The organism is Streptomyces fulvoviolaceus (assembly GCF_000718165.1).
GTDB classification, from domain to species: Bacteria; Actinomycetota; Actinomycetes; order Streptomycetales; family Streptomycetaceae; genus Streptomyces; species Streptomyces fulvoviolaceus.
Map to the genome: position 1 here is coordinate 1 of NZ_JOEY01000005.1, position 56357 is coordinate 56357.

The 56357-nt window shown below is 70.6% G+C and carries 55 protein-coding genes (1 of these 55 running past the window's edge); 26 read left to right on the forward strand and 29 right to left on the reverse strand.

Going from position 1 to position 56357, the window contains the following annotated elements; translation table 11 throughout:
• Positions 1-174 precede the first annotated feature (174 nt).
• Positions 175-984 carry an enoyl-CoA hydratase/isomerase family protein gene (locus tag IG08_RS0106250; protein ID WP_030597236.1) on the reverse strand — a complete coding sequence of 270 codons (810 nt, stop codon included), beginning with the start codon at positions 982-984 and terminating at the stop codon, positions 175-177.
• Between the two features lie 231 nt (positions 985-1215).
• On the opposite strand from IG08_RS0106250, the gene IG08_RS53940 reads away from it, so the two are divergent.
• Positions 1216-1839, forward strand: a complete 624-nt coding sequence (locus IG08_RS53940; RefSeq protein ID WP_234342817.1) for a hypothetical protein — start codon at positions 1216-1218, stop codon at positions 1837-1839.
• 9 nt (positions 1840-1848) lie between these two features.
• On the opposite strand, the gene IG08_RS0106260 is transcribed toward IG08_RS53940, so the two are convergent.
• Both IG08_RS0106260 and IG08_RS0106265 read right to left on the reverse strand, forming a co-directional pair.
• Positions 1849-3012 (reverse strand): adenylate/guanylate cyclase domain-containing protein, encoded by a 1164-nt coding sequence (locus IG08_RS0106260; protein ID WP_030597241.1) that lies wholly within the window; start codon positions 3010-3012, stop codon positions 1849-1851.
• Between the two features lie 188 nt (positions 3013-3200).
• Positions 3201-4064 (reverse strand): biotin--[acetyl-CoA-carboxylase] ligase, encoded by an 864-nt coding sequence (locus tag IG08_RS0106265; protein ID WP_030597244.1) that lies wholly within the window; start codon positions 4062-4064, stop codon positions 3201-3203.
• A gap of 110 nt (positions 4065-4174) precedes the next feature.
• Between IG08_RS0106265 and IG08_RS0106270 the strand changes: the two genes are divergently transcribed.
• Both IG08_RS0106270 and IG08_RS0106275 read left to right on the forward strand, forming a co-directional pair.
• Positions 4175-5767, forward strand: a complete 1593-nt coding sequence (locus tag IG08_RS0106270; RefSeq protein WP_030597246.1) for an acyl-CoA carboxylase subunit beta — start codon at positions 4175-4177, stop codon at positions 5765-5767.
• A gap of 8 nt (positions 5768-5775) precedes the next feature.
• Positions 5776-5985, forward strand: a complete 210-nt coding sequence (locus tag IG08_RS0106275; RefSeq protein ID WP_030597248.1) for an acyl-CoA carboxylase epsilon subunit — start codon at positions 5776-5778, stop codon at positions 5983-5985.
• Here the strand turns inward: IG08_RS0106275 and IG08_RS0106280 are convergent.
• Positions 5982-7094 carry an SGNH/GDSL hydrolase family protein gene (locus IG08_RS0106280; protein WP_030597249.1) on the reverse strand — a complete coding sequence of 371 codons (1113 nt, stop codon included), beginning with the start codon at positions 7092-7094 and terminating at the stop codon, positions 5982-5984. The genes IG08_RS0106275 and IG08_RS0106280 overlap by 4 nt on opposite strands.
• 107 nt (positions 7095-7201) lie before the next feature.
• Here IG08_RS0106280 and mmpB point away from each other — a divergent pair, with 107 nt between their 5' ends.
• The gene (mmpB, locus tag IG08_RS62410) at positions 7202-7330 is read left to right on the forward strand and encodes a morphogenic membrane protein MmpB (RefSeq protein WP_261723344.1); all 129 of its coding nucleotides are present in this window, start codon (positions 7202-7204) and stop codon (positions 7328-7330) included.
• 31 nt (positions 7331-7361) lie between these two features.
• On the forward strand, positions 7362-7982 hold the full coding sequence (locus IG08_RS0106290; protein WP_030597252.1) for a Maf family protein: 621 nt from the start codon (positions 7362-7364) through the stop codon (positions 7980-7982).
• On the opposite strand, the gene IG08_RS0106295 is transcribed toward IG08_RS0106290, so the two are convergent.
• A complete protein-coding gene (locus tag IG08_RS0106295) occupies positions 7951-8436 on the reverse strand; it encodes a hypothetical protein (protein WP_030597253.1) in 486 nt (161 codons plus the stop codon). The two genes, IG08_RS0106290 and IG08_RS0106295, sit on opposite strands and share 32 nt — an antisense overlap.
• A gap of 383 nt (positions 8437-8819) precedes the next feature.
• Between IG08_RS0106295 and IG08_RS0106300 the strand changes: the two genes are divergently transcribed.
• Positions 8820-10592, forward strand: a complete 1773-nt coding sequence (locus tag IG08_RS0106300; protein ID WP_030597256.1) for an acetyl/propionyl/methylcrotonyl-CoA carboxylase subunit alpha — start codon at positions 8820-8822, stop codon at positions 10590-10592.
• A 101-nt stretch (positions 10593-10693) separates the two neighbouring features.
• On the opposite strand, the gene IG08_RS0106305 is transcribed toward IG08_RS0106300, so the two are convergent.
• The 4 genes from IG08_RS0106305 to IG08_RS0106320 form a co-directional block, all read right to left on the reverse strand.
• Positions 10694-11395, reverse strand: a complete 702-nt coding sequence (locus IG08_RS0106305; RefSeq protein WP_030597258.1) for a hypothetical protein — start codon at positions 11393-11395, stop codon at positions 10694-10696.
• Positions 11396-11516: 121 nt separating this feature from the next.
• On the reverse strand, positions 11517-11849 hold the full coding sequence (locus IG08_RS56385) for a LuxR C-terminal-related transcriptional regulator (protein WP_234342818.1): 333 nt from the start codon (positions 11847-11849) through the stop codon (positions 11517-11519).
• 749 nt (positions 11850-12598) lie between these two features.
• Positions 12599-13564: a DeoR/GlpR family DNA-binding transcription regulator gene (locus IG08_RS0106315; RefSeq protein WP_078655467.1), complete on the reverse strand. Its 966-nt coding sequence runs from the start codon at positions 13562-13564 to the stop codon at positions 12599-12601.
• Positions 13565-13730: 166 nt separating this feature from the next.
• A complete protein-coding gene (locus IG08_RS0106320) occupies positions 13731-15191 on the reverse strand; it encodes an NAD(P)H-quinone dehydrogenase (protein ID WP_261723388.1) in 1461 nt (486 codons plus the stop codon).
• 85 nt (positions 15192-15276) lie between these two features.
• Here IG08_RS0106320 and IG08_RS0106325 point away from each other — a divergent pair, with 85 nt between their 5' ends.
• The 4 genes from IG08_RS0106325 to IG08_RS0106340 all read left to right on the forward strand — a co-directional run bounded on the left by IG08_RS0106325 (position 15277) and on the right by IG08_RS0106340 (position 19884).
• Positions 15277-15714 carry a gamma-glutamylcyclotransferase family protein gene (locus IG08_RS0106325; RefSeq protein WP_030597265.1) on the forward strand — a complete coding sequence of 146 codons (438 nt, stop codon included), beginning with the start codon at positions 15277-15279 and terminating at the stop codon, positions 15712-15714.
• Between the two features lie 119 nt (positions 15715-15833).
• Complete coding sequence (locus tag IG08_RS0106330) at positions 15834-16670, forward strand: purine-nucleoside phosphorylase (RefSeq protein ID WP_030597267.1); 837 nt, start codon at positions 15834-15836, stop codon at positions 16668-16670.
• A gap of 263 nt (positions 16671-16933) precedes the next feature.
• Entirely contained in the window at positions 16934-18565 is a 1632-nt protein-coding gene (locus IG08_RS0106335) for a phospho-sugar mutase (protein WP_030597269.1), read from the forward strand.
• A 149-nt stretch (positions 18566-18714) separates the two neighbouring features.
• Positions 18715-19884 carry a membrane protein gene (locus tag IG08_RS0106340; RefSeq protein ID WP_030597272.1) on the forward strand — a complete coding sequence of 390 codons (1170 nt, stop codon included), beginning with the start codon at positions 18715-18717 and terminating at the stop codon, positions 19882-19884.
• 6 nt (positions 19885-19890) lie between these two features.
• On the opposite strand, the gene IG08_RS0106345 is transcribed toward IG08_RS0106340, so the two are convergent.
• The gene (locus IG08_RS0106345) at positions 19891-21576 is read right to left on the reverse strand and encodes a hypothetical protein (RefSeq protein WP_030597275.1); all 1686 of its coding nucleotides are present in this window, start codon (positions 21574-21576) and stop codon (positions 19891-19893) included.
• Positions 21577-21704: 128 nt separating this feature from the next.
• Positions 21705-22385 (reverse strand): PH domain-containing protein, encoded by a 681-nt coding sequence (locus tag IG08_RS0106350; RefSeq protein ID WP_030597277.1) that lies wholly within the window; start codon positions 22383-22385, stop codon positions 21705-21707.
• A 226-nt stretch (positions 22386-22611) separates the two neighbouring features.
• Here IG08_RS0106350 and deoC point away from each other — a divergent pair, with 226 nt between their 5' ends.
• The 3 genes from deoC to IG08_RS0106365 are packed head-to-tail and all read left to right on the forward strand — an operon-like array spanning position 22612 to position 25920.
• Positions 22612-23571, forward strand: a complete 960-nt coding sequence (deoC, locus tag IG08_RS0106355; protein WP_030597279.1) for a deoxyribose-phosphate aldolase — start codon at positions 22612-22614, stop codon at positions 23569-23571.
• 5 nt (positions 23572-23576) lie between these two features.
• The gene (locus IG08_RS0106360; protein WP_030597280.1) at positions 23577-25019 is read left to right on the forward strand and encodes an aldehyde dehydrogenase family protein; all 1443 of its coding nucleotides are present in this window, start codon (positions 23577-23579) and stop codon (positions 25017-25019) included.
• Positions 25012-25920 carry an aldehyde dehydrogenase family protein gene (locus IG08_RS0106365; protein ID WP_030597283.1) on the forward strand — a complete coding sequence of 303 codons (909 nt, stop codon included), beginning with the start codon at positions 25012-25014 and terminating at the stop codon, positions 25918-25920. The genes IG08_RS0106360 and IG08_RS0106365 overlap by 8 nt, the downstream gene beginning before the upstream one ends.
• 108 nt (positions 25921-26028) lie before the next feature.
• On the opposite strand, the gene IG08_RS0106370 is transcribed toward IG08_RS0106365, so the two are convergent.
• Positions 26029-26424: a hypothetical protein gene (locus tag IG08_RS0106370; RefSeq protein WP_030597286.1), complete on the reverse strand. Its 396-nt coding sequence runs from the start codon at positions 26422-26424 to the stop codon at positions 26029-26031.
• Between the two features lie 60 nt (positions 26425-26484).
• Here IG08_RS0106370 and IG08_RS0106375 point away from each other — a divergent pair, with 60 nt between their 5' ends.
• On the forward strand, positions 26485-27189 hold the full coding sequence (locus tag IG08_RS0106375) for a uridine kinase family protein (protein WP_078655468.1): 705 nt from the start codon (positions 26485-26487) through the stop codon (positions 27187-27189).
• An 86-nt stretch (positions 27190-27275) separates the two neighbouring features.
• Positions 27276-27584, forward strand: coding sequence for a DUF6281 family protein (locus tag IG08_RS0106380; RefSeq protein ID WP_052424504.1), 309 nt, complete (start codon positions 27276-27278; stop codon positions 27582-27584).
• 161 nt (positions 27585-27745) lie between these two features.
• On the opposite strand, the gene IG08_RS0106385 is transcribed toward IG08_RS0106380, so the two are convergent.
• Entirely contained in the window at positions 27746-28489 is a 744-nt protein-coding gene (locus tag IG08_RS0106385) for a SigE family RNA polymerase sigma factor (RefSeq protein WP_030597295.1), read from the reverse strand.
• 263 nt (positions 28490-28752) lie between these two features.
• Here IG08_RS0106385 and afsQ1 point away from each other — a divergent pair, with 263 nt between their 5' ends.
• The 5 genes from afsQ1 (at position 28753) to IG08_RS0106410 (ending at position 32522) form a co-directional block, all read left to right on the forward strand.
• On the forward strand, positions 28753-29430 hold the full coding sequence (afsQ1, locus tag IG08_RS0106390) for a two-component system response regulator AfsQ1 (protein ID WP_030597298.1): 678 nt from the start codon (positions 28753-28755) through the stop codon (positions 29428-29430).
• Positions 29427-30992: a sensor histidine kinase gene (locus IG08_RS0106395; protein WP_030597300.1), complete on the forward strand. Its 1566-nt coding sequence runs from the start codon at positions 29427-29429 to the stop codon at positions 30990-30992. Before afsQ1 ends, IG08_RS0106395 begins: the two co-directional genes overlap by 4 nt.
• Positions 30992-31591 carry a hypothetical protein gene (locus IG08_RS0106400; RefSeq protein WP_030597302.1) on the forward strand — a complete coding sequence of 200 codons (600 nt, stop codon included), beginning with the start codon at positions 30992-30994 and terminating at the stop codon, positions 31589-31591. The genes IG08_RS0106395 and IG08_RS0106400 overlap by 1 nt, the downstream gene beginning before the upstream one ends.
• Before the next feature lie 82 nt (positions 31592-31673).
• Positions 31674-32225: a VanZ family protein gene (locus IG08_RS0106405; RefSeq protein WP_030597305.1), complete on the forward strand. Its 552-nt coding sequence runs from the start codon at positions 31674-31676 to the stop codon at positions 32223-32225.
• 93 nt (positions 32226-32318) lie between these two features.
• Positions 32319-32522 (forward strand): PspC domain-containing protein, encoded by a 204-nt coding sequence (locus tag IG08_RS0106410; RefSeq protein ID WP_030597307.1) that lies wholly within the window; start codon positions 32319-32321, stop codon positions 32520-32522.
• Between the two features lie 83 nt (positions 32523-32605).
• On the opposite strand, the gene IG08_RS0106415 is transcribed toward IG08_RS0106410, so the two are convergent.
• Positions 32606-32959, reverse strand: a complete 354-nt coding sequence (locus tag IG08_RS0106415; RefSeq protein WP_030597310.1) for a hypothetical protein — start codon at positions 32957-32959, stop codon at positions 32606-32608.
• Between the two features lie 139 nt (positions 32960-33098).
• The gene (locus IG08_RS0106420; RefSeq protein WP_030597313.1) at positions 33099-34262 is read right to left on the reverse strand and encodes an adenosine deaminase; all 1164 of its coding nucleotides are present in this window, start codon (positions 34260-34262) and stop codon (positions 33099-33101) included.
• Positions 34263-34375: 113 nt separating this feature from the next.
• Here IG08_RS0106420 and IG08_RS0106425 point away from each other — a divergent pair, with 113 nt between their 5' ends.
• Positions 34376-35128, forward strand: a complete 753-nt coding sequence (locus IG08_RS0106425; RefSeq protein ID WP_030597316.1) for a prolyl oligopeptidase family serine peptidase — start codon at positions 34376-34378, stop codon at positions 35126-35128.
• 107 nt (positions 35129-35235) lie between these two features.
• Here IG08_RS0106425 and IG08_RS0106430 read toward each other — a convergent pair whose 3' ends face one another.
• On the reverse strand, positions 35236-36189 hold the full coding sequence (locus IG08_RS0106430) for a LysR family transcriptional regulator (protein ID WP_030597319.1): 954 nt from the start codon (positions 36187-36189) through the stop codon (positions 35236-35238).
• A gap of 63 nt (positions 36190-36252) precedes the next feature.
• Between IG08_RS0106430 and IG08_RS0106435 the strand changes: the two genes are divergently transcribed.
• Together IG08_RS0106435 and IG08_RS0106440 are read left to right on the forward strand one after the other, a co-directional pair.
• Positions 36253-37530: an MFS transporter gene (locus IG08_RS0106435; protein WP_030597321.1), complete on the forward strand. Its 1278-nt coding sequence runs from the start codon at positions 36253-36255 to the stop codon at positions 37528-37530.
• Positions 37531-37797: 267 nt separating this feature from the next.
• Positions 37798-38817 (forward strand): sigma-70 family RNA polymerase sigma factor, encoded by a 1020-nt coding sequence (locus tag IG08_RS0106440; RefSeq protein WP_030597324.1) that lies wholly within the window; start codon positions 37798-37800, stop codon positions 38815-38817.
• Here the strand turns inward: IG08_RS0106440 and IG08_RS56800 are convergent.
• Positions 38701-39087 (reverse strand): STAS domain-containing protein, encoded by a 387-nt coding sequence (locus tag IG08_RS56800; protein WP_158812188.1) that lies wholly within the window; start codon positions 39085-39087, stop codon positions 38701-38703. The two genes, IG08_RS0106440 and IG08_RS56800, sit on opposite strands and share 117 nt — an antisense overlap.
• 117 nt (positions 39088-39204) lie before the next feature.
• Here IG08_RS56800 and IG08_RS0106445 point away from each other — a divergent pair, with 117 nt between their 5' ends.
• Positions 39205-40125, forward strand: a complete 921-nt coding sequence (locus IG08_RS0106445) for an AEC family transporter (RefSeq protein WP_030597326.1) — start codon at positions 39205-39207, stop codon at positions 40123-40125.
• Positions 40126-40344: 219 nt separating this feature from the next.
• Here IG08_RS0106445 and IG08_RS0106450 read toward each other — a convergent pair whose 3' ends face one another.
• The 8 genes from IG08_RS0106450 to IG08_RS0106490 all read right to left on the reverse strand — a co-directional run bounded on the left by IG08_RS0106450 (position 40345) and on the right by IG08_RS0106490 (position 50440).
• On the reverse strand, positions 40345-41628 hold the full coding sequence (locus IG08_RS0106450) for a thymidine phosphorylase (protein WP_030597331.1): 1284 nt from the start codon (positions 41626-41628) through the stop codon (positions 40345-40347).
• Between the two features lie 82 nt (positions 41629-41710).
• Positions 41711-42148 (reverse strand): cytidine deaminase, encoded by a 438-nt coding sequence (locus tag IG08_RS0106455; protein WP_078655470.1) that lies wholly within the window; start codon positions 42146-42148, stop codon positions 41711-41713.
• Positions 42145-43407 (reverse strand): ABC transporter permease, encoded by a 1263-nt coding sequence (locus tag IG08_RS0106460; protein ID WP_030597336.1) that lies wholly within the window; start codon positions 43405-43407, stop codon positions 42145-42147. Before IG08_RS0106460 ends, IG08_RS0106455 begins: the two co-directional genes overlap by 4 nt.
• Complete coding sequence (locus IG08_RS0106465) at positions 43407-44528, reverse strand: ABC transporter permease (protein WP_030597339.1); 1122 nt, start codon at positions 44526-44528, stop codon at positions 43407-43409. Before IG08_RS0106465 ends, IG08_RS0106460 begins: the two co-directional genes overlap by 1 nt.
• Entirely contained in the window at positions 44525-46189 is a 1665-nt protein-coding gene (locus tag IG08_RS0106470) for an ABC transporter ATP-binding protein (RefSeq protein WP_078655471.1), read from the reverse strand. Before IG08_RS0106470 ends, IG08_RS0106465 begins: the two co-directional genes overlap by 4 nt.
• 224 nt (positions 46190-46413) lie before the next feature.
• Positions 46414-47463, reverse strand: coding sequence for a BMP family lipoprotein (locus tag IG08_RS0106480; RefSeq protein WP_030597343.1), 1050 nt, complete (start codon positions 47461-47463; stop codon positions 46414-46416).
• Between the two features lie 274 nt (positions 47464-47737).
• Complete coding sequence (locus tag IG08_RS0106485) at positions 47738-48775, reverse strand: BMP family lipoprotein (protein WP_030597345.1); 1038 nt, start codon at positions 48773-48775, stop codon at positions 47738-47740.
• 444 nt (positions 48776-49219) lie between these two features.
• The gene (locus IG08_RS0106490) at positions 49220-50440 is read right to left on the reverse strand and encodes an amidohydrolase (protein WP_030597347.1); all 1221 of its coding nucleotides are present in this window, start codon (positions 50438-50440) and stop codon (positions 49220-49222) included.
• A gap of 321 nt (positions 50441-50761) precedes the next feature.
• Between IG08_RS0106490 and IG08_RS0106500 the strand changes: the two genes are divergently transcribed.
• Both IG08_RS0106500 and IG08_RS0106505 read left to right on the forward strand, forming a co-directional pair.
• On the forward strand, positions 50762-51019 hold the full coding sequence (locus tag IG08_RS0106500) for a hypothetical protein (RefSeq protein ID WP_043453419.1): 258 nt from the start codon (positions 50762-50764) through the stop codon (positions 51017-51019).
• 10 nt (positions 51020-51029) lie between these two features.
• A complete protein-coding gene (locus IG08_RS0106505) occupies positions 51030-51704 on the forward strand; it encodes a class I SAM-dependent DNA methyltransferase (RefSeq protein WP_030597352.1) in 675 nt (224 codons plus the stop codon).
• A 135-nt stretch (positions 51705-51839) separates the two neighbouring features.
• Here the strand turns inward: IG08_RS0106505 and IG08_RS0106510 are convergent, their stop codons facing one another.
• The 4 genes from IG08_RS0106510 to IG08_RS0106525 all read right to left on the reverse strand — a co-directional run.
• On the reverse strand, positions 51840-52907 hold the full coding sequence (locus tag IG08_RS0106510) for a hypothetical protein (protein WP_030597354.1): 1068 nt from the start codon (positions 52905-52907) through the stop codon (positions 51840-51842).
• Between the two features lie 32 nt (positions 52908-52939).
• The gene (locus IG08_RS0106515) at positions 52940-53878 is read right to left on the reverse strand and encodes an N-acetylneuraminate synthase family protein (protein WP_030597356.1); all 939 of its coding nucleotides are present in this window, start codon (positions 53876-53878) and stop codon (positions 52940-52942) included.
• Between the two features lie 14 nt (positions 53879-53892).
• Positions 53893-55164 carry an N-acylneuraminate cytidylyltransferase gene (locus IG08_RS0106520; RefSeq protein WP_030597358.1) on the reverse strand — a complete coding sequence of 424 codons (1272 nt, stop codon included), beginning with the start codon at positions 55162-55164 and terminating at the stop codon, positions 53893-53895.
• Positions 55165-55475: 311 nt separating this feature from the next.
• Positions 55476-56357, reverse strand: the 3' portion of a protein-coding gene (locus IG08_RS0106525; protein ID WP_030597360.1) for a DUF6716 putative glycosyltransferase. It continues 489 nt past the right edge of the window; 882 of the gene's 1371 nt are visible here — the last part of the coding sequence; its start codon lies beyond the right edge, outside the window — the gene reads right to left on this strand; it ends in the stop codon at positions 55476-55478.

The following is a 56357-nucleotide window of genomic DNA, read 5'->3' on the forward strand; positions in this document are numbered from 1 at the left end:
GCCGGGGGGTGTCCGCCCGCAGCGGCGGGCGTCCATCACCGAGCACAAACCCAGCAAACAGCACCGCCCGACCGAGGACGGACACCCCCCGGCACGGCCCCGACCCACCACACAACCGAACGCGCTACACCCACCCCCACCACACCCGCACAGGCGCCGCAGGCATCCGCACCGTCACTCCCCCGGCCACGCCGGCGCCCGCTTCTCGTTGAACGCCGCCACGCCCTCCGCCCGATCCCCGGAGAACGCCACCGACCGCCACGCCGCGTCCTCGACCTCCAGCCCGGCCCGCAGGTCCAGCCCATGCCCCAACCGCAACGCCCGCTTCGCCGCCCGCAACCCGACAGGCGAATTCGCCGCGATCCGGGACGCCAGCGCCAGCGCCGACTCCCGGTCCCGCCCCGCCTCCACCAGCTGGTCCACCAGCCCCAGCTCCCGCGCCTCCTCAGCCTCCACCCGCCGCGCGGTGAAGATCAGTTCGGCAGCCCGGGCGGCCCCCACCCGCCGAGGCAGCAGCTGCGTACCGCCACCCCCGGGAATCACCCCCACCGACACCTCCGGCAGCCCCACCACAGCCGTACGGTCCGCCACGATCAGGTCGCAGGACAGGGCAAGCTCGAACCCACCCCCCAGCGCGAACCCGTGCACCGCCGCGATCGTCGGCACCGGCAGCTCCAGCACCCCGGTGTACGCCCCCCGCGCCACCGGCCGCTGCCGCACCAGATCGGCGTCACTGAACGAGTTCCGCTCCTTCAGATCCGCCCCGACGCAGAACGCCCGCTCATGCGTCGAGGTCACCACGACCACCCGCACACCCTTGTCGTCCCCCAGCGCGGAGCACGCCGCGGCCACCGACCGGGCCATCTCCGTCGAGACCGCGTTCATGGCCTTGGGCCGGTCGAGGGCCAGCTCCGCGACATGCCCGTCAGCCCCGTCCACGTGTCGCCGTACCAGCACGAACTCCCCGAACCGCTCCTCGCTCATGACACCCTCCCGGTTAACGCGGGTTAACAAACAGCACTGGCCCGATCATCGCAGCCGAGCCCCACAGGGGGAAGCGCGACGGCCGGTTCCCGCCCCGCCGCCCGACACCCCGTTCGGGTGAACATCCCGCCCAACTCCTGCCGCACCGCCCATGACAGCGCATAACGTGCGCTCCGCCACGGCGCGCAGGGGGCGCAGGCGCACAGGGGAGGGGTCGTGAGGACGTTGACGATGACCGAGACACCGACGGCGGCGAGGCCGGACGGGGACACCACCGCCGCCGGGCCCCGTCTCTTCGGCCCGCGAGGCCGCCACCGCAGGCCCCGCCCCCGCAAGGTGCTGCTCGCCGCAGGCGGCCTGGCCCTGGCGGCCGGGGCCCTGAGCCTCGTACGACTGACACCCGACACGGGCGTCGGCGGTCTCGGCACCGCGGAGGCGGAGGACCGCGAGAACCCGGGGACCGGCACCGACACCACGGACCGGGCGACCAACGCCGCCGCGACCGTCGGCACCATCCCCAAGGTCAGCCCTTCGGCGACCTCCGTCATGGGCGGTACGTCCGCGACACCGACCGCGGGCGTCTCCCTCGCCCCCACCCCGTCGGCGACCGCCGCGCCACCCACACCCACGGCAGTCGCCACGACGATCCCCGAAGCGCCGAACACCCCGGCCCCCACCACCACGCCCCACCCACCGACGACGAGCACCGCACCCCAGCCCGCGCCCACCGCGGGCCGGACCACGCCCCCACCCGCACCCCAGCCCAGCCACCCCGGCCGGCCCGCCCCGAACGACCCGGACCTGTGCGTGCCGATCATCGGCCTCTGCGTGAACGGACTCGCCCAGAACAGCTGACGGCGACAGCTAGGAGGCCGCCGCGTCCCGCCGCGTCAGCAGCCACGGCTCGACCACGCCGAGCCCACGCACCGGCCGCTGCCACATCGGCTGCAGCGCGAAGCGGTACGTCGGCGGCTCCTCGCCCTCCTTCTCCGCGGTGGCGGCGGCCTCGGCGGCCGCGGCCTCGGAGGCGGGCGCCTCGCCGGTACGGATCAGCTCCTCCGCGAAGGCGCTGTCGACGAGAACGGCATCGCGGGGGGCTATGGAGGTGAGCCGGGAGGCCAGGTTCACGGTCGTACCGAAGACATCGCCCATACGAGTGGTCACCGTGCCGAACGCGATACCGACCCGCAGCTCGGGCATCGTCTCGTCGTTCGCCATCGTCTCGATGAGCCGCAGCGCGATCTCCGCGGCGACGCCCGCGTCGTCGGCGCTGTACAGCACCTCGTCGCCGAGCGTCTTGACCAGCCGTCCGCCGCGCGCGGCGACGAGGTCGGCGGCCGTGGTCTCGAAGGCCTCGACGAGTTCGCCGAGTTCCTCCTCCTCCATACGACGGGTCAGCCGCGTGAATCCGACGAGGTCGGCAAAGCCCACGCAGAGCCGCCGGTCGACCATCTCCTCGTCGTCGGCGGCCTGCACGACCCGGCCGGCCGAGGCGGCGAGCTGGCGCCGCCAGACGTAGACGAGGAACTCCTCCAGCTCGGGCAGGAGCAGCTCGATGATCGGGTACGTCACCTCGGTGCGGGTCATTCCCGGCTCGGGCGGCTCGGTCAGGCCCTCCAGGAAGGAGTCGATCTGCCACTCGGCCAGCCGGGCGGTGGTCTGCCCCGTGGACCGCGCCACCTGCACGGCCATCGCCTCGCTCAGCAGCCCCGCCTCGACGAGACCGGCGAGCCGGCGCAACGCGAGGACGTCCGCCTCCGTGAACGCCTTGGCCTGGCCGACGTCGGCGAAGCCCATGGCCCGCCAGAAGCGGGTGGCGAGCTCCATGGAGACACCGGCGGTGCGGGCCGCCTGAAAGGGGGTGTAGCGCCGCTCGGCGCCGAGGATGAGCTGCTCGAGACGCACGGCGAGCGGGTGGTCGCCGGGGTCGGTGGCCTGGGGGTCCCCCCGCTCGAGCGAATTCGAGAGTGGGGGAGGGTCAACCCGGCCGTCCGCGCCCGTGCCGGAGCCCGTGTCGTCGACGGTCACGCCTGCTGCCCTTCCGATCTGCCGCGGTCAGGTATCGACCGGCCTTTACTCTACGGCAGCTGTGCCGTAGCTCACTCCCGAGAGGGGGTGGCTGATGTTGCCGGTTGGCTGCGGACCGGTGGGAGCTTGTCGCGCCCCGCGGCGGAGCCGCTGATGTCGCGGCCCCGCGCCCCTTGGGTGCGTCCACTTCACGCCGGTCGCAAGTGGACGATGTCTCCCGCGCCCACCGGGGCCTGCACGCCGTCCTCCGTGGCGATCACCAGCCTGCCGTCGCCGTCGATCGCCACCGCCTCTCCTACCAGCGACCGTTCTCCGGGCAGCTCAGCCCGCACCACCCTCCCCAGCGTCGCGCAGCCCGCCGCATACGTCTCCTGCAGACCGCTCCGCGCCGGGTCACCTTCGACGGACCGCCACTTCTCGTACCACTGCTCCAAGGACCTGAGCACCCCGCGCAGCAAGGGATCCCGGTCCGTGCTCACCGCGCCGGCCAGTGCCAGCGACCCCGCCTGCGGGACCGGCAGCTCGTCCTCCCGGAGGGTGACGTTGATGCCGACGCCGACGACCACCCCGTCGTCGCCCGCCCGCTCCGCGAGGATGCCGCCGGTCTTGCGCTCCGCGCCGCCCACGGTCACCAGCAGGTCGTTGGGCCACTTGAGTGCCGTATCGACTCCGGCCGCCCGCGACAGCCCCGTCGCCACCGCAACCCCGGTGAGCAGCGGCAGCCACCCCCACCGCGCCACCGGCACCTCGCTCGGCGTCAGCAGGACGGAGAAGAAGAGCCCCGAGCGGGCCGGAGCGGTCCACTGCCGATCGAGCCGCCCGCGTCCCGCGCTCTGCTCCTCGGCGACGAGGACCGCGCCCTCGGTCGCCTTGCCCTCGCCCGCCAGGGCCACCAGGTCGGAGTTGGTGGAGCCGGTGCTCTGCACGACCTCCACCCCGGACCACAGCCCGCCCTCCCGCACGAGCGCCCGGCGTAGGGCGGCGGCGTTGAGGGGCGGCCGGTCGAGGTCGGACCAACGACTGTTGTCTCCTGAAACATCTCGCGGCGTCATGCAAGCCACCCTAGGTGTGTGAAACGCCGCACTGCCGACAGGTAGGCACGCCACTACTCTACGGATGAGTAACCGTCCCCCCTTTTGAGCAGGCAGGGAGCCGTATCCCGATGTCCGAGCCGGAAGAGATCGACATCCACACCACCGCGGGCAAGCTCGCGGACCTTCAGCGTCGCATCGACGAAGCGACGCACGCCGGCTCCGCACGCGCCGTCGAAAAGCAGCACGCCAAGGGCAAGTTGACGGCGCGTGAGCGCATCGACCTCCTCCTCGACGAGGGCTCCTTCGTCGAGTTCGACGAGTTCGCCCGGCACCGCTCGACGGACTTCGGCCTGGAGAACAACCGCCCGTACGGAGATGGCGTGGTGACCGGCTACGGCACGGTCGACGGCCGCCCGGTCGCCGTGTTCTCCCAGGACTTCACGGTCTTCGGCGGGGCCCTGGGCGAGGTCTACGGCCAGAAGATCGTGAAGGTCATGGACTTCGCGCTGAAGACCGGCTGTCCGGTCATCGGCATCAACGACTCGGGTGGTGCGCGGATCCAGGAGGGTGTGGCCTCCCTCGGGGCGTACGGCGAGATCTTCCGCCGCAACACCCACGCGAGCGGCGTCATCCCCCAGATCTCGCTCGTCGTCGGCCCGTGCGCGGGCGGCGCGGTCTACTCCCCCGCGATCACCGACTTCACGGTGATGGTCGACCAGACCTCGCACATGTTCATCACCGGCCCGGACGTCATCAAGACGGTCACCGGCGAGGACGTCGGCTTCGAGGAGCTGGGCGGCGCCCGGACCCACAACTCGGTGTCCGGCGTGGCGCACCACATGGCCGGCGACGAGAAGGACGCCGTCGAGTACGTCAAGCAGCTGCTGTCGTACCTGCCGTCCAACAACCTCTCCGAGGCCCCGGCCTTCCCGGAGGAGGCGGACCTCGCCGTCACGGACGAGGACCGCGAGCTGGACACGATCGTGCCGGACAGCGCGAACCAGCCGTACGACATGCACACGGTGATCGAACACATCCTGGACGACGCCGAGTTCTTCGAGACCCAGCCGCTGTACGCGCCGAACATCCTCACCGGCTTCGGCCGCGTCGAGGGCGCCCCGGTCGGCATAGTCGCCAACCAGCCGATGCAGTTCGCGGGCTGCCTGGACATCACGGCGTCCGAGAAGGCCGCGCGCTTCGTCCGCACCTGCGACGCCTTCAACATCCCGGTGATCACCTTCGTGGACGTCCCGGGCTTCCTCCCGGGTGTCGACCAGGAGCACGACGGCATCATCCGCCGCGGCGCCAAGCTGATCTACGCCTACGCGGAAGCCACCGTCCCCCTCATCACGATCATCACCCGCAAGGCCTTCGGCGGCGCCTACGACGTCATGGGCTCCAAGCACCTCGGCGCCGACATCAACCTGGCCTGGCCGACCGCCCAGATCGCCGTGATGGGCGCCCAGGGCGCGGTCAACATTCTGCACCGCCGCACGATCGCCGAGGCGGAGACCAACGGAGACCTCGAAGCGACCCGCGCCCGGCTCATCCAGGAGTACGAGGACGCCCTCCTCAACCCCTACATCGCGGCCGAGCGCGGCTACATCGACTCCGTGATCATGCCGTCGGAGACCCGTCGGCACGTCGTCCGCGGCCTGCGCCAGCTCCGCACCAAGCGCGAGTCCCTGCCCCCGAAGAAGCACGGCAACATCCCCCTCTAGGAGCCGCCATGACGATCAAGGTCGTACGGGGCAACCCCACCCCGGAGGAGCTCGCCGCCGCCCTCGCGGTGGTCCGAGCCCGCGCCGCGGCGGCATCCGCCGCGCCGCCCGGCGCCCCGAAGCCGCAGGACGGGTGGTCGGACCCGTCCCGCATCGCCGCACACCGCCTGCCCCAACCGGGGCCGACGGCCTGGACGCGCAGTTACTGGCCGGGTTAGAGGGCGAGTGACAGCGCTTCGGCCATCACCTGGTATCCGAGATCGTTCGGGTGCAGGTGATCGCCGAAGTCGTACGACGGGTGCAGCCGGTCCGGGTCCTCCGGATCGGCCAGCACCCGGTGCAGGTCCACCACGGCGTCGTACTCCCCCGCGCACCGGATCCACTCGTTGACCTCGTGGCTCACCTTGGCCGCGTGCTCACCCCAGTGGTCCGAGCCCCCGAAGGGCAGCAACGTCGCCCCCACGACCCTCAGCCCCCTTGCCTGCCGTATCAACTCCCGGTACCCGGCGACGATTTCGTCCGCCTCCACCACCGGCGCCGGCTTGTACGTCGGTTGCTCGTCGGTCTCGCTGAAGCCGATGTCGTTGAGCCCGAGGAGCACGACAAGGGTGTCCACGCCCGGGTGGTCGAGGACGTCCCGCCCGAGACGGTGGACGCCCTTCTCGCCGTACCACGCGGAGTCGTTGAGCAGCAGATTCCCGCCGATGCCCGCATTGAGCACAGGCCGCCCGGTGCGGACGGCGAGCGCGTCCGACCACCGGCGATCGGCCCCCACCGTGGACCCGAACCCGTCGGTGACGGAGTCGCCGAACAACGCGATCCCGTCCGCGCGGCCGGAGTCCGTCTCGACGGCGGCGAGGAAGTACCAGGACTCGGTCGCCGCGTCGAAGCCCTCTCCCGTCACGTCCTCCGACAGGTCCCCCTCCCCGCGACAGCTGGTCGTGAAGGCCTGCGCGTGGAAGGTCGCGGGTCCGGTCACCGCCTCGAAGTACAGCGTGACCGTCACCGACTCCCCTGCCGCCACGGCGAGTTCGACCGCGTCGCTCACCAGGTGCCCACGTGCCGGGATCTCGCCCGGGAAGGTGAGCCGCCGGACGGAACCCGGCTCCACGGCGGCCCCCGCGGCCGTACGGCCCACGCTCGCGCCCGCGACCCGGACCGCCGAGCCGCCGTACGCGTTCGAGAGCCGCACCCGCACCCGCCCACCGCCCGCCGACAACCGCACGACCTGGCGGACGGACTGGCGCCAGAAGCCCTGCCGGGACCAGTTGGGGGTGAAGCCTTCGCCGGGGAGCTGAGGTGAGGCGGTCCAAGCGGTGGTGAACACGGCACGTACTCCTCATCATCGACCACTAATGGAACCACGGTACCATTTAGAGAAGTTGAGTACGCGTACTCAGGCGCCGCGCGAGGGCACGCCCGCACGCTGGAGGAATGCTGTGGTCCGACCCCGAGAACGAGCCGCCCAAGGAACTGCGCGACATGCAGAACATGTTGCGGAGACTGGGCGTTCTCATGGCGTTGGCCATGCTGCTGGCGATGATCGTGCTCGGTGTGAAATGAGAGCCGCCGGAAGCGCCGATACCCTGGCCGCATGACTGATCAGCCGCGCCGCCGACTCGTCCTCGCCTCGCAGTCCCCCGCCCGGCTCAACCTGCTGCGGCAGGCCGGACTCGCCCCCGAGGTGCTCGTGAGCGGCGTCGACGAGGACGCCGTCTCCGCCCCCACGCCCGCCGAGCTGGCGCTCGCCCTCGCCGAGGCGAAGGCCTCCGTGGTGGCCGCGAAGCCCCGGGTCAAGGGCGCACTGGTGATCGGCTGCGACTCGGTGCTCGACCTGGACGGCGAGGCGCTCGGCAAGCCCGCGGACGCCGAGGAGGCCACCGCCCGCTGGAAGGCCATGCGCGGCCGGGCCGGGACACTCCAGACCGGCCACTGCATCTACGACACCGCCACCAACCGGTATGTCTCCGGCGTCGCCTCCACCGTCGTCCGCTTCGGCGAGCCCACCGACGAGGAGATCGCCGCGTACGTCGCCTCCGGCGAACCCCTCTATGTCGCCGGGGCGTTCACCCTGGACGGCCGCTCGGCCCCGTTCATCGAGGGCATCGACGGCGACCACGGCAACGTGATCGGCATCAGCCTGCCCCTGGTGCGGCGACTGCTGGCCGAACTGGGCGTCGGCATCACGGAGTTGTGGGCGCCGGCGGAGACGTGAGCGGGGAGCCGCCGTCGCCGCCCTGCGGAGCGGTGTCCTCGGGCTCCGCGGCGGCGGGCGCCTCCTGACCGTCGTACGTCATCAGCAGCAGCACGATCAGCGCCAGTACGACCACCATGAACAGGAACTCGGGCCAGCCCAGCAGCCCCCACGCGAACGCGCCCAGCAGGCCGTGCACCACGGCGACGCTGATCAGCAGGATGCGGCCGAAGCCGGCCGGGCGGCGGTTCCGCAGGGCCACCAGGAGCGCGACCAGGCCGCACAGGGCGAAGTAGAGGCCGAAGACGATGCCGCCGGCCTTCGACGACGTGGACATCATGTCCGGGTCGAGGCCGGCGAGGGACATGTCCTGGCGGTCGACGACGATCCCCAGGAACCAGTTGAGCGCGGCGACGCCGAGCGCCTCGACGAAGAGTACGACCGCCACAACCCACGCCACCGGTCTGCGCACCACCGGTCCCCACCCACTTCCGAGCTTTCGAGTGCCGTCCGAGCAGGACTGCAGTTACCCCAAGTACGTTCGAGACATCCTGAACGCTACTAACGGGTAAACCGCGGGACAAGGGTTCTACGGGGGGCAAAGAATCGTTGGGCCATTCGTAGGGACTCCACAAAGAAACGGAGTGGTCCGCAGCACGCTCTCACAGAGACCTTGACCACAGAGGAGGGCTAGGGTTTCTCGGAGGAGTCCTGCGTACCGAGGTGCGACAAGGGATTTCGCGGGTGGAGCAGGCCTCGCATCACGCTCCGTGTGGGCAAGCTCACCACTGGGGATGGGTCGATGCGCCGTGTCGGCAGTCCCTAAACTCGGCTTGTTTCAAGGAGGGAGCCTCAATCGTGCGCAAGGTGCTCATCGCCAACCGTGGCGAAATCGCTGTCCGCGTTGCCCGGGCCTGCCGGGACGCCGGGATCGCGAGCGTGGCCGTATACGCCGACCCGGACCGGGACGCTCTGCATGTCCGCGCCGCGGATGAGGCGTTCGCCCTGGGCGGTGAGACCCCGGCGACCAGCTATCTCGACATCGAGAAGGTGTTGAACGCGGCGCGGGAGTCCGGCGCCGACGCCATCCACCCCGGCTACGGCTTCCTCTCGGAGAACGCCGACTTCGCCCAGGCCGTCCTGGACGCGGGCCTGATCTGGATCGGCCCGCCCCCGCAGGCCATCCGCGACCTCGGTGACAAGGTCGCCGCCCGGCACATCGCCCAGCGCGCCGGTGCCCCGCTGGTGGCCGGCACGCCCGACCCGGTGTCCGGTGCCGACGAGGTCGTCGCCTTCGCCGAGCAGCACGGCCTGCCGATCGCGATCAAGGCCGCCTTCGGCGGTGGCGGCCGCGGCCTGAAGGTCGCCCGCACCCTCGAAGAGGTGCCCGAGCTCTACGACTCCGCGGTCCGCGAGGCCGTCGCCGCCTTCGGGCGCGGCGAGTGCTTCGTCGAGCGCTACCTGGACAAGCCTCGGCACGTGGAGACGCAGTGCCTGGCCGACAGCCACGGCAACGTGGTCGTCGTGTCGACGCGTGACTGCTCCCTGCAGCGCCGCCACCAGAAGCTGGTCGAGGAGGCGCCCGCGCCCTTCCTGTCGGACGCGCAGGTGGCCGAGCTGTACGCGTCCTCGAAGGCCATCCTGAAGGAGGCCGGCTACGTCGGCGCCGGCACGGTGGAGTTCCTGGTCGGCATGGACGGCACGATCTCCTTCCTGGAGGTCAACACCCGTCTGCAGGTGGAGCACCCGGTGACCGAGGAGGTCGCCGGCATCGACCTGGTCCGCGAGATGTTCCGCATCGCCGACGGCGAGGAACTCGGTTACGGCGACCCCGAACTGCGCGGCCACTCCTTCGAGTTCCGCATCAACGGCGAGGACCCGGGCCGCGGCTTCCTGCCGGCCCCCGGCACGGTCACCACGTTCGCCCCGCCGTCCGGTCCCGGTGTCCGCCTGGACGCCGGCGTCGAGTCCGGCTCGGTCATCGGTCCGGCCTGGGACTCCCTGCTGGCCAAGCTGATCGTCACCGGCGCGACCCGCGAGCAGGCCCTGCAGCGCGCGGCCCGCGCCCTGGAGGAGTTCCAGGTGGAGGGCATGGCCACGGCCATCCCGTTCCACCGCGCGGTCGTCACCGACCCGGCGTTCGCCCCCGAACTCACCGGCAGCCAGGACCCCTTCACGGTCCACACCCGCTGGATCGAGACCGAGTTCGTCAACGAGATCCCCGCCTTCGCCGCCCCCGCGGACACCGAGGCGGAGGACGACGCGGACCGCGAGACGATCGTCGTCGAGGTCGGCGGCAAGCGCCTGGAGGTCTCCCTCCCGTCCTCGCTCGGCATGACCCTGGCCCGCACGGGCCTCGCGGCGGGCGCCAAGCCCAAGCGCCGGGCGGCCAAGAAGTCCGGCCCGGCCGCCTCCGGCGACACCCTCGCCTCCCCGATGCAGGGCACCATCGTCAAGGTCGCCGTCGAGGAGGGCCAGGAGGTCAAGGAGGGCGACCTCATCGTCGTCCTCGAGGCGATGAAGATGGAACAGCCGCTCAACGCGCACCGGGCCGGCACCGTCAAGGGCCTGTCCGCGGAGGTCGGCGCCTCGATCACCTCGGGTGCGGCGATCTGCGAGATCAAGGACTGATCGCAGCTCTTACGACATCCCGAAGCGCCCGGCGGACCAGAGCAGTTGGTCCGCCGGGCGCTTCGTTTTCCCCGTCCCCCGTGACGGCGGTCTTCTCGGGGCTACTCGGCCCTCACCCACCCGGTGCCGTGGCGGGTGAAGGCCAGGCCCGCGTAGCCGAAGGCGATGGCCGGCATCAGGAAGGACAGGGCGACCAGGGGCGCCACACCGCTGATGTACGCGAGCACGTTGAGCGGCATGGACAGGATCAGCAGCCAGGCGGCCCAGGCCGGGATCACCCGGCCCCTCAGCAGGGCGACACCGAGCAGGATCGCGCCGACGACGTGGGCGGCGATGAAGTAGAAGAGCGGTGCGTTCACCACGGCCAGCCCCTGCGTGCCGTCCGCCACCTTCACCATGACGTCCTGGCTCACGCCCTTGTCGAACGCGCCGAGTGCCACGGTGTCGAGCGACGGGGTCATGCTGACCGCGATCAGGCCGGTACCGAAGAGGACCGAACCCCACAGGCCCAGTTTGGGTGAGCGTGCCGTGGCCAGGAGGCCCACGGCGACGAGTCCCGGGACGAGAAGCAGCGTGCCCACCATCCAGAACCACGCGGACAGTTCGGTGGCTCCCTGGTGCGCGGCGATGGTCCGGGCGATCTCCTTGCTGGAGTCGCTCGTGTCGTACGGGAGCACGAGGCTCGCCGCGGCGAACAGCACCGGCGCGAGCGCGGCCGCGATGGCGGCGAGGAGGCGGGCGGTGCCGGTCCCGGCGGTCGCCGCACTGTCGGCCGTCGGCGCGCGTGACGGAGTGGTGGTCATGAGAGTCCCCCTCGGCGCCGGCCCCGCGGCGGAGCCGCTTGCGCCTTCTGCCAGTGAAGCGAGGGGCCGGGCCGAGGACCATCCGTCAATTCTGACGTGTCGCGACATAGCGCGGTTTGGGTCAGTCCGTGAGCAGTCCGAGATCGCGCCCCCGGCGCAGCAGCGCCGCCGTGTGTCCGGCCTCCAACTTCCGGTGCAGGGAGGCGATGTAGCCCCGCACGGTGGTCGGCGAGAGCCTCATGCGCCGGGCCGTCTCCGTCGCCGTACGGCCGTTGTGGAGGTGGACGAGCGTGCGGTGCTCCTGCTCGGTGATGCCGAAGAGGCGGGCGACGGCGCGGGCGCGGGAGAGGTCGCGGAGCAGGAGCAGGGCGGGGACGGCCGGGACGTACCGGACCTCGATGTGGCGTGCGATGAAGGAGACGGCTTCGGCGAGCCGGGGGTCGTCGCGCAGCACGGCCAGGAGGTCGGCGGCGACGGCGTTGAGGGGGCGGGGGCGGCCGGTGTCGTCGAGGGTCGCGACGCCCAGAGTGTGGCCGCCGATCAGGTCCAGGGCGACGCCATGCAGGCATTCGCCCCCACCGCACGGGTGCGGCGGGGGCGGGGCTTCCGTGATACCTGAGGCCGGAAGTCCAGGTTTTGACGCCCTCGCCTGCCCGAACGCGGGCGATTTCGGTCCGCGCCGGTATCCGGCACCACCCTGGGTTCCTGCTTCACGGGCCCTCGCCGCTCCCCGGGGGGAGTTGGTCTTACGTGGGCCTCCACAGGCGTTACTTTCCGCCCGCCCGGCGGTAGGTCCGCCAACTTGGTTGTCGGACAACGTGACACTATCGCCGCCACACTCCACACCCATGCCAACAGGCGGCAGATTCATCGGAGTTGAGGACGATCCGCGCACGGGTTCGATTTCGGATGACGTCCAGGTCATGACCAGCTCCAGCAGCTCGGTTAGGGTCCGCCCCCACAGCTCCTCCGGCCGGGCGGCGTCCTTCAGGGCGCGGGTCAGCTCCAGCACACGACGCGCATCCGCACCGCTGATCTCCATCGCTCTCTCCCGGCGCTGCTCTCGCCCGAGAAGGCCCCGTTGGGATGCTTCTGCCATCCCTTGAGAAGAAGGTACGGCTTACGGCGGTCCCGTGAAGCCTCCTTACGTACCCTCGGAGGCTTTACGGTGCGGGGTCGAATCCTCAAGCGGCGCCGGAGGTTTCAGCGACGCCGGAGGTCCGCCACCCGGGCCCGTTCGGAGCCCTGGGCCGGCTCACCGAGGACGGTGGCCGCCCGCAACCCCGGTCCCGCACCCGGGACCTGCCCACGCCGGGGTCCCGGGACAGGGACGTCCCGGCGCTGTTGCTGCCGCGCCGGGACCTGATCACCCCCCACCGCGTTTCCCGACGCCCCGGCCACGGCGATCTGCACCCCCTGGTCGGCGAGGGCCTGGAGCTCGGTGGCCGCGCGGTCGTCGTGACCGGGCGGTTCATCGGTCACCAGGCGGGTGATGAGATCCGTCGGCACGGTCTGGAACATGGTGTCCGTGCCGAGCTTGGTGTGGTCGGCGAGGACCACGACCTCGGCGGCGGCCTGGACCAGCGCCCGGTCGACGGAGGCCGACAGCATGTTGGACGTGGAGAGTCCGCGCTCGGCGGTCAGCCCGCTCCCGGAGAGGAAGGCCCGGGAGACCCGCAGCCCCTGGAGGGACTGCTCGGCACCGGAGCCGACCAGGGCGTAGTTGGAACCGCGCAGGGTGCCGCCGGTCATCACGACTTCCACCCGGTTGGCATGGGCCAACGCCTGAGCCACCAGCAGTGAGTTGGTGACGACGGTCAGCCCGGGCACCCGCGCGAGCCGGCGAGCCAGCTCCTGCGTGGTGGTTCCCGCCCCGACCACGATGGCCTCGCCCTCTTCGACGAAGCTGGCGGCGAGATCGGCGATGGCCGTCTTCTCGGCGGTCGCGAGATGCGATTTCTGCGGAAAGCCGGACTCCCGCGTGAACCCGCCCGGCAATACCGCACCGCCGTGCCGGCGGTCGAGGAGTCCTTCTGCCTCCAGTGCGCGCACGTCCCGCCGTACGGTCACTTCGGAGGTCTGGACGACGCGGGCGAGCTCACGGAGCGACACGGCCCCGTTAGCTCGCACCATTTCGAGGATCAATTGGCGACGTTCTGCAGCGAACACGAAACTGACAGTAACGCCAACGACCGTCTGCTTTCAGCTGTTTGCGCCGAATAGCAGAAGTTGTTCGCACAGGAGGACGGGAAGTGGTATAGGGCCTACGCCCGCCGACTATGCCGCACGAATGCTCGACAACTCCCCGTGACCAGCGGGGAATCGCTTTCGGCCGTCAGACCTCGCCGGTCTCCTTACGCGTGTGCAACTGCCGTGCCACCTCGGCGATCGACCCCGAAAGGGAGGGGTAAACGGTGAACGCGTTCGCGATCTGTTCGACCGTCAGATTGTTGTCGACGGCGATCGACATGGGGTGGATGAGTTCCGAGGCGCGAGGCGACACGACCACACCGCCGACGACGATCCCGGTGCCGGGCCGGCAGAAGATCTTGACGAAACCGTCCCGGATGCCCTGCATCTTGGCGCGCGGGTTGCGCAGCAGCGGCAGCTTCACCACCCGGGCGTCGATCTTCCCGGCATCCACATCCGCCTGCGTGTAGCCGACGGTGGCGATCTCGGGATCGGTGAAGACGTTGGAGGAGACCGTCTTGAGGTTCAGCGGAGCCACGGCGTCGCCCAGGAAGTGGTACATGGCGATACGCCCCTGCATGGCGGCCACGGACGCGAGGGCGAAGACGCCGGTCACGTCACCGGCGGCGTACACGCCCGGAGCGGAGGTCCTGGAGACCTTGTCGGTCCAGATGTGGCCGGACTCGCGCAGCTTGACGCCGGCCTCCTCCAGGCCCATGCCCTCGGAGTTCGGGATGGCACCGACGGCCATGAGGCAGTGGCTGCCGGTGATGACCCGGCCGTCGGCGAGGGTGACCTCGACCTTGTCGCCCACGCGCTTGGCGGACTGGGCGCGGGAGCGGGCCATGACGTTCATGCCGCGGCGCCGGAAGACGTCCTCCAGGACGGCCGCGGCGTCCGGGTCCTCGCCGGGCAGGACGCGGTCGCGCGAGGACACGAGGGTGACCTTGGAGCCGAGGGCCTGGTAGGCGCCGGCGAACTCGGCGCCGGTGACACCGGAACCCACCACGATGAGCTCCTCGGGGAGCTCGGTGAGGTCGTAGACCTGGGTCCAGTTGAGGATCCGCTCACCGTCGGGCTGGGCGTCGGGCAGCTCACGGGGATGCCCACCGGTGGCGATGAGCACGGCATCCGCGACGAGAGTCTCCTCACTCCCGTCGACGGCCCGCACGACGACCTTCCGCGAGCCGTCGAGGGCCTGCATGCCCTCGAGGCGCCCACGCCCCCGCAGCACACGGGCACCGGCACGCGTGACGGAGGCGGTGATGTCGTGGGACTGGGCGAGCGCCAGCCGCTTCACACGACGATTGACCTTGCCGAGATCGACTCCCACCACCCTGGCGGCCTGCTCCATAGGTGGAGTGTCATCGGCGACGATGATCCCCAGCTCTTCGTACGACGAATCGAAGGTGGTCATCACCTCGGCCGTAGCGATAAGGGTCTTCGACGGCACGCAGTCGGTCAGGACCGATGCTCCGCCCAGACCGTCGCAGTCGACGACGGTCACCTCCGCGCCGAGTTGGGCGGCCACCAGGGCCGCCTCGTATCCGCCGGGTCCGCCACCGATGATCACGATCCGAGTCACGTACTCCATTGTCCCGCACAGGACGAGGTGCTAGCGCCTGGGGGCCGCCCCGAGATAGCACTGTTACAGGAGGGACGGCCGATTCGGCTGCCGTACCCTCGGACGCATGTCGCTCTACGCCGCCTACGCCGGCAACCTCGACGCGCGGCTCATGACCCGCCGCGCTCCGTACTCGCCGATGCGTGCCACCGGCTGGCTGAACGGATGGCGGCTGACCTTCGGCGGCGAGCACCTGGGCTGGGAGGGCGCACTGGCGACCCTGGTGGAGGAGCCCGGTTCCCAGGTCTTCGTGGCGCTCTACGATCTCGCCCCGCTCGACGAGGAGTCGATGGACCGCTGGGAGGGCGTGGGCCTGGAGATCTACCGCCGGATGCGGGTGCGCGTCCACACGATGGAGGGCGAGGAGCAGGCGTGGGTGTACGTCCTGAACGGCTACGAGGGCGGCCTGCCCTCGGCCCGCTACCTGGGCGAGATCGCGGACGCGGCGGAGTCGGCGGGCGCCCCGCACGACTATGTGATGGAACTGCGCAAGCGCCCGTGCTGAACGAGCACCCCTGAGGCCCCGTCCGCCCCGCTCTTGGTTGGAAACGACAAGACAACGATCCCCATCCCGTGGGCTCTGTCATCTACGCGCGTAGGCCCTGACCGGCTACGCTCATCCGCGTGAACGCATCTCTTCTTCCGGACGACATCCAGGGCGCCACCCCCAATGAGCCACGGGTCGCCGCCGACGCCGCCGCCGCGCGCCTGCGCGAACTGACCGGCGCCGAGACCCACGACGTCGCCCTCGTGATGGGCTCCGGCTGGGCGCCGGCCGTGGACGCCCTCGGCGCTCCCGACGCCGAGTTCGAGGTCACCGAGCTGCCCGGTTTCCCGCCGCCGGCGGTGGAGGGACACGGCGGCAAGATCCGCTCGTACAAGATCGGCAACAAGCGGGCCCTGGTCTTCCTCGGCCGTACGCACTACTACGAGGGTCGCGGTGTCGCCGCCGTCGCACACGGCGTCCGCACCGCCGTCGCCGCCGGCTGCAAGACGATGGTGTTGACGAACGGCTGTGGCGGTCTCCGCGAGGGCATGCGCCCCGGCCAGCCGGTCCTGATCAGCGACCACATCAACCTGACCGCCGCGTCTCCGATCATCGGCGCGAACTTCGTCGACCTCACCGACCTCTACTCCCCGCGTCTGCGCGCCCTGTGCAAGGAGATCGACGCGACGCTGGAGGAGGGTGTCTACGCCCAGTTCCCCGGCCCGCACTACGAGACTCCGGCCGAGATCCGCATGGCCCGCGTCATCGGGGCGGACCTGGTGGGCATGTCGACGGTCCTGGAAGCGATTGCTGCGCGTGAGGCGGGTGCCGAGGTTCTGGGTATCTCCCTGGTGACGAACCTGGCGGCGGGCATGACGGGCGAGCCGTTGAACCACGAGGAGGTCCTCCAGGCGGGCCGGGACAGCGCGACGCGCATGGGCTCGCTGCTGGCGCAGGTGCTGGACCGGCTGTAGCCGAAGCGGAGTTTTTCGCCCCCGCCGCCCCTACCCGTCCCGTCCTTCTGGGGCTCCGCCCCAGACCCCGCTCCTCAAACGCCGGAGAGGCTGAGTTGTTTCAGCCCGTCCGGCGTTTGAGGACGAGGCCCTTTCAGGGCCGAAGCGGGGGTCTGGGGGCGGCAGCCCCCAGGGACGGGACGGGTAGGGGCGGCGGGGGCGAGAAAAGCCCGGCGCGAACCCCCACCCACCTCCTCACACACCACACGAGAGGTTGACCCGACGTGCACGACGATCTCATCGCACGAGCCAAGACATGGCTGGCCGAGGACCCCGACACGGACACCCGTGACGAACTCGCCAAGCTCATCGAGGCCGGAGACGTCACCGAACTCGCCGCCCGCTTCAGCGGCACCCTCCAGTTCGGCACGGCGGGCCTGCGGGGCGAGCTCGGCGCCGGCCCCATGCGGATGAACCGCAGCGTCGTCATCCGCGCCGCGGCCGGTCTCGCCGCGTACCTCAAGAAGAAGGGCCAGACGGACGGCCTCGTCGTCATCGGCTACGACGCCCGCCACAAGTCCGCCGACTTCGCCCGCGACACCGCGGCCGTGATGACCGGCGCCGGCCTCAAGGCAGCGGTCCTCCCCCGCCCCCTCCCCACCCCCGTCCTCGCCTACGCCATAAGGCACCTCGGCGCGGTGGCCGGCGTAGAGGTCACCGCCAGTCACAACCCGCCCCGCGACAACGGCTACAAGGTCTACCTCGGCGACGGCTCCCAGATCGTCCCGCCCGCCGACGCGGAGATCGCAGCGGAGATCGACGCGATCCGCAGCCTCAACGACGTCCCCCGCCCCACCACCGGCTGGGAAACCCTCGACGACAGCGTCCTCGACGCGTACCTGGCCCGCACGGACGCCGTACTGGCGGCGAACTCCCCCCGCACCGCCCGCACCGTCTACACGGCCATGCACGGAGTCGGCAAGGAAACCCTCCTCGCGGCCTTCGCCCGAGCCGGCTTCCCGCAGCCCGTCCTCGTCACCGAACAGGCCGACCCCGACCCGGACTTCCCCACCGTCGCCTTCCCCAACCCGGAAGAGCCCGGCGCGATGGACCTCGCCTTCGCGAAGGCGAGCGAGACGAACCCCGACCTGATCATCGCCAACGACCCGGACGCGGACCGCTGCGCGGTGGCGGTGAAGACCGGCAACGACTGGCGCATGCTGAGGGGCGACGAAGTGGGGGCGCTCCTCGCCGTGCACCTCGTCCGCCGCGGCGCCCAGGGAACCTTCGCCGAGTCGATCGTCTCCTCCTCCCTCCTCGGCCGTATCGCCGAGAAGGCGAACCTCCCCTACGAGGAGACCCTCACCGGCTTCAAGTGGATCGCCCGGGTGGACGGCCTCCGCTACGGCTACGAGGAGGCCCTCGGCTACTGCGTGGACCCCGAGGGCGTACGCGACAAGGACGGCATCACGGCGGCCCTCCTCATCACGGAACTGGCCTCCGAGCTCAAACAAGACAATCGCACCCTCCTCGACCTCCTCGACGACATCGCGGTCGAGTACGGCCTGCACGCCACGGACCAGCTCTCCGCCCGCGTCGAGGACCTGTCGATCATCGCGAACGCGATGCAGCGGCTCCGCGAGCACCCCCCGACCGAGCTCGCCGGCCTGCCCATCACCCGCGCCGAGGACCTGACCCAGGGCACGGACAAGCTCCCGCCCACGGACGGCCTGCGCTACACCCTGGACGGCGCCCGCGTCATCGTCCGCCCCAGCGGCACGGAGCCGAAGCTCAAGTGCTACCTGGAGGTCGTCGTCCCGGTGCCCACGCACGCGGACCTGCCGACGGCCCGCACCACCGCGACCGACCTGCTGGAGTCGATCAAGCGAGACCTGTCGGCGGCAGCAGGCCTCTAAGGCCCGACGGGGTGCCCCTCCGTACGAGAGAGGGGCACCCCATCGGGTGATTTGCACACGACGGCTGACCCAGGCTCCCCGCCCCACCGCACCCCCCGGGCAACGGTGGACGGACACCGCACCACCGAGCCAGCCCTGGAGCCGTCACCGTGTCCTCGACCGCATTCCGGCCGACACCGAACGAAGCGACCACAGCCCCGAGCGAATCCGGCACAGGCTCCGCGCGCCCCCGCGTCCCCGCCCCCGTGCAAGCCCTCCTCGCCTACGTCGCCGTACGCACCACGGGCCTCCTGTTCCTCACCCTCTGGGCGCACCGCCAACACCACGGCGTGTGGCCGATCCTGGCGACACAGTGGGACTCGGACTGGTACCTGGGCATCGCCGACCACGGTTACGCACAAGAACTCGGCACCGCCGGAAGCAACCTGGCGTTCTTCCCGCTCTACCCGGTCCTGGTCAAGGCGGTCGCGGTAGTCACCCCCGGCACCCGCGCCACCACCGGCCTGTGCATCGCGGTCATCGCCTCGCTCATCGCGGCCCGGGGCATCTTCGCCGTCGGCGACCGCCTGTACGGCCCCCGTGTCGGCATCCTCCTCACCACCCTCTGGGCCGCGCTCCCGGTCGGCCTGGTGCAGTGGATGGGTTACACCGAGTCCCTGTTCACGGCGTGCGCGGCCTGGGCGCTGTACGCCGTGCTCACCCGCCGCTGGCTCTGGGCAGGATCGCTGGCCGTGCTCGCGGGCCTGACCCGCCCGACCGGCATCGCGGTGGCGGCCGCGGTCACCGTGACGGCGTTGCTCTCCCTGCGCCGCGGCTTCTCCGCACGAGCGCTCGCGGCCGCCGTCCTCGCCCCGCTCGGCTGGTGCGCGTACCTCGCCTGGGTGGGCCTGCGAGTGGGCCGCTGGGACGGCTACTTCGCCGAACAACGGTTGTGGAGCAACGAGATGGACGGCGGCATGCGGACCCTGCGGGAGATGCGCCACCTGTTGGCGAGGGACTCGACACCTCATCTGTTCCTGGTGATGGTGACGCTCGTGCTGATCGCCTCGGTGGCACTGTTCGCGCTGTCGGTGCGGGACCGCCAGCCCCTCGCCCTGCTGGTCTTCACCGGCGTACTGCTGGTCATCGTCCTGAGCAGCGGCGGCGTCTACTTCCCCCGCGCCCGGTACCTGCTCCCGGCCTTCCCGCTCCTGCTTCCCCTGGCCCTGCGCCTCTCCCGCGCCGCCCGCCGCCACCGCGTCCTCGTCCTCACGGCAGCGGTGGCGAGCTCGGCGTACTGGGGCGCGCACATGGCCCTGGTGTGGCCGGGCGCGCCGTGATCGGGCCTACGGCAACAGGAGCAGCGCCGCGGTCCAGGCCACGGCACCGAGGACTCCCAGCGGCCACAGCAACCGCCGCCGCTCCCCCTCGCCGCTCACCCCGAGCGGCCGGACAGCCGGGTCCTTCCACATCGCCGCGATCTCGGCGGCCGCCAGCTCATAGGGATGGATGAGCCCCGTCCGCCGCTCCAGCCACGGCCACCGGAAGCCGGTCACCGACCACTCGTCGAACGAGGCCCGCCGGCTGTCGACCTTCAACTCGGTGCCCTTGCACTCGACGACCCGGATGTGGTCCCAGGCGATGTGCTGGGTGCGGCGCCAGCCGTTGAACCACAGCCCCTCGCTGTCGGCGGTGATCCGCCAGGCGACCCAGCGCGGCAGCAACAGGACACCGAGGATCCCGAAGAAGGCGCCCACCAGATACCGCCACACGCCCGTCTCGCCCCAGAAGAAGCTGGCGCCCCACACCACGGTCACCGCGGCGCTCAGCCAGTCGGGCCACCCCGCGCGCCACCGCCGTACGCCCTTCCCGCCCAGCGTGTGCGAAGAACGCTCGGCGACGGCCTCGGCGGCCACGCGGCCCAGTTCCCGGTACTTCGCGTCGCGGGCCGCGAGGTACTTCTCCGACAGCAGCTCGCGCCGGACGAAGCCGTCGGACAGCGGCCGTACGGGCCCCGTCGACCGTTCGACGACGGGCGGCTCGTCCGGCTCCTCGGCGGCGCTGACGACCATCAACTCGGCGCCGTCGTAAGGAGCTCCGTACAGGACGGCCTCCCGGAGCGGGCCGGGTTCGTCGTCCGCGATCCGGTCGACGGCCTCCTCGACTTCCGCGTCGCTCAACTCGTCGTCGGAGTCGTCGGAGTCGTCGGAGTCCTCCTCGCCGTCCTCTCCGTCCTCGACGTCCGTCAGGGAGACGGTGAACAGGGGCCGCAGCGCCCCCACGTCGTCGGCGGCGAAGACCTCCGTGTCGTTGATCGCGCTCTCGTGCAGCAGCACCCGCAGCACGGGCGCCGGCGCGCGGCGCAGCGCGAGGGCGCGGCGGCGGCTCAGGAGCCCGGAGAGCAGGATCGTGAGACCGAGCCCGGCGACGAAGAAGCCCGTGGCAGCTGCCGCGTGGCGGTCGTCGCCGCCGTCGAAGGCACCGGAGAGGGCGGCCAGAGCCGCGCCCGCCGCGAGCACGACGAGCCCGAGTACGACGTAGAACCTGCCGCGCCGGAGCAGCGCGGCCGCCTCCGGGACCGGAGCGGTCACGCCCCCGGCCGCCGCGAGGGCCGCCTCCCGCTGCCGCTTCCGGGCGCCCAGCCGCAGGGTGGTGCTCCAGACGCAGCCCACCGCCAGCAGGACACCGCAGGGGGCCACCAGCCAGGACGGCTCCGGGAGCAGTACGACGACCATGACGATCTGCGCCACCGCCGCGATCCGTACGACCTCGGGCCGCACCAGCAGCCACACCACCAGCAGCGCGAGGAACGCCGCGGCGACGGGCGGCATCCCGGAGACGGCCAGCCCGCAGGCGGCGAGCAGAGCGAGGAGGGTGACGGCCGCGACGACACGCCCGCGTACCCGTACGGGAACCCAGCGCGGCGGCAGCTCCCGCGTCCAGAGGCCTGGCTGCTCACCGGCCCAGTGAAGACAGCCGTCGGGTATCGCGGAGGCGGGCAGCCGTCGCGGCTCCCGAAGCGTCGTACTCATGGATTCCCAGACACTCGGACCACAAAGGTGGTTGCGGTCCTCGGTTCCGTGTCCGGGTGGGGGGCTGCCGTTACGGCCGAGGTGAGGGCCGCATCATGCCGGGCGAAGCTGTGAAAGGCGAGGGCCGGTCAGCCCACCGCGAGCAGCACCGCCAGCAGCACCGCTCCGGCCACCGCGGGCGCCGCGACCTCGTACGCCCAGCGCACGGTCACCTCGCCCTGGGACGTCTCCGCCTTCGTGCGCATCTCCAGCAGCTCGCGCAGGTCGTCCATGATCCGGTCGGCCTCGGCGCGGGTGGGTCCGGCGTCGGGCACCGGCGTCCGCCCGCCGAACGTGTCGCCGCGCATCCCGCCGAACCCCCCGAACATGCCCCCGGGCGCCCGCCCGCGACCGCCGCCCGCGCTCTGCCTCGCCTGCTGGCGGGCCGCCTTCTTCCGTCCCCGCAGGGACACCGGAATGGCCCAGAGCTGGTACTTGGTTCCGGACTTGGCGAGCACCTCGTTCGAGTAGCCGGAGCGCAGCGTCTCGGTCTCGCCCCAGGGCAGGGTGATCACCCGGAACGGGTTGCGGATGCGCAGGCGGTCGTTGTTCGCGAAGACGGCGGGGCGCAGGGTGAAGGCGACCACCAGCGGCACGACGAAGATCATCGTGGCGAGCGCGAGCCACGGTGTGTTGCCCGTCCCCGAGATCACCGCGTCGATGCCGAGCCAGCCGATGATGACCAGCAGCAGAAAGCCGCCGATCATGCCCGCGGGCGACCGGTAGATCCGGTCCTTGGACTCGGGTGACTGGTGATCCTGGGTCGTCATGGCCCCGATTGTGCCGCACGCGTTTGGTGCTCAGCCGATCGCCCAGGCGCCGTAGGGGTGTGCGGGTGCGGGTGCGGGCACGTCGTGGTTGCTCGCGCCCCGCGGCGGAGCCGCTGATGTCACGGCCCCGCGCCCCTTCAGGTGGGCCGCCGTACCCTTTGTCCAGAGGAACCGTTCCGTCGGGGTGTACAGCCGCTACGCGCGTAGATATGCTCGGCTGGTGACCATGCCCACCACTGCATCTCCCGCACACTCGCTTACGGACGTCGCCGCGTCCGACAGCACGCTGCGCCGCTTCCTCCACGGACTGCCCGGCGTGGACGCGGTCGGCCTGGAGGCGCGCGCCGCCTCGCTCGGCACCCGTTCCATCAAGACCACCGCGAAGGCGTACGCCATCGACCTCGCCATCTCGATGGTCGACCTGACGACGCTGGAAGGCGCGGACACCCCGGGCAAGGTCCGGGCGCTCGGCGCCAAGGCGGTCCGCCCCGATCCGACCGACCGTACGACCCCCGCCACGGCCGCGGTCTGCGTCTACCCGGACATGGTGACCGTGGCCAAGGAGGCCGTCGCCGGTTCCGGCGTCAAGGTCGCCTCCGTCGCCACCGCCTTCCCGGCCGGCCGCGCCGCCCTCGACGTCAAGCTGGCCGACGTGCGTGACGCCGTCGCCGCGGGCGCCGACGAGGTCGACATGGTCATCGACCGCGGGGCGTTCCTCGCGGGCCACTACATGAAGGTGTACGACGAGATCGTCGCCGTCCGCGAGACCTGCGGGACCTCCGCCCGTCTGAAGGTCATCTTCGAGACCGGCGAGCTGTCGACGTACGACAACATCCGCCGCGCGAGCTGGCTCGGCATGCTGGCCGGCGCGGACTTCATCAAGACGTCGACCGGCAAGGTCGCCGTCAACGCGACCCCCCCGAACACCCTGTTGATGCTGGAAGCCGTACGCGACTTCCGCGCGCAGACCGGCATCCAGGTCGGCGTGAAGCCCGCAGGTGGCATCAGGACGACCAAGGACGCCATCAAGTTTCTCGTACTGGTCAACGAGACCGTCGGCGAGGACTGGCTGGACAACCACTGGTTCCGCTTCGGCGCCTCCTCGCTCCTGAACGACCTGCTGATGCAGCGTCAGAAGCTGGCCACCGGCCGCTACTCCGGCCCCGACTACGTGACGGTGGACTGATCACCATGGCATCTGCATCCGCATTCGAGTACGCACCCGCACCCGAGTCCCGCTCGGTCGTCGACATCGCGCCCTCCCACGGCCTGTTCATCGACGGAGAGTTCACCGAGGCGGCGGACGGCAAGGTCTTCAAGGCCGTCTCGCCGTCCACCGAGGAGGTCCTCTCCGAGATCGCCCAGGCCGGCGAGGCGGACGTGGACCGAGCGGTCAAGGCCGCCCGCAAGGCCTTCGAGAAGTGGTCGGCGCTGCCCGGCTCCGAGCGCGCCAAGTACCTGTTCCGCATCGCCCGGATCATCCAGGAGCGCAGCCGCGAGCTCGCCGTACTGGAGACCCTGGACAACGGAAAGCCGATCAAGGAGACGCGCGACGCCGATCTCCCCCTGGTCGCCGCGCACTTCTTCTACTACGCGGGCTGGGCCGACAAGCTCGACCACGCCGGCTTCGGCGCCAACCCCAGGCCCCTCGGCGTGGCCGGCCAGGTCATCCCGTGGAACTTCCCGCTCCTGATGCTGGCGTGGAAGATCGCCCCGGCGCTGGCGACGGGCAACACGGTGGTGCTGAAGCCCGCCGAGACGACCCCGCTCTCCGCGCTCTTCTTCGCGGACATCTGCCGCCAGGCGGGCCTCCCCAAGGGCGTCGTCAACATCCTTCCGGGATACGGCGACACGGGCGCCGCGCTCATCGCGCACCCGGACGTCAACAAGGTGGCCTTCACCGGCTCCACGGCCGTCGGCAAGGAGATCGCCCGCACGGTCGCCGGCACCCGCAAGAAGCTCACCCTCGAGCTGGGCGGCAAGGGCGCGAACATCGTCTTCGACGACGCCCCGATCGACCAGGCCGTCGAGGGCATCGTGAGCGGCATCTTCTTCAACCAGGGCCAGGTCTGCTGCGCGGGCAGCCGCCTCCTGGTCCAGGAGTCGATCCAGGACGAGCTGCTGGAGTCGTTGAAGCGTCGCCTGTCGACCCTCCGCCTCGGCGACCCGCTGGACAAGAACACGGACATCGGCGCGATCAACTCCGCCGAGCAGCTGGCCCGGATCACCGCGCTCACCGAGCAGGGTGAGGCGGAGGGCGCCGAGCGCTGGTCCCCGGCGTGCGAACTCCCGTCCTCCGGCTACTGGTTCGCCCCGACGCTCTTCACGAACGTCACCCAGGCGCACACCATCGCCCGCGACGAGATCTTCGGCCCGGTGCTGTCCGTCCTCAGCTTCCGCACCCCGGACGAGGCCGTCGCCAAGGCCAACAACAGCCAGTACGGCCTGTCGGCGGGCATCTGGACGGAGAAGGGGTCGAGGATCCTCGCCGTCGCAGGCAAGCTCCGCGCAGGCGTCATCTGGTCCAACACGTTCAACAAGTTCGACCCCACCTCGCCGTTCGGCGGCTACAAGGAGTCGGGCTTCGGCCGCGAGGGCGGCCGCCACGGCCTGGAGGCGTACCTCGATGTCTGAAAAGTCCGAGCAGCAGCGACTCAGCGTCTTCAAGACCTACAAGCTGTACGTCGGCGGGAAGTTCCCGCGTTCCGAGAGCGGCCGGGTGTACGAGGTGACGGACTCGAAGGACAAGTGGCTGGCGAACGCGCCGCTCTCCTCCCGCAAGGACGCCCGTGACGCCGTGGTGGCGGCCCGCAAGGCGTTCGGCGGCTGGTCCGGCGCGACGGCGTACAACCGGGGCCAGATCCTCTACCGCGTCGCGGAGATGCTGGAGGGCCGCCGCGAACAGTTCACGCGCGAAGTGGCCGACGCCGAGGGCCTGTCCAAGTCGAAGGCCACGGCGGTCGTGGACGCCACGATCGACCGCTGGGTCTGGTACGCGGGCTGGACCGACAAGATCGCCCAGGTGGTCGGCGGCGGCAACCCGGTCGCGGGCCCGTTCTTCAACCTCTCCTCCCCCGAGCCGACAGGCGTGGTGGCCGTGCTGGCCCCGCAGGAGTCGTCCTTCCTGGGCCTCGTCTCGGTCCTCGCCCCGGTGATCGCGACCGGCAACACGGCGATCGTCATCGCGAGCGAGAAGTCCCCGCTCCCGGCCCTGTCCCTGGGCGAGGTCCTGGCGACCTCGGACGTCCCGGGCGGTGTCGTCAACGTCCTCTCCGGCCGTACGGCGGAGATCGCGACGCCCCTGGCCTCCCACCAGGACGTCAACGCGATCGACCTGGCCGGCGCGGACGACGTGCTGGCGAAGGAACTGGAGATCGCGGCGGCGGACAACCTGAAGCGCGTTCTCCGTCCACAGCCTGTGGACAACGTCGACTGGTCGACGACTCCCGGCCTCGACCGCATGACGGCGTTCCTGGAGACGAAAACGGTCTGGCACCCGACGGGTTCGCTGGGAGCGTCGGGTTCGGCGTACTGAGGACAGCGGCCGCAGGCCGCGTCTTCAGGGGCGCGGGGAACTGCGCGACCAGCCACGGCGAACCCGCACACGGCAACGGTCAGCAGTTCCCCGAACAGCCCCCGCACCTCAACCCCCCACCACCCCCAGCGCCTGCCCCACAACCGGAATGCTCCCGATCGACTGCGCCTGCGCGACGGGCCCGGTCAGCATCTGCGAAGCAACCGGCTGGAAGTCGGCGAGCTGCGTGCCGACGCCGTTGTCGAGGGGGTCCACACCCGTCCCGGCGAGCGGGTTCGGCTTGAGCCCGGCGACCGGCCCGGTGACGTAGCCGACCGTGGTGGTGAGGCCCTGGAGACCGGCCTGCGGGTCGATCTTGCCCAGCGAGGTCGGCCGGGTGCGCATCACATCGACGACCGGTTCCGTGTCCGCGGCGGCCATCCCTGCGCCTGCGCCGAGTGCCACTCCCGCGGTCGCGAGGGCGACCAACGCGCGCTGGGCGGTCGGGTTCTCGTGTCGGGCCATCGTTTCTGCCACCTTCTCCATGCGCTGAGTAATCAGGACGACACGAAGGGTAGTTGAGGTGTGACGCGCGCTTCAAAGCCGACCCGCGGGGTCGTTGAACAGCAGGTGAATGCCTCACACTGGTGTCCCGTGAGTTCCCAACCACCCATACCGACGCGAGTCGTGCTGCTCTGCGGCCCCTCCGGCTCCGGCAAGTCCCTCCTCGCGGCCCGTTCCGGCCTTCCGGTCCTGCGGCTCGACGACTTCTACAAGGAGGGCGCCGACCCGACGCTGCCGCTGGTGACGGGGAGCTCCGACATCGACTGGGACCACCCGGAGTCGTGGGACGCGGACGTCGCCGTGACGGCGATCGTGGAACTCTGCCGCACAGGCCGTACGAAGGTCCCGGTCTACGACATCTCCCTCAGCGCCCGCACCGGCGAGGAGTCGGTCGACGTGGGGCGGACCCCGCTGTTCATCGCGGAGGGCATCTTCGCCGCCGAGATCGTCACGCGCTGCCAGGAGCTGGGTGTCCTGGCGGACGCCCTGTGTCTGAGCCGCGGCCCGGTGCGGACCTTCCGCCGCCGCTTCCTGCGCGACCTCAAGGAGGGCCGCAAGTCGGTCCCGTTCCTGCTCCGCCGCGGCTGGCGCCTGATGCGCCTGGAACGCTCGATCATCGCCCGCCAGACCGCGCTGGGCGCTCACCGCTGCGACAAGGACGAGGCGCTCGGCCGCCTCGCCTCGGCTGCGGCGGGCCGCCGCCCGGCCGCGACTCCGGCGGCCTGAACGATCTCGGCGCCTTCTCCGTCGTAGGACCGGAAAAGGGTCCCCGCGGAGAGGAATCCCATGACAACTGCCCTTCGGACCGGGCGATGGCTGGTCATGACGGTCGCACTGCCGACGGCGGCGGCGGATGCACCTCGGACGGCGAGGCCTCGGCCTCCTGCTCGGGCGTGGTGACGTACGAGAACCGCGACCATCCGCCCACCGACAAGGCCGGCTTCACCGTGGGCGAGCGGCTGGGCACCGCCACGATCGTGGCGTGCGACGACAGCCCGGAGGACGGCGAGGGCCGTCCCGAGGGAAAGACCAGCGCGTACGCCGTCGAGGGCGCGGACCCCGCCGAGGCCATTGCCGTCGGTGACACGCCCCACGCGGCGAGGCTCATCGAGATGCACTGACCGCACACGAAAGCGGGACTGGACGGACCCCCCGGCCCTCCAGCCCCGCTTCTTGGTGCTCCCCCGTTGTGGTGCTTCCCCCCGGTGGTGCTTCCCCCGTGTGGTGCTCCCCCGTTGGTCCCCCCGGACCCCCGTTGGTCCCCCGTACTACCCCCCAACCCTCAGGCGACAAGCTCCCCGAAGGCGCTTTCCTCGTCACGGCCGAAGCTGAGGACCTCGTCCTCGCGCAGCCGGCGGAGCGACCGCCAGATGCTGGACTTCACCGTGCCGACACTGATGTCGAGGATCTCGGCGATCTCCGGGTCCGTGCGGCCCTCGTAGTAACGGAGGACCAGCATCGTGCGCTGGAGTTCCGGCAGCCGGGCCAGCGCCTGCCACAGGACCGCGCGCAGTTCCGTGCCGCGCATCGCGTCCGTGTCGCCGGGCGTCTCCGGCAGTTCCTCGGTCGGGTATTCGTTCAGCTTGCGGCGGCGCCACGCGCTGATGTGCAGGTTGGTCATGGTGCGGCGGAGGTATCCGCCGACCGCCGCCTTGTCACTGATCCGGTCCCACGCCTTGTACGTCGAGAACAGCGCGCTCTGCAGCAGGTCCTCGGCCTCGAAGCGGTCACCGGTGAGGTGATAGGCGGTTGCGTACAGGGAGGCGCGGCGCTCCTGGACGTAGGCGGTGAACTCCGCCTCCGACAGGGAACGCCGTTCCCCCGTGCCCTCCCCGTACGCTGCTCCCCCGTGCGTTTCCCCCGTGCGAGCGTCAACCACCGTCATGTACGCGGTGTGCTGACGCCCGGTGCCGCGAGCGCACCCCCGCCCGCTCACGGCACCGGACTTCTCTGAACCCCGGCCCCCGTTCACGTCGTGAAGACGCGTGATCACTGCGCTTGCGCTCGTGCTGTGCAGCGTGTTCATCTCGCGCCCCCCGTCGTGGACTTCCGGTGTTCGGCTTGCTCAGGCGGTGTTTCCTTGCCTGTGCCGAAAAGCTTGCCCGGGCCACTTCATGGCCGTGTCCGCCGACTGTCACAGACCTGTCACAGGGGTCTGTGACAGCGGCCGCACAGCGGACCCACGGATGGGTGCCGTAGGGACGGACGCAGGCACGTACATGGGCGGTTGCACGGGCCGACCTGCCTCACAGGTCGAACACCACCCCCTCCATGGGCCAGAATGAGCCCGTGCCTTCCCTGTTGCTGATCGAGGACGACGACGCCATCCGTACGGCCCTGGAGCTGAGCCTTACGCGCCAGGGTCACCGGGTTGCCACCGCTGCCACCGGCGAGGACGGCCTGAAGCTGCTGCGTGAGCAGCGGCCGGACCTGATCGTGCTGGACGTGATGCTGCCCGGTATCGACGGGTTCGAGGTGTGCCGGCGCATCCGGCGCACGGACCAGTTGCCGATCATTCTGCTGACCGCGCGCAGCGACGACATCGACATCGTCGTCGGGCTGGAGTCCGGCGCGGACGACTATGTCGTCAAACCCGTGCAGGGGCGGGTGCTCGACGCCCGGATCCGGGCCGTGCTCCGGCGCGGGGAGCGGGAGTCGAACGACGCGGCGGCCTTCGGCTCGCTCGTCATCGACCGCGCGGCGATGACCGTGACGAAGAACGGCGAGGACCTGCAGCTCACCCCGACCGAGCTGCGGCTCCTCCTGGAGCTGAGCCGGCGGCCGGGCCAGGCGCTGTCCCGGCAGCAGTTGCTGCGACTGGTGTGGGAGCACGACTACCTCGGTGACTCGCGGCTGGTGGACGCGTGTGTCCAGCGGCTGCGCGCCAAGGTCGAGGACGTGCCGTCGTCCCCGACGCTGATCCGTACCGTCCGTGGCGTGGGCTACCGGCTGGACACGCCTCAGTGACCGAAGCACAAGGGGGGCTCCGCGGCTGGTTCGCGGAGCGTAAGGGAGTGTGGTCGCGGCTGCGGTTCACCAGTCTGCGACTGCGTCTCGTGGTCGTCTTCGGGCTCGTCGCCCTCACCGCCGCGGTGTCCGCGTCCGGGATCGCCTACTGGCTCAACCGCGAGGCCGTGCTCACCCGTACCCAGGACGCGGTGCTGCGCGACTTCCAGCAGGAGATGCAGAACCGCGCGGGCGCGCTGCCCGAGACCCCGACGCAGGACGAACTCCAGCAGGCCGCGGGTCAGATGGCCAACAGCAGCCAGCGCTTCAGCGTGCTGCTCGTCTCCGCGGACGCGAACGGCAAGGCGGTCTACGGCAACTCCGGCGGCCTGGACGGCTTCACGCTGCAGGACGTGCCAGGGTCGTTGCGCGAGGCGGTGAACGAGAAGCAGAAGGTCGACTCGGCCAACAAGTCCGCCTTCCACCTGTACTGGCAGCGGATCGTCGACCACGACACCCCGTATCTCGTGGCCGGCACGAAGGTGATCGGCGGCGGCCCGACCGGCTACATGCTCAAGTCGCTGGAGCCGGAGGAGAAGGACCTCAACTCCCTTGCCTGGTCGCTCGGTATCGCCACCGGCCTCGCGCTGATCGGCTCCGCGCTGCTCGCGCAGGCCGCCGCGACGACCGTACTGAAGCCGGTGCACCGGCTCGGGGTGGCCGCGCGCAGGCTCGGCGAGGGCAAGCTGGACACCCGCCTCAGGGTGTCCGGGACCGACGAACTCGCGGACCTGTCAAGGACGTTCAACTACGCGGCCGAGGCGCTGGAGAAACGGGTCGACGACATGGCCTCACGGGACGAGGCGTCCCGGCGGTTCGTGGCGGACATGAGCCATGAACTCCGTACGCCACTCACCGCGATCACCGCCGTGACGGAGATCCTGGAGGAGGAGCTGGAGGCGGAGTCCGGGTCGATGGACCCGATGATCGAGCCCGCCGTACGGCTGGTGGTCAGCGAGACCCGTCGGCTCAACGACCTCGTCGAAAACCTCATGGAGGTCACCCGCTTCGACGCGGGCACCGCGCGGCTCGTCCTGGACGACGTCGACGTCGCCGACCAGATCACCGCGTGCATGGACGCGCGGGCCTGGCTGGACGCGGTCGACCTGGACGCCGAGCGCGGCATCCACGCCCGTCTGGACCCACGCCGCCTGGACGTCATACTGGCCAACCTCGTCGGCAACGCGCTCAAGCACGGGGGGTCGCCGGTGCGGGTCAGGGTGGGTGGCGCGGCCGACGAGGTCGTCATCGAGGTGCGCGACCACGGCCCCGGCATCCCCGAGGACGTCCTCCCGCACGTCTTCGACCGCTTCTACAAGGCGAGCGCGTCCCGCCCCCGCTCCGAGGGCAGCGGGCTCGGCCTCTCCATCGCCCTGGAGAACGCCCACATCCACGGCGGCGAGATCACCGCCGCCAACTCCCCGGAGGGCGGCGCGGTGTTCACGCTGCGGCTGCCGCGGGACGTGTCGGACCTGGTGGACGAGGCCGACGACAAGGGTCGGAAGGGCAAGGGGGACGCCTGATGAACGTACGCCGCCTGCTGGCGCTCCCCGTGCTCGCCGCGCTGCTCACCGGGTGCGGCATCCGGGCCACCGAGGTGCCGACGGACTTCGGCCCCGCGCCCTCCCGGGTGCGCTGCTCGCTGTCCGAGCCGGAGGTCTCCACGCAGGCCTCGCGCGGGCTGCCGGTGCAGGTGTTCCTGCTGTGCGGCTCGTCGCTGGTGGCCGTCGACCGGACCGTGCGCGTCGCGGACGGTACGGCGGACTCCGAGCGGCGCGTCCTGGTGGCCCAGGGGCTGCTGGACCAGCTCGCGGAGTCGCCGTCGGCCGCCGAGAAGGAGGCGGGCTACTCGACGTACGTGCGCGGCGGCATGAACGTGAGCGGGCCGCGCCCCGGGGACCCCGAGGACACGCTGCGGCTGAGCACCTCGCCCGGGGACCTGTCCTCCTACGCGCTCGCCCAGATCGTCTGCACCTTCTCCGACTCGGCGGCCGCCGAGGGCGACGGCTCCGTCATCCTCGGCGGGCCGGACATCACCCCGCTGCGCAGCTACGAGTGCACGGACGAGGTCCGCTCCGACCCCGACAAGCGGCCGTCGTCGAGCGAGGTGGCGGGCGGCTGACGCACGGGTGTGGCGAAAGCCTCATCGAGGTGTCGGGAGGTGAGCCGGAACCGATCGTGCCGGTGGCCGCGTCTAGGGGGTCGTGCAGCGTCAAGGTTCCGTCGGCGGCAGCGCCGCGATCCGCATCCGTGTGACAGGAGGTGTCCTCCTCGTCGCACACCTCGCGTTCGTCGCCTGGTTCACGCTGCGTCCACTGGACGTCCCCTGGGTGGTGCCCGCCAATCTGCATCCGCTGGCCGGCATCCGCGCCGACCTGGCGCTCGGGTGGCCCGAGGCGGCCCGGCGCATCGGTGAGGGGTTCGCGCTGCTCGCGCCGCTCGGCGCCCTGCTCCCGATGGCCCACGGCAGGCTCGCCGCCTCCCCGCTGGGCTCGCTCCTGCGGACGACCGCTGCCGGCGCCCTGGTCTCGCTGGCCATCGAGCTCCTGCAGACCGGCGTGCCCGGTCAGGTCGTCGACATCGACTCCCTGCTCCTCAACACGGTGGGCGTGGCCCTCGCGCACGCGGTCTGCGTGCCCGCCGCCCGCGTCTGGCTCCGCCGCAGGACCTACCGCCGGCTGCGCACCACCGTCCGCCAGGAGGACCCGGCTCAGGGTCGGACCCCGACGATTCCCAGGGTCGGGATCGCACCGTAGAGCGACGCTTTGTTCCCTTCGTCTCCGTAGCGTTGAAGACAGATGAGGCAGCCACACGGGAGGCCTCACCCTGACGCTCACGAAGGAGCCGCAATGTCCCGCCTTGCCCGCCCCACCAACGGCCGCATGATCGGCGGAGTGTGTGCCGCGCTGGCACGGCGCTTCGGCACCTCCGCCACCACGATGCGAGTGATCTTCGTCGTCTCGTGCCTGCTGCCGGGCCCGCAGTTCCTGCTCTACATCGCGCTGTGGATCCTGTTCCCCTCCGAGGAGAAGACGGCACAGACGGCCTGGTAAGCGCCCGGTTACGCGTACGCCGGTGGGGCGCACCCCGTGTCCAAGGGGTGCGCCCCACCGGCGCGTGCTTCAGACGGCGGGCGTCAGCCGAGCGGAACGCCGTTCACGGGCAGGCCGTGCGTGGGCAGACCCTGCACCGGCAGACCGCCGAGCAGACCGGCGACCGGTGCGGTCGGGCCCTCGGCGAGCACCTTCTGGGCGACCGGCTGCGCGGCGGCCAGGCTGGTGGTGAGGGCCGGCTGGGCCTGCGCCACCGCCTCGCCGGCACCCGGGAGCGCCTGGGCGAGGTTCTCCGCCGGGAGGCCCTGGGTGACGGTGCCGAGCGCCTGGGTGGCGTCCGGCACGGCCGGGGCGGCGTTCGCGGCACCCGCACCGGTGGCGGCGAAGGCGGCACCGAGAGCGGCGACACCGAGGGTCTTGGCAGCAGACTGCTTCATGAAATGCGTCCTCGAAATGGGGTGACGGGGATGTGAGCGGTCCACGACCGTAAACATGTGCAGGTCCCCGCCGCAAACATCGAAATGCGGACGGATTGTGAATACCCGTCCGCATTCCATAACCGCCACCCCGACCGAATCAGCCTTCCGAATCCACAGAACCGCTGGTGGAAGCGGTTTGCTGGAACAGCCATTCGGACTTCAGCTCGGCATATCCAGGCTTGATGACGTCATTGATCATCGCCAGTCGTTCATCGAAAGGAATGAACGCTGATTTCATCGCATTGACGGAGAACCACTGGAGATCTTCGAGCGTGTAACCGAACGCCTCGACAAGGTGCTCGAATTCCCGGCTCATGCTGGTCCCGGACATCAGCCGGTTGTCGGTGTTCACGGTCGCCCGGAAGTGCAGCCGCCGCAGCAGCCCGATCGGGTGCTCGGCGTACGAGGATGCCGCCCCGGTCTGGAGGTTGGAACTGGGGCACAGCTCGAGCGGGATGCGCTTGTCCCGTACGTACGAGGCGAGCCGGCCGAGCTTGACCGAGCCGTCCTCGTGGACCTGGATGTCGTCGATGATGCGCACGCCGTGCCCCAGCCGGTCGGCGCCGCACCACTGCAGGGCCTGCCAGATGGACGGCAGCCCGAAGGCCTCGCCGGCGTGGATGGTGAAGTGGTTGTTCTCGCGCTTGAGGTACTCGAACGCGTCGAGGTGCCGGGTGGGCGGGTAACCGGCCTCGGCGCCCGCGATGTCGAAGCCGACGACACCCAGGTCCCGGTAGCGGTTGGCCAGTTCGGCGATCTCCAGGGCGCGGGCCGCGTGCCGCATGGCGGTGAGCAGGGCACCGACGCGGATGCGCTGGCCGTTCTCCCGCGCACGCCGCTCGCCTTCCCGGAAGCCCTCGTTGACGGCCTCGACGACCTCTTCGAGGGCCAGGCCCTTTTCGAGGTGCTGCTCGGGGGCGTACCGCACCTCGGCGTAGACGACGCCGTCCTCGGCGAGGTCCTCGGCGCACTCGGCGGCGACCCGGACGAGGGCGTCGCGGGTCTGCATGACGCCGACGGTGTGGGAGAAGGTCTCCAAGTACCGTTCCAGGGAACCGGAGTCGGCGGCTTCACGGAACCAGACGCCGAGCTTGTCCGGGTCGTTGTCGGGGAGCTGGGAGTAGCCCGTCTCGCGGGCCAGGTCGACGATCGTGCCGGGGCGCAGCCCGCCGTCGAGGTGGTCGTGCAGCAGAACCTTGGGCGCCCGGCGGATCTGGTCCGAGCTCGGGGAGGCCCCCGTCCGGTCAGTCTGGCTCGTCATTCACGCACTCTAACGCCTACGCGCGTAGATCGCCTGTTGTACGAATCCGTCGATACGTAATGGTGACCGCCCCGCCCGATGTCGTACACCCACGCTTCTGACACTGTTCTGTCATGGCACAGCAAGCGACGCCGGTTCGCAGGGCCCGACTGGGCAGGACACTCGGCCCGGAGCCGGCGGCGGTGAGCGGGGTGGTGCTGCTGCTCCCCGGCGGCGACGAGACCTCCACGCGTAAGCCGTCCGCTCTGGGGACGTCGGCCATCCGGGCGTTGGGACGTCGGCTGGCCCGGGCGGGCAGCGAGGAGGGCCTGGCCACGCATGTCGTGCACTACCGGTATCGCGGGTGGAACGGCAGTGAGGCGCATCTGGCGCACGATGCGTCATGGGCCGCGGACGAGGTCGTACGACGCTATGGAGACGTTCCCGTGTGTCTGGTCGGCGTCGACATGGGCGGACGGGCGGCGCTGCGCGCCGGTGGGCACGAGGCCGTCAACTCCGTGGTCGCCATTGCCCCTTGGCTGCCGGAGGAGGATGTGGCCGCACCGCCCGAACCGGTGAAGCAGCTTGTGGGGCGGCGGGTGCTGGTGGTGCACGGGACCAATGACGAGCGTACGGATCCGGAGTTGTCGTTTCGGCTGGCCACTCGGGCGAAGAAGGCGAACCGGGAGGTGTGCCGGTTCGAAGTGCACTCCGATGGACACGGATTGCACCAGCACCGTGGTGAAGTCATCGCTCTTGCCGAGGACTTCGTGATGGGGGCGTTGTTCGGGCGCGCGTTGTCCCGGCCTGTCGAGGATGCGTTGGCGGCTCCGCCGCCTTTGGGGTTGCGGATGCCGCTTGCCTCCGGCTTCGGGCGTCGACGGTAGGTCCGGGGGCTTTGGGTTGGGTTCGGGCTGCGGGTGGGTGGGGGCTTGTCGCGCCCACGCGGCGGAGCCGCACATCGATACAGCCTCGCGCCCCTGGGGACGCGCCCCTAGGTAGGCAGCAGGTTCCCCCTTCTCGAGAGCAGGAACTTCTTGAAGGCGGCCACCGGGGGTGTGTCCGGGTGGCCGTCCAGCCAGGCCACGCCGATCTCGCGTGCCGCCTTTGGGGCCGTGACCGTCAGCTCCACAACTCCCGGGCGGGGGAAGGCGGGTGGGGGAAGGAGCGCGACCCCCAGCCCTGCCGCCACCAGGCCCCGCAACGTCTCCGCCTCCTCTCCCTCGAAGGCGATGCGGGGTTTGAAGCCGGCCTCCTTGCAGAGGTCGTCGGTGATGCGGCGGAGGCCGTAGCCGGGTTCGAGGGTGACGAAGGCTTCGTCGGCGGCCTCGGCCAGGCGGATGCGGCGGCGGGTGGCGAGGGGGTGGTCGGTGGGGACGACCAGGCGGAGTTTCTGTTCGTCGAGGCGGCGGGCCACGAGGTCGGGGGCGTCCGGGACCGGGGAGGTGAGGCAGAGGTCGAGCTCGCCTGCGCGGAGCTTCTCCAGCATCGCCTCGCCGTAGTTCTGGACGAGGCTGAAGCGGACGCGGGGGTGGTCGACGCGGAAGGCCTGGATGAGGCCCGGGACCGTCTCCGCGCCCATGGTGTGCAGGAAGCCGAAGGCGACCTTGCCGGTGGCGGGGTCGGCGTCGGCGCGGACCTCGTCGGCGGCACGCTCGATCTCGGCGAGGGCGCGTTCCACGGAGCCGAGGAAGGTGCGTCCGGCGGGAGTGAGGGAGACGGTGCGGCCGATGCGGGCGAACAGGTCGACGCCGAGATCCTGTTCGAGGCGGACCATGGCGCGGGACAGGGTGGACTGCGGGACGTCCATCTCCTGCGCGGCACGGGTGACGTGCTCGGTGCGGGCGACACCGGCGAAGTAGGCGAGCCGCGGGGCCAGCAACATCACCATGTCTTCTGTGTCACTGGATGGTGACAGGCGAGGCTGTGAGCTGTGTTGATGCACCATGGGAACGATTATGGCGAATCCATGCATTGGACGGATGACCAGGGGCGTACGTAGTTTCGTGGCATGTCTCCCGCCAGTACCGGGGCGTCCACGATCGTGGGCGCCGCATCGTCTGTTCCTGCCTCCGACTCCCGTATGGCCCCGGGCGGGCCCGGCTACCGCCGGATGAGCTTCGCCCTCTTCCTCGCCGGTGTCGCGACCTTCGCGCTCCTGTACTCCACGCAGGCCCTTCTCCCGCTGATCTCCGGCGAGTTCGGGGTGGCGGCGAGCGAGGCGAGCTGGACGGTGGCGGCGGCGACCGGTGGACTGGCGCTCTTCGTGCTGCCGATGAGCGCCCTGTCGGAGCGCTTCGGCCGCCGTACGGTGATGACGGCCTCGCTGGCGGTCGCGGTGACGGTCGGCCTGCTGGTCCCCTTCGCTCCGTCGCTGCCGGCCCTGGTCGCGCTGCGGGCGGTGCAGGGTGCGGCGCTGGCGGGTCTTCCCGCCTCCGCGACGGCGTATCTGGCGGAGGAGGTCCGCCCGAAGGCCCTGGTCACGGCGATCGGTCTGTTCGTCGCGGGCAACAGCGTCGGCGGGATGAGCGGCCGGGTCATCACCGGGTGGGTCGCGCAGGAGTGGGGCTGGCGGGTCGCCGTCGCGGTGATCGGCGTGCTCGCGGTGGCGTGCGCGGTGGCCTTCCGGCTGCTGCTGCCGGCTCCGCGTCACTTCAGGACGGGCTCGCTGCGGCCGCGGGTGCTGCTCCACACGGTCCGCGAGCACCTCGCGAACCCGCTGCTGTGCCGGCTGTACGCCATCGGCGCCCTGTTCATGACGGTCTTCGGCGGCGTCTACACGGTCATCGGCTACCGGCTGACCGAGGCCCCCTTCGGGCTCCCCCAGGGCATCATCGGCTCGATCTTCCTGGTCTACCTCGTGGGCACGGTGTCGGCGTCCACCGCCGGGCGCCTGGTGGGCCGCCTCGGCCGCCGGGGCGCGCTGTACGCGGCGGGCGGTACGACGGCGACGGGCCTGGTGTTGTCCCTGGCGGACTCGCTCCCCTTGGTCCTGCTGGGCCTGGTCCTCATCACCGGCGGGTTCTTCGCGGGGCACGCGGTGGCGTCCTCGGCGGTCAGCAAGACGGCGACGACGGGGCGGGCGCAGGCCTCGGCGCTGTACCAGTCCGCGTACTACGTCGGGTCGAGCGCGGGCAGCACGGTGGGGGCGGTCGCGTTCCACGCGGGTGGTTGGGGCGGGACGGTGAGCGTCGGCCTGCTGGCGGTGCTGGGCGTCGTGACGATCACCGTCTTCGGGACGCGTGCGGCACGGGTCGCGGCGCGGCGGAACCCTGTGCCGGTCCACTGACGTCTTCTTCGCCCCCGCCGCCCCTACCCGTCCCATCCTTCTGGGGCTCCGCCCCAGACCCCGCTCCTCAAACGCCGGAGAGGCTGAGTTCTTTCAGCCCGTCCGGCGTTTGAGGACGAGGCCCCTTCAGGGCCGAAGCGGGGGTCTGGGGGCGCAGCCCCCAGGGACGGGACGGGTAGGGGCGGCGGGGAGTGCCCTGCGCTAGCTTCGAACGTGCTGGGCGCAAAGACGCGTGCGGACAGGAACGGCCACAGGGGTGGGTGGACGATGACCGACGGTACGGCTACGACGACAGACCTCGACGTCAGGCTGGAGAAACACCGGACCGAGCTGACGGGGTACTGCTACCGCATGCTCGGCTCCTCGTTCGAGGCCGAGGACGCGGTGCAGGACACGATGGTCCGCGCCTGGCGAAGCTACGAGAAGTTCGAGGGACGGTCGAGCCTCCGTTCCTGGCTGTACCGCATCGCGACGAACGTCTGCCTGGACATGCTCACGGCGGGCAACAAGCGCGCCCGGCCCGTGGACCTCTCCGAGTCCACCCCGCTCGCCCAGGCCGCCCTCTCCCCTCGCCCGGACCACACCTGGCTGGAGCCGATGCCGGACGCCCGCATCCTGCCGACCGTCGAGGACCCGGCGGAGGCGGCCGTCGCCAAGGAGTCCGTGCGGCTCGCCTTCATGGCCGCCCTGCAGCAACTGCCGCCCAAGCAGCGGGCGGTGCTGATCCTGCGCGAGGTGCTGGCCTGGCGGGCCAGCGAGGTCGCCGAACTGCTCGACACCTCGGTCGCGTCGGTCAACAGCGCGCTGCAGCGGGCCCGGGCGACGCTCGCCGAGCGCGAGAAGGACAAGGCGGCGGGAGCGGCCGTGTCCGACCCGCTGGACGAGGAGCAGCAGAAGCTCCTGGACCGCTATGTCGCGGCCTTCGAGGGGTACGACATGACCGCGCTGACGGCCCTGCTGCACGAGGACGCCGTCATGTCGATGCCGCCGTTCGACCTGTGGCTGACCGGGCACGAGGACATCACGGGCTTCATGACGACGCTGGGCGCCCCCTGCGAGGGTTCGCGCCTGGTGCCGGTCCAGGTCAACGGACTGCCGGGGTTCGCCCAGTACAAGCCGGACCCCGAGGAGGGCGGCTTCACTCCGTGGGCGGTTCAGATCCTGGAGATCTCAGACGGCCGGCTCACCGGGTTCCACTTCTTCCTCGACACGAAGCGGTGGTTCCCGCTCTTCGGCCTGCCCCTCCATCTCGAAGCGGAGACCGACCAGATCGAGGAGGGCGGGTAGCGCCGGGTCGGGGTCGCGCAGTCTGATCCGGCCCCCGGCCCGCCGGGCCGCGAGCTGCAACCGGGCCAGCAGGTCCACGGCGCCGATGCCGGGCGGCCCGAGACCGGCGACGTCGCACACCAGGACCCCGGCCCCGGTGGCCTCCAGCCGCGCCCGCACGTCGTCACACAGCCCCTGCACCTCTTCCCGGGTGACGGGGCCGACCAGCACGAGTACGGCAGGTGTCATGGCGTCCACGAGCGGTAGACCGGACGGACGGGCGTAACTCATCGGCCAGGCAGGATCACATTGACCTGGGCGCCGCCTTCCCCCGAGGGTTGGCTGTATGCCCCACGGATCAGCACCGCCCTGGATACCGCACGCACTCCTCACCTTTGAGGAGGCTCCGTGCAAGGAGTGCTGACCGGGTTCGCGGTCATCGCCGTCGTCATCGGCGTCGGCTATGTCATCGGCCTCCGCGGTCACCTCGGCGAGCACGGCCGCGAGGTGCTGACCAAGCTCGCCTTCCACGTCGCGTCCCCGGCCCTGCTGTTCACGACGCTCGCCCGGGCCGACCTGTCGGTGATCTTCTCCAGCCGCCTGCTCGTGACCGCGCTGAGCACTGCAGCGGCGGCGGGCGTCTTCGTCGCTGTGGGTGCCGTACGCGGCTGGGGCGTGGGCCGTACGACGATCGGCGCGCTGTGCTCCAGTTACGTCAACTCCGGCAACCTCGGCATCCCGATCGCCGTGTACGTGCTGGGCGACGCCTCGCTGGTGGCACCGGTGCTGCTGTTCCAGCTCCTCCTGCTCACTCCGATCGCGCTGACGATCCTCGACCTGTCGGGCCGGGACGGGAAGCTCCCGCTGTGGCAGCGGCTGCTCACGCCGCTGCGCAACCCGATCGCGCTGGGCTCACTGGCCGGCGTCGCGGTCTCGGGGTCCGGTGTCCACGTGCCGTCCGCCGTCATGGACCCCGTGACCCTGATCGGCAACATGTCCGTCCCCGCGGTCCTGCTCGCCTTCGGCATCTCCCTGTGCGGCAGCACGATGCCGGGCCGGGGCGCGGACCGCCAACTGGTCCTGCTCTCCGTCGCGTTGAAGTCGGTGGGCCAGCCCGCGGTCGCCTGGGCCCTGGCGGCGGGGGTCTTCGGCCTGCACGGGGCCCCGCTCCTCGACGTGGTGGTGACGTCGGCGCTGCCGGCCGCGCAGAACCTGTACACGTACGCGTCGAGTTATGGGGTGGGCGAGCGGCTGGCCCGGGACTCGATCCTGGTGTCGACGGTGTTGGCGGTACCGGTGCTGGTGGTGGTCGCGGCGCTGCTCGGCTAGGCGCTGAGCGGGGGGGCACGGGTTGAACCTGCGGGCTGGTGGGGGCTGGTCGCGCAGTTCCCCGCGCCCCCTAGGGCACTGTCGTACCCCGCCCGACTTCGCCAAGACCGCTCAGGCTCAGGCCCAACCCCCGCCCTCGCCCCCGCCCTCGCCCTCGCCCTCGCCCTCGCCAAGCAGAAAGGGCCGGACCCCGAAAGGTCCGGCCCTCACTCACCCGCCTCAGGCGATCCGCTCCAGCACCACCGGCGACGCGGTGAAGTCGGTGCCCGCCGCTGCGATGTCGTAGGACCCCTCCACCGCCTGCAGCGCGTACTCGAAGCGGTCCGGGGTGTCCGTGTGGAGGGTCAGCAGGGGCTGGCCCTCGGTCACCGTGTCGCCCGGCTTGGCGTGCATCTCGACGCCGGCGCCCGCCTGCACCGGGTCCTCCTTGCGGGCGCGGCCGGCGCCCAGGCGCCAGGCGGCGATGCCGATGTCGTAGGCGTCGAGGCGGGTCAGGACGCCCGAGGCGCCCGCCTTCACCACGTGCTGCTCACGGGCCACCGGCAGCTCGGCGTCCGGGTCGCCGCCCTGGGCCGCGATCATCCGGCGCCAGACGTCCATCGCCGAGCCGTCGGCCAGGGCCTTGGCCGGGTCGGCGTCCTTCACGCCGGCCGCGTCGAGCATCTCGCGGGCCAGGGCGATGGTCAGCTCCACCACATCGGAAGGGCCGCCGCCGGCCAGTACCTCGACCGACTCACGGACCTCCAGGGCGTTGCCCGCCGTCAGGCCCAGCGGGGTCGACATGTCCGTCAGGAGCGCGACCGTCTTCACGCCGTGGTCGGTGCCGAGGCCCACCATCGTGGACGCCAACTCCCGTGCGTCCTCGATGGTCTTCATGAAGGCGCCCGTGCCGACCTTCACGTCCAGGACCAGGGAGCCGGTGCCCTCCGCGATCTTCTTCGACATGATCGACGAGGCGATCAGGGGGATCGCCTCGACCGTGCCGGTCACGTCCCGGAGCGCGTACAGCTTCTTGTCCGCGGGGGCCAGGCCGTCGCCCGCCGCGCAGATCACCGCGCCCGTGGTGTCGAGGACGTGCAGCATCTCCTCGTTGGAGAGCAGCGCGCGCCAGCCCGGGATCGACTCCAGCTTGTCCAGCGTGCCGCCGGTGTGGCCGAGGCCCCGGCCGGACAGCTGGGGAACAGCGGCACCGCAGGCCGCGACCAGCGGGGCCAGCGGGAGGGTGATCTTGTCACCGACGCCACCCGTGGAGTGCTTGTCCGCGGTCGGGCGGGACAGCGAGGAGAACTCCATGCGCTCGCCGGAGGCGATCATCGCGGCCGTCCAGCGGGCGATCTCACTGCGGTTCATGCCGTTGAGCAGGATGGCCATGTTCAGGGCGGCCATCTGGTAGTCGGCGACCTCCCCACGCGTGTACGCGTCGATGACCCAGTCGATCTGCTCGTCGCTGAGCTCACCGCGGTCCCGCTTGGTGCGGATGACGGAGATGGCGTCCATGCCCATGGCTTTCCTTCCGGACGTTCAAAGAAATCGCACGGCCCCCCTGAGTCTCTGGTACGAGCAACTCAGAGGGGCCGCACGGGAGTTACTTGGTGAGATGCCCCGGCCCGAAGGCCTGCGGCAGCATCTCCGACAGCGGCAGGATCCCCGCCGGGGTCTCCAGGAGCAGACCCGGGCCGCCGAACTCGTACAGCAGCTGCCGGCAGCGGCCGCACGGGACGAGGATCTCGCCCCTGCCGTCGACGCAGGTGAAGTGCGTCAGCCGGCCGCCGCCGGTGTTCTGCAGCTCCGAGACCAGTCCGCACTCGGCGCACAGGCCGATTCCGTACGAGGCGTTCTCGACGTTGCAGCCGGAGACCGTACGGCCGTCGTCGACCAGGGCCGCCACGCCGACCGGGTAGCCGGAGTACGGGGCGTACGCCCGGGACATGGCGTCCCGGGCCACCGACCGCAGCTTCTCCCAGTCGACCGCGGAGACCGCGGAGACCTCAGAGACCCCGGAACCGGACTCGGGCGAGGTCACTTCCCTTGTCCCTTCCGATACGGCATACCGTCCGCCTTCGGCATCCGCAGTCGCTGCGCGGAGAGCGAGAGCACCAGCAGGGTGATGACGTACGGCGTGGCGGTGACGACCTGGTTCGGGACCTCGTTCGTGGTGGCGTACCACACGAACATCAGGGCCGAGATGGCGGCGGTGACGGCGGCGGGGACGTACTTCTTCTTCCACGCCAGGTAGAGCACGCCGACGAGCAGCAGGATCGCGAGCAGCAGGATCAGCGCGTGGACGTTGGTCACGCCACCGCGCAGCTTGAGGCTGTCGGTGTAGCCGAACAGGCCCGCGCCGAGGGCGAGTCCGCCCGGCATCCAGTTGCCGAAGATCATCGCGGCGAGGCCGATGTAGCCGCGGCCTGCCGTCTGGCCGTCGAGGTACACGTTGGACGCCACGATCGACAGGAAGGCGCCGCCGAGGCCGGCGAAGCCGCCGGAGATGATCACGGCGAGGTACTTGTACTTGATGACGTTGACGCCGAGGGACTCGGCCGCGATCGGGTTCTCACCGCAGGACCGCAGGCGCAGGCCGAAGGACGTGCGCCACAGCACGTACCAGGTGGCGGGTACGAGGGCCACCGCGATGACGGTGAGCGGCGACAGGTCGGTGATCAGACCGCCGACCAGGCCGGCGATGTCGGAGATCAGGAACCAGTGCTTGTCGTTGAGGGTCTCCAGCCAGCTGGACAGGCCCGGAACGTCGAAGGTGCCGAGCGACTCGATCGGCGGGGACTGCTTGGAGGAGCCCTGCGGGGCCTCCTCGAAGGTGAACTTCGACAGGTAGCGGGTGGTGCCCAGCGCCAGGATGTTCAGGGCCACACCGGAGACGATGTGGTTGACGTTGAAGGTCACGGTGGCGATGGCGTGCAGGACGGCGCCGAGCGCGCCGCCGACGATGCCGACGAGGACGCCGGTCCAGGGGCCCCACTGATAGCCGGCCCAGGCGCCGAACCAGGTGCCGAGGATCATCATGCCCTCGAGGCCGATGTTGACGACGCCTGCGCGCTCGGCCCACAGACCGCCGAGGCCCGCGAGGCCGATCGGCACGGCGGAGCGCAGTGCGGTCGACATCTGGCCGGTCGAGGTGATGCCGTCCGCACCGGTGATCAGACGGACGACGGACGTCAGGATCAGCACGCCCGAGATGATCAGCAGGAGGACGGGGAGCGAGATCCGGCGGCTGCCCTTGCCGGGCTGCTTCGCGAGCGCCTTGGCGATGGTCGCGGTGCTCATCAGACCGCCACCTCCTTCTTGGTGTTCTGGGCGGCGGCCGCGGCCAGTTCCTCACCGACGCGCTTCTGCTGGCGGCGCAGACCCCAGGAGCGGACGACCTCGTAGGAGATGACGACCGCGAACACGATCAGGCCCTGCATGATCGTCGCGATCTCCTTCTCGTACGGCGTCGGGATCGCGTAGTCGAGAGCGGGGGACGCCTTGTCGAGGAAGGCCCACAGCAGGGCGGCGAGTGCGATGCCGCCGGGGTTGTTGCGGCCGAGCAGGGCGATGCCGATGGCGGTGAAGCCGAGTCCGGCCGGGAAGCTGAGGCTGTAGGTGTGGGCGTCGCCCAGGAGCAGCGGGAGGCCGGAGATGCCGGCGACCCCGCCGGAGATGAGCATCGCGGTGAGGACCATGCGCTTGGCGTTGACGCCGGAGGCCGCGGCGGCGGTCTCGGACTCGCCGGTGGCGCGCAGGTCGAAGCCGAAGCGGGTGCGGTTGAGGACGACCCAGTAGGCGATGCCGACGGCGACGGCGAGGAAGACCAGGCCGTAGATCTCGCCGACGTCGGCGCCCAGGTCGATGCCGGGGACCCAGCCGGACTCCTTCATCACGCCGGTCGTGACGTTGTCGCCGACCAGCACACCGAAGTTGTCGCGGAGGCTGAGGTAGCCGATGACGCTGGTGGCGATCGCGTTCAGCATGATCGTCGAGACGACCTCGCTGACACCCCGGGTGACCTTCAGGACGCCCGCGACGCCGGCCCACATGGCGCCGGTGAGGGCACCGACGAGCAGCAGCAGCGGGATCTGGAGGAAGGACGGCAGCGCCACGTGCGCGCCGACCACGGCGGTCATGAAGGCGCCCAGGCGGTACTGGCCGTCGACGCCGATGTTGAAGAGGTTCATACGGAAGCCGAGGGCGACCGCGAGCGCGGCGATGTAGTACATCGACGCCTGGTTGATGATCAGTACCTGCACGTCGGAGAACCCGGCCTGCTCGATCATCAGGCTGTACGGCTCGATCGGGTTCTTGCCGGAGGCGATCAGCACGACCGAGGTCAGCAGGATCGCCGCGACGAGCGCCATGACCGGTCCGGCCACGGCGAGGAGCACGCGCTCCTTGTCGAACTTCTTCATCGGGCCTCGTCCTCCGGGGCGGCTTCTGCGCCTTCTACATCGCCGTCTTCTACGTGCTCCAGGTGACCGGACGCGGCACCGGTCATGGCCGAGCCCAGTTCCTCGGGAGTGATGGTGGCGGGGTCCGCGTCGGCGACCAGCCTGCCGTCGTAGATCACCCGCAGGGTGTCCGACAGGCCGATCAGCTCGTCCAGGTCCGCGGAGATCAGCAGGACGGCCAGACCCTCGCGGCGGGCCTCGCGGATCCGGTCCCAGATCTGCGCCTGCGCGCCGACGTCCACACCGCGGGTGGGGTGGGCGGCGATCAGGAACTTCGGGTTGTGGCTCATCTCGCGGCCGACGATCAGCTTCTGCTGGTTGCCGCCGGAGAGGGAGGCCGCGGTGACGTCGATGCCGGGGGTGCGGACGTCGTACTGCTCGACGATCCGGCGCGTGTCCTCCTGGGCGCCCTTCGGGTTCAGCCAGAAGCCCTTGGCGTTGGGCGTCTCGGTGACGTGGCCGAGGATGCGGTTCTCCCAGAGGGGGGCCTCCAGGAGCAGGCCCTGGCGGTGGCGGTCCTCGGGGATGTAGCCGACGCCGGACTCGCGGCGCCTGCGGGTGGGCCAGGGGGTGATGTCCTCGCCGAGGAAGGCGATCGTGCCGGAGTCGGCGTTCTTGGTGCCGATCAGGGCGTCGATGAGTTCGGTCTGGCCGTTGCCCTCGACGCCGGCGATGCCCATGACCTCGCCGGCGTGGATGGTGAAGGTGACGTCGTCGAGGACCTTCTTGACCTCGGCGCGGTTCACCTCGTCCATGAGCAGACCGGCGGACGACTCACCGAGCGACACCGCGCCCGAGGAGTAGACGGTGAGGCCCGCGACGCCGATGACGGGCTTGTCGGTGACCGTCGACTCGGCGGTCTCCGGGGTGGGCAGCTCGCTGCCGACCATCATCTCGGCGAGCTGGCGCGGCGTGGTCTCGGCGGGGACGGCGGTGCCGACCGTCGTGCCGCGGCGAATCACGGTGATCTCGTCGGCCACCGACAGGACCTCGCCGAGCTTGTGCGAGATGAAGATGACCGAGAGGCCCTCGGACTTGAGCTCGCGCAGGTTGGCGAAGAGCGCGTCGACCTCCTGCGGGACGAGGACGGCGGTCGGCTCGTCGAGGATCAGGATGCGGGCGCCGCGGTAGAGGACCTTGAGGATCTCCACGCGCTGGCGGTCGGCGACGCCGAGGTCCTCGACCAGGGCGTCGGGGCGGACGCCGAGGCCGTAGCGGTCGGAGATCTCCTTGATCTTCCTGCGGGCGCCGCCGCCGATGCCGTACAGCTTCTCGCTGCCCAGCACCACGTTCTCCAGGACCGTGAGGTTGTCGGCGAGCATGAAGTGCTGGTGGACCATGCCGATGCCGCGGACGATGGCGTCGGCGGGGCTGGAGAAGGTCACCTTGTCGCCGTCGACCGCGATGGTGCCCTCGTCCGGCTTCTGCATGCCGTAGAGGATCTTCATCAGGGTCGACTTGCCGGCGCCGTTCTCACCGACGAGGGCGTGCACGGTGCCCTTTCGGACAGACAGGTGGATGTCGTGGTTGGCGACGACACCCGGGAACCGCTTGGTGATCCCCGCCAGCTCGACCGCGATCGTCGACTGATCGGTGAGCGGAGGGCTGCTGGTCGCGTCGATGGCGCACTCTCCTTGGGAAAGGGGCCACTCTACGCGCGTAGCGCCCCTGCTTTAAATAGTGCCCGGACCTGATCGGTTCTTTTCGAGAGCCGATCTGTTCCGAGCATTGTGCCGCTCGAACGGGGCGTGAGAAGCCATCCTCCTCACACCCCGTTCCGTGGCCGTAACGCTGCCATTACAGGGCCTTTTTGGCCAAGCCCCGTACCGGCTTCGTGACCGGAAGGTCAGGAGGTCTTCACCGTGATGGAGCCGTCCTTGATGCCTTCCTCGGCCTTCTTGATCGCGTCCTGGATCGCGGTGTTGTCCGCGAAGGTCGGGTTGGAGTTCGACAGGCTCACGCCGCCGTTGTCCAGGCTGCCGCGGATCTCACCGGTCTCCGGCTTGCCGTCCTTGACGGACTTGGCCAGCTCGTAGACAGCGCCCTCGACGTTCTTCATGGCCGAGGTGAGGATCGAGTCCTTGTACGCGGCCAGCGCGGTCTGCTTGTACTGGTCCGAGTCGACGCCGATCGCCCAGATCTTGTGCGCGGCGGCGGCCTTGATGACGCCCTGGCCGGAGAGACCGGCGGCCGCGTAGACCACGTCGGCGCCGTCGTCGATCTGACCCTCGGCCGCGCTCTCGCCCTTGTCCGGGCTGGAGAAGCCACCCTCGGCGGCGGTCTCGGTCAGGTACTGCGACTGGACCTTGACGCCCTTCTTGGTGTCCTCGACGCCCTGCTTGAAGCCGGCCTCGAACTTGTGGATGAGCGGGACGTCCACGCCGCCGACGAAGCCGACGGTGTTGGTCTTGGTGGCCTTGGCGGCGGCGACGCCGGCGAGGTAGGAGGCCTGCTCCTCGTGGAAGACGAGGTTGGCGACGTTCTTCTCCGTGAAGGAGTTGTCGTCGACGATGCCGAAGGTGGTGTCCGGGTACTTGGAGGCGACCTCCTTGACGGCCGGCGCGTACGCGAAGCCGACGCCGATCACCGGGTTGTAGCCCTGCTTGGCGAGGGTCTCCAGACGCTGGGTCTTGTCCGCGTCGGACTCGCCGTCCTGCGGCTCGACGGCGGTGGACTTGTAGCCGAACTCCTTGTCGGCCTTGTCCAGGCCGGCGGTCGCGGCGTCGTTGAAGGACTGGTCACCCTTGCCACCGACGTCGTACGCCAGGGCGAGGCCAAGGTTCTTGTCGCTGTCACTGCTGCTGGACTCGCTGGACGAGCTGCCGCAGGCGGACACGGTCAGTGCAAGGGCTGCGGCAGCAACGCCTGCAACCGTGAAACGGGACACCCGGCGCATGGAACGAGACTCCTTTGTGCAAGCGCCCAAACCAGGCGCTGGTTCCGCCGCAGCGTAACGCGCGTAGACCAGACGGAAAACCCCAACTGTCCGGTCCGTTATCGAGCTGTGGCCACAGTTGTAGGCACAGAGTACGGACAGCAGTACGCCCCTTGCAGGAGGCAAGGGGCGTACAGCTGCAACGATGCCCTGGTGGGCGTATGAAAGGCGGAATTCAGGCGTCCGTCGTTGTTACGTGGTCTTGACCCCGACTACAAGATCTTGACCGTGACGACTACGAGGTCTTGACCGTGACCTTGCCGTCGATGATCTCCTGCTTGGCCGCGTCGACCGCCGCGACGACGTCCGTCATCGCCTTGTACTTCGGGTTGGAGTCGGCGAAACCGACACCGCCGGTCTTCAGGGTGCCGCGCTGGACACCGCTGAGCGGCTTGCCCTCGTAGACGGACTTGGCGAGGTCGTAGACCGCGCCGCCGACGTTCTTGAGCGCCGAGCCGAGGATGTAGTCCTTGTACTTGGCCAGCGCGCTCTGGCTGTACTGGTCGGAGTCGACGCCGATGGCCCACACCTTCTTGGCGGCGGCCTCGGAGATCACGCCCTGACCGGACAGGCCGGCCGCGTGGTAGATGACGTCGGCGCCCTTCTCGATCTGGCCGCTGGCCGCCTCCTTGCCCTTGTCCGGGCTGGAGAAGCCGCCCTCCTGGGGCGTCTCGGTCAGGTACTGCGACTCGATGGTGATGCTCGGGTCGACGGACTTGACGCCCTGCTCGAAGCCCGCACCGAACTTGTGGATGAGCGGGATGTCCACACCGCCGATGAAGCCGACGTGCTTCTTCTTGGTGGCCTTGGCGGCGGCGACGCCGGCGAGGTAGGAGGCCTGCTCCTCGCTGAAGACCATGTCGGCGACGTTGGTCGCCTTGACCGTCTCGTCGTCGATGATGCCGAAGGTGACGTTGGGGTACTTGGTGGCGACCTCCTTGACGGCGGTCGCGTAGATGTAGCCGACACCGATCACCGGGTTGTAGCCGGCCTTGGCCAGCTGCTCCAGGCGCTGCACCTTGTCGGCGTCGGACTCGCCGTCCTGCGGCTCGATGTCCGTGCCGCCGAACCCGAACTCCTTGTCGGCCTTCTCGAAGCCGGCGTAGGCGGCGTCGTTGAACGACTGGTCGCCCTTGCCGCCGATGTCGTACGCCAGGCCGATCCCCTTGCCCGAGTACTTGCCGGACGCCGACGACGACGCGTCGTCGCTGCCCGCGTCCTTGCTGGAGCCGCCGCAGCCGACGGCCGTGAGTGCGATGACCGCGACGGCCACCACAGCTTGGGAGAACCTCGTCCTCCTGGATATCTGACGCACAGCAAGCACCCCTTCGTCCCCACGGATCCGTCGCCGGTCCGCTCTTCCCCAAGTCGCCGCCGAGGGCAGCGATTTCGGCGCACAGTAACGCGCGTAGAAGGGTTGGGGAACGGGGTAACTCATGGCCGTTATCGATTCGTGCCGACACCGGGTTACGACCGTGCGCAACCGGTTACGTCCGGGTGACACAAGGGGACGAAGGGGCGCCAAACGGGGCGCCCCTTCACGAGTTCTTTTCGCTACGGCCTCAGAGCCTGTGTCACATCCCCGGCCGGATCAGCGCACGTCGTCTGGTGCGTGCGATCGCAAGGCGCCGGAGCGCCCTCGTGGCGGGCGTTTCGGCAACGCCGCGAGCGTGCGTGCCAGGCGGCGGGCGCCCGGCCGGGGATGTGACTCAGGCTCTCAGGAGACGGCGTCGATGAACGCGGCCGCCGTGAACAGTTCCACGCCGACCGTGATGGCCGATTCGTCGGCGTCGAAGTCGCCCTGGTGGAGGTCGCGCCCACCGCGTTCGCCGGGGGTGCGGACGCCGAGGCGGGCCATGGCGCCGGGCACGTGCTCCAGGTACCAGGAGAAGTCCTCGCCGCCGAGGCTCTGCTCGGTGCCCTCGACGGAGTCGGTCCCGCGGCGGGCGATCATCGCCTCGCGCACCAGCTCGGTGACGACCGGGTCGTTGACGACGGGCGGGACACCGCGCACGTAGGTGATCTCCGACTTGGCCCGGTGCAGATTGGCGACCTCGTCGATCGCGGCGACGACGATGTCGGGCGCCTGCCGCCACGCCTCGATGTCGAGGCAGCGCACGGTGCCGGAGAGCTCGGCGTGCTGCGGGATGACATTCGGGGCGTGGCCCGACTCGATCCGGCCCCAGGTCACCGCGACCCCGCTGCGGGTGTCGACGCGCCGGGCGACGAGCGCGGGCACGTCGGTGACGACACGGGCGGCGGCCGTCACCAGGTCGGTGGTCAGGTGGGGGCGCGCGGTGTGCCCGCCGGGCCCGTCCAGGGAGATCTCCAGCCGGTCGCAGGCGGAGGTGATGGCGCCCTGCCGCAGGCCGATCTTCCCGGCGTCGACCTTGGGGTCGCAGTGCACGGCGATGATCCGCCCCACCCCGTCGAGCACCCCGCACTCGATGGCGTCGGCGGCGCCGCCGGGCAGCACCTCCTCGGCGGGCTGGAACAGCAGCCGCACGGGCCGCGGCAGCAGGCCCCGGCTGTGGAGGTCGGCCAGCACGAGTCCGGCGCCCAGCACCACGGTGGTGTGTACGTCGTGCCCGCAGGCGTGGGCCCGGTCCGGCACGGTGGAGCGGTACGGGCACTCACTCTTCGTGTCCGGGATGGGCAGGGCGTCGATGTCGGCGCGGAGGGCGAGCATGGGCCGCTCCCCGTCCCAGTCACCGATGTCACAGACGAGGCCGGTCCCGACGGCGAGTACGCGCGGCTTCAGGCCGGCCTTCTCGAGCCGTTCCTTGATCGCCGCGGTGGTGCGGAACTCCTGGTTGCCGAGCTCCGGGTGCATGTGCAAGTCACGCCGGAACGCGACGAGTTCGGCACGCAGCCCCTCGGGCAGCGTGCCGGGAAGCACGGCTTCCCCGGGGAGATCGGCCTCGGGCTCTTGGGACATCAGTTGCGTCACCCTCTGAAGGGTAGGACGCCCGGGTAGCCAACTGACCCTCGATCAACAAAAGTTCAGCCCGTTAGGGGAAGAAAATCTGGCCGCCGGACGCATATGTATCGGTTGGGATGGGTAAACTCACTCAATTTTCGCTCGAGTGGATCTTGAGTTGGATCTTGAGCAGCTCACCCGTCCTCTCCTCCACGGATACCACGCCCCGCACGACCACGTCGGTTCTGTTCATCTGTCGGGATCCCGGAACCGTCACCGCCGGGCGACGGTTCGGTGACCCTGTGTACACGGAGTGCGCGGTGTGGGCACGCTGCCCCTATGACGATCCCTTTGGCGGACGGCCGGCTGGCCTGTGGCTGTGGCGAGGACCAGATCCCCTGGATGCTGGCGAAATTCGGGTTCCTGGGGATGGCGGGGCTGGTCCTGGCGGGCCTGGTCGTGATGATCCTGGCGGGCTGGGTGCTGGCCTCGGCGGTGTCTCTCGTCACATGGTGGCGGCATCCGCCGGTGACGACCGAGGAAACTCCACAAGGCTCTTTGGACGGCTTCACCTGGAGGAGCGAGGAGCCCCGCTAGGGTGCGGTCCGTGACCGCCGAGACCCCTGATTTCATACGGGCCACCCGTACCTCGTACGACACGATCGCCGACGCCTACACCGAGCAGTTCCCGGATCATCTGGCCGACAGCCCCCTGGAGCGCTCCCTGCTCGGTGCCTTCGCCGAGATGGTGAGCGCGAACGCGAACGACGGGGCTCCGGCCCCTGTCGCCGACCTGGGCAGCGGACCCGGATACGTCACCGCGCGCCTGCACGCCCTGGGCCTGCCGGTCTTCGGGGTCGACGTCTCGCCCCGGATGGTGGAGCTGGCCCGCCGGGCCCATCCCGACCTGCGGTTCCACGTGGGGTCGATGACGTCCCTGGACCTGCCGGCCGGGACACTGGGCGGGATCGTGGCCCTCTACTCGATCATCCATGTGCCGGACGAGCACCTGCCGGCGGCGTTCGCGGAGTTCCACCGGGTGCTGGTGCCCGGTGGCCACGTCCTGATCATGTTCCAGTTCGACGAGACCGCGGACCGCATGCACCTGGCCGAGCGCTTCGGGCACGAGATCTCGCTCGACTACTACTGGCGTACGCCGGAGGCCGTGGCCGAGCGCCTCGCCGAGGCGGGGTTCCAGCTCCAGGCCCGGATCCTGCGCGAGCCGCGGGGAGAGGAGAAGATGCCGCGCGGCATCCTTCTCGCCCACAAGGAGCTCCGCTGAGCGCTCCGCTGGTTATGCGGTTCGTTTGCCGCGGGCCGGTGGGGGCTGGTCGCGCCCACGCGGCGGAGCCGCATATCGACACAGCCCCGCGCCCCTGAAGGGGCCCGGTTCCGCAGCCGACTTCACCAGGCCCGCTCAGACCGCGCTCACCGCCGACAACCGGTGCACGTCCCGCGCCGTCCCCGTCACCCCCGACAGGAACCCCTGCGCCCGCGGTGAGGCGTTCTGGGTCAGCCAGGCGGGGTCGATGTCGCAGACCGCGACGCGGACCTCCGTGCCGGAGAGGGCGAGCGGGAGGGTGTGGACGACGGTCGACGGAAAGCTGAGGATCGTACGGCCGATCGGGCCACGGCGGGCGATCAGCTCCAGCGGAAGGTCCGGACGGACGATCTCCAGGCCCGACTCCACGGCCAGCCGGTGGAGCTTTTCGGTGCTCTCCCTGCGGTGGGCGAAGTAGCGGGTGGCGCCGTGCGCCTTGGCGAGGGTCTGGACGGCCTCCAGGTAGCGGTCCGCGTCCACCACGCCGGTCTCCACCAGCGAGGTGCCCACCATGTCGGCGCCCTTGGTGATGCGGGGCGGGCCGAAGCGGGAGCGGGTCCAGGCGAAGGCGTTCGCGGTGACGGTCACGCCGGCCGGGGTCTCCTCCATCGGCATGGAGGAGAAGATCTCCACCCGGCGCTTCTCGCTGGGGGTGAGGCGGCGGCGGGCCGAGGAGGACACCGGGGCGAAGAGCAGGTCCCGCGGGCCCGGGCGGCCGCCCTTGCGGTGCCAGCGGACGAGGCGTTCGCCGCGGGCGAGTTGGGCTACGAACTCCATCGTGGCCGTGCCGTCGTCGACGACGACCAGGTCACGGGCCTTGGTGATGGTCAGCAGGAGCTGTACGTAGCGGGAGAAGGGGTCGCCCAGGACGACCCGGTCCGCCCTGCGAAGCCTCCCGGTCAGGCCGCCGATCGTCTGGAACGGTGCCGCCGGGCCACCCCTGGCCTCCTCCCAGCGGACCGTGTGCCCCTCTTCCCGGGCCAGCTCGGCCATCCGGCGGAGCTGGCCGCGGGTCATGGGGTCGGTCGGGGACAGCACGACGAGGGTGAGCTCCGCGCCGGGCGCATGGGCGTGCGCCCACTCCAGCACGTTCAGGAGCTGTACCGGGCTCTCGACGAACGCGAGAGTGGTGTGGCGGCCGGCGGATCCGGCGCGGCGGCTCATCGACGTAGGACCGTCCCCTGGGTCGTTCTGGCTCAGACCGATACCGGCTCGCCCGCGGCGGCGGCGATCTCCGCCTCGGCGATGACGCCCGTGACGCGGCGCAGCTTCTTCATCGGGCCGAGCTCGGAGTCGTAGACCTTCTTGACGCCGTCACCGAGGGAGGCCTCGATGGTGCGGATGTCGCGGACGAGGCGGGTGAGGCCGCCCGGCTCGACGGAGGCGGCCTGGTCGGAGCCCCACATCGCGCGGTCGAGGGTGATGTGGCGCTCGACGAAGGTGGCGCCGAGGGCGACCGCGGCGAGGGTGGTCTGCAGGCCGGTCTCGTGGCCGGAGTAGCCGATCGGGACGTTCGGGTACTCGGCCTGGAGGGTGTTGATGACGCGGAGGTTGAGCTCCTCGGCCTTCGCCGGGTAGGTCGAAGTGGCGTGGCAGAGCAGGATGTTGTCGCTGCCCAGGACCTCGACCGCGTGGCGGATCTGCTTCGGCGTCGACATGCCGGTGGAGAGGATGACCGTACGGTTCGTGCCGCGCAGGGCGCGCAGCAGCTCGTCGTCGGTCAGGGAGGCGGAGGCCACCTTGTGGGCGGGGACGTCGAACTTCTCCAGGAAGGCGACGGCCTCGGTGTCCCACGGGGAGGCGAACCAGTCGATGTTCTTGCTCTTGGCGTAGTCGTCGATCTGGCGGTACTCGTCCTCACCGAACTCCACGCGGTGGCGGTAGTCGATGTAGGTCATGCGGCCCCAGGGGGTGTCGCGCTCGATGTCCCACTGGTCGCGCGGGGTGCAGATCTCCGGGGTGCGCTTCTGGAACTTCACGGCGTCGCAGCCGGCCTCGGCGGCCGCGTCGATCAGCTTGAAGGCGTTCTCGAGCTCGCCGTTGTGGTTGATGCCGATCTCACCGACGACGTAGACGGGGTGACCCGGGCCGGCGGTCTTCGAACCGAACGTGCGCAGACGGGAGTTGGTGCTCATGACAGCGGGTTTCCTTACTTGGTGAGGGAGTCGAGAGAGGGGCCGAGGATCCAGCTGGCGATCTCTCGGATCGCGCCGTCACCGCCGGGGAGGGTGGTGACCGCACGTGCGGCGCCGCGTACGACGTCGTGGGCGCTCGCGACCGCCACGGGCCAGCCCACGAGGGCGAAGCACGGGAGGTCGTTGACGTCGTTGCCGACGTAGAGCACGCGCTCCGGCGCGATGCCCTGCTCCTCGCACCACTGCTTGAGTGCGAGGTCCTTCCGGTCGATGCCGTGCAGCACGGGAATCTGCAGCTTCCGTGCGCGGGCGGCGACGACCGGGTTCTGCTCCGTGGACAGGATCAGCATCTTCTGGCCCGACTTGCGCAGGGCCGCGATGCCGAGTCCGTCTCCGCGGTGCACGGAGACGAACTCCTTTCCATCGGCGTCGATCAGCACCCGGTCGTCTGTCTGGGTGCCGTCGAAGTCCAGTACGACCGCGTCGATGTCGGCGACGGTCGGCAGCGAACCGCGGCGGTCCGCGTCGAACAGGGGGGCCAGCGCGCGGGCGCGGGCCAGGTCGTGCGGGTCGTCGATCTCCAGCACGCGGGCGGGGTCCGTGCGGACCAGCTCGGTGCGGCCGAAGAAGCGGTGCTGGTGCTTGCGGAAGCCGGGCCCGGCCATCGCGTAGGCGGCGCCGGTCTCCAGGAGGTCCTGGGGGCGGTCCTGGCGGCGGGGGCGGAAGGACTTGTCGTGGTTGACGCCGTAGCCGCCGCCGGTGGCCGCGTCGGCCTCCGCGACGGTGCCCGGGGCGGCGGCTGCGTCGGCCCCCGCGTCGCGCCAGATGAACCCGTGGAAGGGGGCCACGGTCACGGCCGTGTCGGCGCCGTTCTCGACGACCGCGGCGGCCACCCCGTCGATGTCCTCGCGGACGATGAAGGGGCTGGTGCACTGCACGAACACCACCACGTCGACCACCGCTCCGTGCAGGGCCTCGTGGGTGTCCATGGCGTGCAGGACCGCGGCCTCGGAGGTCGCGGTGTCCCCGGCGATGGCGGCGGGCCGCAGCACGACCTCGGCGCCGGCCTCGCGGGCCGCGGCGGCGATGGCCTGGTCGTCGGTGGAGACGACCACATCCGTCACCAGGCGGGTAGCGCGGCACTCGCGCACGGCACGGGCCACCAGGGGCACACCGCCCACGGAGGCGAGGTTCTTCGCGGGCACGCCCTTGGAGCCGCCGCGCGCGGGGATCACCGCGAGCACCCGGCGCACCGAAGCGCCTTGGCCCGCTTGCGGGTTGGACATGGGCTGTACTCCTTGGGCTCCTTGCGGAGGAATCGGGGCGGGCACGGCTTGCGTGCCGGTGGGGGGCGGGGTACCGGGGACCTGCGGCGCGGTGGCCGGGCCGGGGGCGCCTGCGGCTTGTTCGCCGGTCGGGGCCGACAGGCCTACGGCCGCCCGCGCGCCCACCGGCTCGGGCGCAGCCGGTGTCGGGGCGGCGCAGCCGCCCTCAAGGGGCGCGGGGCTGTGTCGATATGCGGCTCCGCCGCGGGGCGCGACCTGCCCGGACAGCGCCGCACCCGCCCGACGACCCGCTTCGGCACTCTCAAAGGCGCTCACAGCTCCCCCATCCGCCGGATCACCGGAGCCACTCGCTGCACCCCGTGCCGGTACGCCCCCCGGGCCGCCCGGCGCACGATCTGCCGGACCGGGCCCGGCTCCTTGTCGGCGGCGGGGGCGCCGGGCAGCGGGCTGCCGTCGGGGCCGAGGTGGTGGCGGGCGAGGAGGCCGGGCAGATAGCCGGGCGCGGTCGCGGGTGTGTAGTACGGGGTCAGCGGGGGCAGCCCGGGCGAGCCGAGCAGCTTGGCGATGCGCTCGCGCGCCCCGTCGAAGGCGGTCGCGTACGAGCCTCCCCCAGAGGGGGGACCCCCAGCCGCCACGCCCTGCCGGGCCACCCACTCCTCGTCCGGCGCCGGCCGGTGCCCGGCGTCGAGCTGGTCCCAGGAGGCGAGGCACCCGGAGCCGACGAAGTGGTGGTTGCCGAGCACTTCGCGCACGCCGAGGTCGGTCAGGACGACCGTCGGGACACTGCGGTGCAGCGACTCCAGGGCGGCCGTCGAGCTGATGGTGACCAGCAGGTCGGTCCGGTCGAGGACCTCTCCCATGTGCCCGTACACGAGGCGGAAGTTGGGCGGCAGGTCGAGCTTCTGCGCCAGCTTCTGGTAGGGCAACTCCTCGATGTGCGTGGTGTGTTCGCCGGGCTTGGAGCGCAGCTTGAGCAGCACCTCGCGCTCCGGGTGCAGCCGTGCGTGCTTGACCAGCCGCTCCAGCAGGTACGTACGGTCCTTGCGGCTGACCGGCACCGAGGGCTGGGCCGCGAAGACCACCGTGTAGGGGTCGTGCTCGCCCTCGTAGGAGGCCCCGCCGAGGAACGGCAGCGCCACCTCCGTGACCCCGGAGCTGTCGGCGCCCACCCCGTCGTAGACCGCCTGGAAACG

Excerpts from the sequence above, each read along its gene's own strand:
- IG08_RS0106440 (WP_030597324.1), top strand. The coding sequence starts at position 37,798 with ATGACCGACGGTACGGCTACGACGACAGACCTCGACGTCAGGCTGGAG.
- IG08_RS0106510 (WP_030597354.1), bottom strand. The coding sequence starts at position 52,907 with ATGAGCCGCCGCGCCGGATCCGCCGGCCGCCACACCACTCTCGCGTTC.
- IG08_RS0106400 (WP_030597302.1), top strand. The coding sequence starts at position 30,992 with ATGAACGTACGCCGCCTGCTGGCGCTCCCCGTGCTCGCCGCGCTGCTC.
- IG08_RS0106275 (WP_030597248.1), top strand. The coding sequence starts at position 5,776 with ATGACGATCAAGGTCGTACGGGGCAACCCCACCCCGGAGGAGCTCGCC.
- IG08_RS0106265 (WP_030597244.1), bottom strand. The coding sequence starts at position 4,064 with ATGACGCCGCGAGATGTTTCAGGAGACAACAGTCGTTGGTCCGACCTC.
- IG08_RS0106365 (WP_030597283.1), top strand. The coding sequence starts at position 25,012 with ATGTCTGAAAAGTCCGAGCAGCAGCGACTCAGCGTCTTCAAGACCTAC.
- deoC (WP_030597279.1), top strand. The coding sequence starts at position 22,612 with ATGCCCACCACTGCATCTCCCGCACACTCGCTTACGGACGTCGCCGCG.
- IG08_RS0106490 (WP_030597347.1), bottom strand. The coding sequence starts at position 50,440 with ATGTCCCAAGAGCCCGAGGCCGATCTCCCCGGGGAAGCCGTGCTTCCC.
- IG08_RS0106450 (WP_030597331.1), bottom strand. The coding sequence starts at position 41,628 with ATGGGCATGGACGCCATCTCCGTCATCCGCACCAAGCGGGACCGCGGT.
- IG08_RS0106350 (WP_030597277.1), bottom strand. The coding sequence starts at position 22,385 with ATGACGACCCAGGATCACCAGTCACCCGAGTCCAAGGACCGGATCTAC.
- IG08_RS0106385 (WP_030597295.1), bottom strand. The coding sequence starts at position 28,489 with ATGAACACGCTGCACAGCACGAGCGCAAGCGCAGTGATCACGCGTCTT.
- IG08_RS56800 (WP_158812188.1), bottom strand. The coding sequence starts at position 39,087 with ATGAGTTACGCCCGTCCGTCCGGTCTACCGCTCGTGGACGCCATGACA.
- IG08_RS0106480 (WP_030597343.1), bottom strand. The coding sequence starts at position 47,463 with ATGCGCCGGGTGTCCCGTTTCACGGTTGCAGGCGTTGCTGCCGCAGCC.
- IG08_RS0106435 (WP_030597321.1), top strand. The coding sequence starts at position 36,253 with ATGTCTCCCGCCAGTACCGGGGCGTCCACGATCGTGGGCGCCGCATCG.
- IG08_RS0106420 (WP_030597313.1), bottom strand. The coding sequence starts at position 34,262 with ATGACGAGCCAGACTGACCGGACGGGGGCCTCCCCGAGCTCGGACCAG.
- IG08_RS0106250 (WP_030597236.1), bottom strand. The coding sequence starts at position 984 with ATGAGCGAGGAGCGGTTCGGGGAGTTCGTGCTGGTACGGCGACACGTG.
- IG08_RS0106270 (WP_030597246.1), top strand. The coding sequence starts at position 4,175 with ATGTCCGAGCCGGAAGAGATCGACATCCACACCACCGCGGGCAAGCTC.
- IG08_RS0106370 (WP_030597286.1), bottom strand. The coding sequence starts at position 26,424 with ATGGCCCGACACGAGAACCCGACCGCCCAGCGCGCGTTGGTCGCCCTC.
- IG08_RS0106410 (WP_030597307.1), top strand. The coding sequence starts at position 32,319 with ATGTCCCGCCTTGCCCGCCCCACCAACGGCCGCATGATCGGCGGAGTG.
- IG08_RS0106415 (WP_030597310.1), bottom strand. The coding sequence starts at position 32,959 with ATGAAGCAGTCTGCTGCCAAGACCCTCGGTGTCGCCGCTCTCGGTGCC.
- IG08_RS0106345 (WP_030597275.1), bottom strand. The coding sequence starts at position 21,576 with ATGAGTACGACGCTTCGGGAGCCGCGACGGCTGCCCGCCTCCGCGATA.
- IG08_RS0106460 (WP_030597336.1), bottom strand. The coding sequence starts at position 43,407 with ATGAGCACCGCGACCATCGCCAAGGCGCTCGCGAAGCAGCCCGGCAAG.
- IG08_RS53940 (WP_234342817.1), top strand. The coding sequence starts at position 1,216 with ATGACCGAGACACCGACGGCGGCGAGGCCGGACGGGGACACCACCGCC.
- IG08_RS0106500 (WP_043453419.1), top strand. The coding sequence starts at position 50,762 with ATGACGATCCCTTTGGCGGACGGCCGGCTGGCCTGTGGCTGTGGCGAG.
- IG08_RS0106305 (WP_030597258.1), bottom strand. The coding sequence starts at position 11,395 with ATGACCACCACTCCGTCACGCGCGCCGACGGCCGACAGTGCGGCGACC.
- IG08_RS0106360 (WP_030597280.1), top strand. The coding sequence starts at position 23,577 with ATGGCATCTGCATCCGCATTCGAGTACGCACCCGCACCCGAGTCCCGC.
- IG08_RS0106290 (WP_030597252.1), top strand. The coding sequence starts at position 7,362 with ATGACTGATCAGCCGCGCCGCCGACTCGTCCTCGCCTCGCAGTCCCCC.
- mmpB (WP_261723344.1), top strand. The coding sequence starts at position 7,202 with ATGCTGTGGTCCGACCCCGAGAACGAGCCGCCCAAGGAACTGCGCGAC.
- IG08_RS0106465 (WP_030597339.1), bottom strand. The coding sequence starts at position 44,528 with ATGAAGAAGTTCGACAAGGAGCGCGTGCTCCTCGCCGTGGCCGGACCG.
- IG08_RS0106325 (WP_030597265.1), top strand. The coding sequence starts at position 15,277 with ATGTCGCTCTACGCCGCCTACGCCGGCAACCTCGACGCGCGGCTCATG.
- IG08_RS0106380 (WP_052424504.1), top strand. The coding sequence starts at position 27,276 with ATGGCTGGTCATGACGGTCGCACTGCCGACGGCGGCGGCGGATGCACC.
- IG08_RS0106520 (WP_030597358.1), bottom strand. The coding sequence starts at position 55,164 with ATGTCCAACCCGCAAGCGGGCCAAGGCGCTTCGGTGCGCCGGGTGCTC.
- IG08_RS0106425 (WP_030597316.1), top strand. The coding sequence starts at position 34,376 with ATGGCACAGCAAGCGACGCCGGTTCGCAGGGCCCGACTGGGCAGGACA.
- IG08_RS0106515 (WP_030597356.1), bottom strand. The coding sequence starts at position 53,878 with ATGAGCACCAACTCCCGTCTGCGCACGTTCGGTTCGAAGACCGCCGGC.
- IG08_RS0106430 (WP_030597319.1), bottom strand. The coding sequence starts at position 36,189 with ATGGTGCATCAACACAGCTCACAGCCTCGCCTGTCACCATCCAGTGAC.